Consider the following 56,709-nt stretch of genomic DNA (forward strand, 5'->3'; position numbering starts at 1 on the left):
TCAGCTTCAACATCTCGCTCTCGGTGATTGTGCTGATGACGGCGCTCTATACCGTCAAGCCGCTGGATTTCATCGCCTTCCCGGCGGTGCTGCTGGTGTCGACCATGCTGCGCCTGTCACTGAACGTGGCCTCGACCCGGGTCGTGCTGACCGAGGGCCATACCGGCCCGGACGCCGCCGGCAAGGTGATCGAAGCCTTCGGTCACTTCCTGATCGGCGGCAACTACACGGTCGGTATCGTGGTGTTCGTGATCCTGACCATCATCAACTTCATGGTGGTGACCAAGGGTGCCGGCCGTATCGCCGAAGTGGGTGCGCGCTTCACCCTGGATGCGATGCCGGGCAAGCAGATGGCGATCGACGCCGACCTCAATGCCGGCCTGATCGGTGAGCCGGAGGCCCGCGCCCGCCGCAAGGAAGTGGCACAGGAGTCGGAGTTCTACGGTGCCATGGACGGTGCCTCCAAGTACGTGCGCGGCGACGCCATCGCCGGCATCATCGTGACCGTGGTCAACATCGTCGGCGGTCTGGTGGTGGGGATGGTCCAGCACGACCTGGCCTTCGACGCCGCACTGAAGAACTACACGTTGCTGGCCATCGGTGATGGCCTGGTGGCGCAGATTCCCTCGCTGATCATTTCGACGGCCGCCGGTGTGGTGGTCTCGCGCGTGGCCAACGACCAGGACGTGGGCGGCCAGCTGATCAACCAGCTCTTCGCCAAGCCGGAAGTGCTCTACATCACCGCCGTCATCATCGGCGGCATGGGCCTGATCCCGGGCATGCCGCATATCGCCTTCCTGCTGCTGGCGGCTGCCATGGGCGGTGGCGCGTATGCCATCAGCAAGCGCGTCCAGACCGCCAAGGCCGAAAGTGCCGCCGCCACCCCGCAAGCCGCAGCAGCTGCGGCCGCGCCCGCCGAAGGCGAGGAGGCCAGCTGGAACGACGTCATGCCGGTCGATACCCTGGGCCTGGAAGTGGGCTACCGCCTCATCCCGCTGGTGGACAAGGGGCAGGGCGGCGAACTGCTCAAGCGCATCAAGGGCATCCGCAAGAAATTCGCCCAGGAGGTCGGCTTCCTGTCGCCGCCCATCCATATCCGCGACAATCTGGAATTGAAACCCTCGGCCTACCGCATCACCCTCAAAGGCGTGGAAGTGGGCAATGGCGAGGCGCATGCCGGCCAGTACCTGGCGATCAACCCGGGCATGGTGACCGGCCCCTTGCCGGGCATGATGACTTCCGACCCGGCCTTCGGTCTGCCGGCCGTCTGGATCGACAACAGCCTGCGCGAACAGGCCTCGACCATGGGCTATACCGTGGTCGACGCCGGCACCGTTGTCGCCACCCACCTGAACCACCTGATCACCACCCATGCTTCCGAGCTGCTGGGCCGCCAGGAAGTGCAGAGCCTGCTGGACCACCTGGCCAAGGAAGCGCCCAAGCTGGTGGAAGATCTGGTACCGAAGATGTTGCCCCTGGGTACCTTGCAGAAAGTGTTGCAGAACCTGCTCACCGAAGGCGTGCACATTCGCGATATGCGCACTATCATCGAAACCTTGTCCGAGCACGCCGCGCGCATCCAGGACCCGACCGATCTCACGGCCATCGTCCGCATCGCGCTGGGTCGGGCCATCGTGCAACAGATTTTCCCGGGCGAGAGCGAGTTGCCGGTCATGGCGCTGGACTCCAAGCTCGAACGTCTGCTCATGCAGGCGCTGCAGGCCAGCGGCGACACCGGCGGTATCGAGCCGGGTCTGGCCGATTCGCTGGTGCAGCAGACCGAAATCGCGGCGCAGCGCCAGGAGCAGCTCGGCTACGCGCCGGTACTGCTGGTGGGGGCGCCGCTGCGCACGCTGATGGCACGCTTCCTGCGTCGTGCCATGCCGCAGTTGCGCGTGTTGTCGCACGCTGAAGTGCCAGAATCGAAAACGATTAAAGTTACCAGCCTAGTTGGAGGGCAAGCATGAACGTCAAGAAATTTATCGCCAATTCTTCTCGCGAGGCCTGGCGTCAGGTCCGCGAGGCGCTTGGCCCGGATGCCGTCATTCTCTCCAACCGCAATATTCCCGACGGGGTGGAGATCCTGGCCATGGCCAACGAGGATATGACCACCCTGGTGGCGCCCACCGGTGCGCGCGAAGCTGGGGCTCGCCCGCAGGCGGCCTCGCTGCAGCAGCAATCCGGTCTGCCGCCGGCGCAGCAGCCCAAGCGTCCCGCACTGCTGTCTTCGCCGCTGGCGCAGCAGCCGGCCCGCGCCCTGCGTACCGAGCAGGCGCCCCTGCTGGACCAGCCGGCCCAGGGTCGGGCGCCCGCCCGCGCAGCAGAAGCTGCACCCGGCCCCGATGCGCGCGTCTGGCGCAGCCGTCGTGCCGGCAGTGCCGCGGCCCAGCCGCCAGCGGCCGGGGCTGCTGATGCTGCCGAACAGGATCAACGTCCGCGTTCGGCGCTGCCTGAATTCGACGGCAAGGACTACGACGAGATCCTGTCCGAGGTGATGAGCGAAATCCGCTCCATGCGTGGCGTGCTGGAAACCCAGCTGGCCGAGATTTCCTGGGGTGGCGCGCAAAAGCGCGAGCCGCTCAAGGGCATCGTCCTGAAGGAAATGCTGGCCGCCGGCTTCTCGGCAAGCCTGTCGCGCCTGATCACTGAAAACCTGCCCTCCAACTCCAAGTCGCAGGACATCATGTTCTGGGTCAAGTCGGTCTTGGCGCGCAACCTCAACACCCTGGCCAACGAGAACGAACTGCTGGAAAACGGTGGAGTCTTCGCCCTGGTCGGCCCCACCGGCGTGGGCAAGACCACCACCACTGCCAAGCTGGCTGCACGCTGCGTGATGCGCCATGGCTCCGGCAAGCTGGCCTTGATCACCACCGACGGCTACCGTATCGGCGGCTACGAACAATTGCGCATCTACGGCAAGATCCTGGGTGTGATGGTGCACTCGGTCAAGGACGAGACCGACCTGCGCATCGCCCTGGAAGAACTCAAGGGCAAGCACACCGTGCTCATCGATACCGCAGGGGTAGGCCAGCGCGACCAGATGGTGGCCGAGCAGGACGCCATGCTGGCCGGTGCCGGCGTGGACATCAAGCGTCTGCTGTGCCTGAACGCCACTGCCACCGGTGGTACCCTCAATGAAGTGGTGCATGCCTATTCCAGCTCCGGTCTGGCCGGCTGCATCATCACCAAGCTTGATGAAGCTGCCACCATCGGCAACGTGCTAGACGTGGTGATCCGCCACAAGCTCAACCTGCACTACGTCGCCAACGGCCAGCGCGTGCCGGAAGACCTGCACGTGGCCAACAAGCTGTACCTGGCAGACCGTGCTTTCAAGCAGAAACGCGAGACCGCCCCTTTTGAATTCCAGGAAGGCGAACTGCCCGGCGTGATCGGCCCCACCGCGATGTCCATGAACGATAAAGGTTTGCGCGAGGTGAGCTTTGGCTAGTTACGATATCGACCAGGCAGCCGGACTGCGCCGGATGCTGGAGCGTCCGGTCCCCCGACTGTTCACTTTCTTCTCGGTGCTGGGTGAAGAAGAGAAGAGCGCCATGCTCATCAATATTGCCGCATCCCTGTCGCAGGCCAAGCATAACGTGCTGGTTGTCGATGGCGACGTGGCCAGTACCGGCCTGCTGACCCGCATCGGCCTGCGCCACGACGTCGCCACCCTGCAGGAAGTGGCGCGTGCCGAACGTCCCTTGCGCGAGGCCACCCGCATGCTGCCCGAAGGTTTTGCCATGGCCCGCATCGCCCGCCGTACCGTGCCGGCGGCCAGCGATCCCCAGGCCGGACGTCTGGCCGAGATTTTCGACAGCCTTATCGAGCAGGCCGAAATCACCCTCGTCAACGGCGTGCTGGCCAGTGACCAGTCGCTGCCGGTGCCGACCATGGAAATGGGCGAGATCGTGATCCAGGTCTCGACCACGGCCACCTCGATCAAGGCCGCCTACGTGCTCCTGAAGAGCCTGAGCGACCGTATCGGACGCCGTCCCTTCAGCCTGATCGTCAATGACGCCACCGAGGCCGAGGCGCGCACCGTCTACGCCAACATGGCCCAGGCCGCCAGCCGCTATCTGGCAGCGCAGTTGAATTTCCTCGGCGCCATCCCGGCCGACGACCATATCCGCCGCGCTACCGGCCAGGGGCGGGCGGTGATGGATGTGTTTCCCTTTGCCGGTGCGGCGCTGGCTTTCCAGCGCCTGTCCAAGCAATTCACGGCGGCCGATACGGCCCGCAGCACTTACGGAATGGCAACCGATGGTGCAAGCCTGGGAGTGTGACGTGCATGTATAACGTCAAGGGAAAAAAGGGCAAGAATGATGTGCTGGAGCAGCATGCGCCGCTGGTCAAGAAACTGGCGCATCAGCTCAAGGCCAAATTGCCCCCTAGCGTAGAGGTGGACGACCTGATCCAGGCCGGCATGATGGGCTTGCTCGACGCCGTCAACCGCTACGAAGAGACCCATGGCGCGCAGTTCGAGACCTATGCCGTCCAACGCATTCGCGGCGCCATGCTCGACGAACTGCGCAGCAGCGACTGGCTGCCGCGCAGCATCCGTCAGAACGCCCGCAAGGTAGACGAAGCCATGCAGGCCTTGCTGCAGCAGCTCGGTCGCCAGCCGCAGGAAACCGAAGTGGCGCAGCACCTCAAGATCAGCCTCACCGAGTATCAGTCGCTGCTCAGCGAATGCGGTGGGCACCAGTTGATCTACTACGAGGATTTCCACGACGACGATGGTGGTCATGAACATTTCCTGGACCGCTACCAGACCGCCGAGTCCGATGACGACCCGCTGCAGAACCTGATCAACGGCGGCTTCCGCGAAGCCGTGGTGGATTCCATCAAGGCCCTGCCCGAGCGCGAGCAGATCCTGATGGCCCTTTACTACGAGCAGGAAATGAACCTCAAGGAGATCGGCGCCGTCATGGGCGTGTCCGAGTCCCGTGTGTGCCAGCTGCATAGCCAGGCGATCTCACGCATGCGTTCCTATCTGCGGGAGCATTCGTGGAGTGGGGTGGCCTGAGAAGTGATTTGCGTCCGGGAGGACGCGCTCCGGCATGCTCTAACGGCTCCTTCGGGAGCCGTTTTCAATTCCATCGAGCTCTTGTGTGCCGCCTTGGGTCTGACCCAGCTTGTGCTGAGCAGGTAAAGCTTGAGGCACCTGCACGGCACAAAAAAAGACCCCGAGGCATGGCACTCGGGGTCTTTGAATCTGCGGCGATTGCGCTCGTGGCGCTCGGCTTGGAGGGTGGTCAGACCACGCCAAGCCTGCGGCCGGAAGATTTGATGCTGTTCTGTCCATCCGGTCCGTAGAAGTTGCCGGTGCCGGTCTTGCCTTGCAGGATGGTCAGTGCGCTCTGGTTGATCGAGAGTTTCTTGCCGATCAGCAAGCCATTGACGCGGTTGAGCTCCTTGGCATCCTGGGCCAGTTCGAACAGGCCGGCCCAGACGTCCTTGTCGGCGTCGCTGCCGTGTTCGTTCATCCACTGCTGCATGCCGGCCTCATCTTCGCTGTAACCCAGGCTGCCCAGCAGGCTGTGGCGGTTACCGGCCAGCGTGGCCATGTCGGAAACGATGGTGGCTTTTTCGGAAATGATGTCGGTCAGGCCTTCGGCGGTGGCTTCAGCCAGCAAGGCCTGTTCCTGATTCAGTTTTTCGACCAGGCGGGACAGGGCAGCGTGTTCCAGAGGCAGGTTGCTGGCCGGATTCATGCGGGTCATCCTGTGCGAAGGCAGTGACGATCAGGCCGGACGGGCGCTGATCAGGGTCTTGACGGTGTCGATCAGGCCATTGGCCACTTTTTCCGGATCGATCTGGAAAGTGCCGTTGGCGATGGCAGCCTTGATTTCGGCCACTTTCTTGGCATCGAAACTGCTGCTGTTGCTGTTGACCTTGGTTTCCAGCGACTGATAGGTGCTGGACAGGCGCACGCTATCGGAAGTGGCTGCAGTGGCCGCGGCACCATTGCCGGCAGCAGCGCCGGCGGGGGCGTTGTTGCGAGGCTGGGCCTGGGTCTGCTCGCTGTTGAGGGCAGCGGATTTGAGGGCGTCGTTAACGTTCACGGCAGTATTCCTTGTAGGGTGGGGGCGCATCGCACCCGCCTGTCGTATGGATTATCGGCCAGTTCTGCGCAAACTTTAACATCCAGGGCGCCAAAATGACGAAATGGGAGAAATTTTCTTCACATTTCCGACGCGCAGCTGCAGATCCCGGCTAGACAGTCCTTTCTCTTCAGGATTGCCCTCTATCAATAGTTGATTTCCAGAATGCCACCCGCCTTGGCGATGCCGCTGACCACTTGCCCGGCGGCGGTCCGCGCCTGTGCCATCTGGCCTTCATTGGCGTTGGTCATGGCGCGCGCTTCCGTGGAAATCTGGAAGCCCGGGCCGATCGAGACGACCCGTACCGACTGTCCTTGTTGTACCACCCGCTGGTTGCGGATGGCGTCCATGCGCAGCGGGGTTCCTGCGCGCAAGGACATGTTGGCAACCCGGCCCACCACCTGGGTTTCTTCGGTGATCACCCCGCTTGGCAGGCTGGACATGTCACCGCGGATGCGGGTGATGTCGCTGGCGCTGATGGTCTGGCCCTGCGCCAGCGGCACGGCGGCCACCAGGTAGTCCGAAATGACCTGGACATTGGCGCGCAGATAGATCGTCCAGGGGGAGGGGGCCACGCACTTGACGCCCACCGTGGTGCGGCCCCACAGGCGTCCGCCGTTGGGCATGAAGGCTTGCGGTTCGAGGCAGGAGGCCAGCGTCAGGCGCGGGTCGGCGGGATCGATGGTGATCGTGACACTGCCCGGCAGGCCAGAGGTCTGGCTGGCCAGGAATTGCTCGGCAACCTGTTGCAGAACTTGCAAGTTCTGCTTTTGCGGACCGTCGGGGGTATTTTGCGCAGCAACTGGCGAGGCGGTCGTCAATGCGCCGGCCAGCAGGGCCAGGGCGGCGATGGCACGGCGCAGTAGGCTCATGGGGCGTAAAGGATATTTCATTTTTTGCAACTTGCCTGCAGCAGACATTGGCCAGACATTGGCGAATCTTGGCAGCAATGGTACGTCGCGCGCGCGAGGTCAAAAGCGCAAACAGGGGAGGCTTTTATCTCTTTATCGCCCCTTAAAGTCCCGGGTGGAAACGTATGATCAAGCCTACGTAATTCCATCATCGGCGTAGTGTGCGACCGTCCCAGGCAGGGCGGCAGCGGCGCCGGTATTTCCGGAGGACCCGATGGTCTCTAAGCTCGACGATTTCTTCCGCTTCAATGAGATGGCGCTGAACCTGCGGGCACAGCGCCAACAGGTGCTGGCCTCCAATATCGCCAACGCCGATACGCCCAACTACAAGGCGCGGGACGTCAATTTTGCCGATGCGCTGAAAAACGCCCTCGACAACAAGGGCGGCGCCGTGCCGCCGCTGCAACTGGCCCGCACCGCCGCCTCGCACGTGGCCGGGACCGCACCCGACAACGGCCCGGGCAGCATCGGTGGTTCGCCCCTGCAGTACCGCACGGTGACCCAGGGCAGCGTGGACGGCAACACCGTCGACCTGGACGTGGAGCGCAATGAATTCGTCGACAACGGCATCCGCTACGAAGCCGGTGTCACCGCTGTAAACGGCCAGATCAAGGCCATGATTAACGCCATCCAACCGGGTTGATAAACCATGTCCCTTTCCAACATCTTCAACGTTGCCGGTTCGGCCATGAGTGCGCAGGCCCAGCGCCTCAATGCCACGGCCAGCAATATCGCCAACGCCGATAGCGCCACCGGCCCGGACGGCCGGCCCTACAAGGCCAAGCAGGTGGTCTTCGAGTCCATCCCCGTGGGCGATGTCAAGGATAGCGGCGTGAAAGTGGCTGCTGTGGTCGAAGACCAGGCGCCGCCCAAGCTGGTCTACGACCCCAAGCATCCCATGGCCGATGGCAATGGTTATGTCGCCATGCCCAACGTCAACCCGGTCGAGGAAATGGTCAACATGATCTCGGCTTCCCGCTCTTACCAGACCAATGTGGAAACGATGAATACGGCCAAGGCCATGCTTGTCAAGACCCTTACCATCGGACAATAGGAAACAGGACCTTAAATCATGGCAATCGTCTCCAATGACCTGCTCAATGCAATGAATGGCACGAGCAGCAGCTCGTCGACCAACAACTCGGCTAGTCTGAACGACAACAGCCCGGATGCGATCCAGAATCGCTTCCTGACGTTGCTGATTGCGCAGATGAAGAACCAGGACCCCAGCAACCCGATGGACAATTCGCAGCTGACCACGCAGATGGCGCAGCTGTCGACCGTCTCCGGCATCAGCCAGTTGAACGATTCGCTGGGTACGCTGATGGGCAATCTCAGTTCTTCGCAAGCGTTGTCCACGGCCAGCATGATCGGTCACAGCGTGCTGGCGCCGGGTAACGGCATCCAGTTGACCTCGGATACCACCAAGGACGCCGACGGCAAGGACGTTACCAGCCAGAAGGCGGTGTTCGGTGTGAACCTGCCCAGCACGGCCTCTTCGGTCATCGTCACCGTCAAGGATTCCACCGGTGCTGTGGTGCGCACCATGGACCTGGGTACCCAGGCTGCCGGTGCCGTGCCCGTGATCTGGGATGGTACCAACGACGCCGGCGGCAAGGCTGCCGACGGCAACTACACCTTCACCGCCACCGCTTCCAACAATGGCACCCCGGTCGCGGTGACGGCGCTGGCCTTCGGTACGGTGGCCAGCGTGTCCACCGGCACGGACGGCGTCAAGCTCAATGTCACCAACGTTGGCACCATCAAGTCCAGCGACATCGTACAAATTCTTTAATCGTTATTACCGACATCATTCGGAACAAGGGGATTTCTCATGAGTTTTCAGCAAGGTCTGAGCGGACTGAACGGCGCAGCCAAGAGCCTGGACGTCATCGGTAATAACGTGGCCAACGCCAGCACGGTCGGTTTCAAGCAGTCGCAGACCCAGTTTGCCGACATGTACGCCAACTCGATGAACCGCTCCGGCAATTCGCCGGTGGGCATCGGCGTGACCGTGGCCAACGTGGCGCAGCAATTCACCCAGGGCAATATCAGTTCGTCCAACAACCCGCTGGATATCGCCATCAATGGCGACGGCTTTTTCCAGATGTCGGCCAGCGCATCCGATCTGTCGCCGATGTATGGTCGCAACGGCCAGTTCCAGCTGGACAAGAATGGCTACATCATCAACCCCAGCATGAACGGCGCCTTCCTGATGGGTTGGGCCGCCGGTGCGTCCGGTGGCGATCCGGTGCAGCTGCAGATCGATACCTCGTCGATCCCGGCCACCCCGACCACTTCGGTGTCCACCAAGGTCAACCTGGATTCGCGCCTGGCCGTGCCGACGGTCACGCCTTTCAATGCTGCCGATCCGAACAGCTACAACAACTCCACCGGCGTTACCCTGTATGACAGCCTGGGTAACCCGTACAGCATGCAGACTTACTACGTCAAGGCAGCACCGACCGGTACGCCGCCGACGACTACCTGGACCGTCTACGCCAAGATCGACAACACCACCCTGAACGACGGCGCCACCCCACCGGCCCCCGTTGCGCTGGGTACCATGACCTATGACTCGACCGGTACCCTGACCCAGATCAACGGTGCGGCGGTGACGCCCACCAGCGTCATGACCCTGACGGCCGCGCAATTGAATGATCCGAGCATCGTCAAGGGCGGCGGCAACTTCGCTGCACCGATCAATTTCTCCTATGCAGGTTCGACCCAGACCGGTTCGGCTTTCGTCAACCTGGCGCAAAACCAGAACGGCATGCCGCCGGGTACCCTGTCGAGCTTCTCGATCGACAAGGATGGCACCATCGTCGGTTCCTACAGCAACCAGCAGACCAAGAACCTGGGTACTGTAGTGCTGGTGAACTTCGCCAACCCGAATGGCCTGCAGCCGCTGGGCAACAACCTGTATGCGGCCACCGGTGCGGCCGGCAGCCCGCTGGTGGGCAAGCCCTCCACCGGCACGTTCGGTAGCCTGCAGGCGCGCGCGGTGGAAGACTCCAACGTCGACCTGACCGCTGAACTGGTCAACATGATCGTGGCGCAGCGCGTCTACCAGGCCAACTCGCAGACCATCAAGGTGCAGGACACCGTGCTGCAGACCCTGGTCAGCCTGCGCTGATAAAGGCTTGATCGCGCGCCTTGCGGCGCGCGTGCTGCAAGGTCGCCGGCGTCGCCGGCGGCCGGTTTCAACCGCTGGCGCCGGGGGATGGTGCCGCAAAAAAGGGGTTTTATGGATCGTCTGGTCTATACAGCGATGTCGGGGGCCAAGCATACGCTGGAGCAGCAAGCTACTGCCAGCAACAATCTGGCCAACGCCACGACCACGGGTTTTCGCGCCCAATTGAATACCTTCCGCTCGGCACCGGTGGTGGGCGATGGCTTGCCCACGCGGGCCTTCGTGGTCGACTCGACCGCGGGCAGCGATTTTTCGCAGGGGCCGATCCAGGACACCGGGCGTGCGCTGGACGTGGCCGTTCAGGGGCGTGGCTGGATCGCGGTGCAGACCGCCGATGGCGGCGAAGCCTATACCCGCAATGGCAGCTTCAAGATCAACGAGAACGGCATCCTGCAGACCCAGAATGGTCAGTCGGTGCAGGGCGATGGCGGTCCGATCACTATCCCGCCCGATACCACGGTGGCCATCGCCGCCGATGGCACGGTGTCGTCGATCCCGACCAATGGCATTCCCAATGCGGTCAACGTGCTGGGCCGCATCAAGCTGGTCAATCCGGACGAAAAGAACATGAAGCGCGGTGATGATGGCCTGTTCCGCACCATCACCGGTGCCGCCCAGCCGGACGCCAACGTGCGCCTGGCCAGCGGTGCCGTCGAAGGCAGCAACGTAAACGTGGTGGAGGCGATGGTCAACATGATCAACCTGTCGCGCCAGTTCGAGATGAACATGAAGGTGATCCAGACCGCCGAAAGCGATGCGACCAAGGCGACCCAGATTCTGTCCTTGTCCTGATAGCACAGCCCCTGCACTGATTACCGGAGAAATAAATGATTCGTTCCCTGTGGATTTCCAAGACCGGCCTGGATGCGCAACAGACGCAACTGGACGTGATTTCCAACAACCTGGCCAACGTCAGCACCAACGGCTTCAAGCGTTCGCGCGCCGTGTTCGAAGACCTGCTGTACCAGACCGTGCGTCAACCCGGCGCGCAGTCCTCGCAACAGACCCAACTGCCCTCGGGCCTGCAGATCGGTACCGGCGTGCGTCCGGTCGCCACCGAGCGCATCTTCAGCCAGGGCAACGTCAACCAGACCAACAATGACAAGGATCTGGCGATCCAGGGCAATGGCTTCTTCCAGATCCTGCTGCCCGACGGTACCACCGCCTACACCCGCGATGGCGCCTTCCAGACCGACAGCCAGGGCCAGCTGGTGACCTCCAGCGGCTACACCCTGCAGCCGCCGATCACCATTCCGCTCAACACCACCAAGCTCAGCGTGGGCCGTGACGGTACCGTCTCGATCATGCAGGCCGGTTCGACCGCGACCACGCAGATCGGCACCATCCAGGTCGCCACCTTCATCAACCCGGCTGGCCTGGAAAGCCGTGGCGAAAACCTGTATGTGGAAACCGCCGCTTCCGGCACTCCCAACCCGAATACCCCGGGTACCAACGGTGCCGGTGCCTTGTGGCAGGGCTATGTGGAAACCTCCAACGTGAACGTGGTGGAAGAGCTGGTCAACATGATCCAGACCCAGCGCGCCTACGAAATCAACAGCAAGGCCATCACCACATCCGACCAGATGCTGGCCAAGCTGTCGCAGCTGTAAGACCTGGCGGCGAGCCGGGGCGGCGTTATTGAACAAGGTAGTCGGCAGTAGAAAGAAGGACGAGGCAGATATGAAGAACTTGCTGAAATTGGTTTCCATCGCGGGCGTGTTGGCTGTGGCCGGTTGCACCACCGTGCCTGACAGCATCGTGACGGGTCCCAAGACGGCGCGTCCGCAGCCGGCTTCCTATGCGCCCCCGACCTCGGGTGCGATCTTCCAGTCGGCGGTCTACCGTCCGCTGCTGGAAGACCGCCGCGCGCGCCTGGTGGGTGACACCATCACCATCGTCATCAATGAGAAGACCAGTGCCGGCAAGTCCGCCGGCAGCTCGGCCAGCAAGACCGGCGCGGTGGCGTCGCCTGCGCCGACCATCTTCGGCACCTCGATCAAGGAACTGTCGGCCTCCGGCAGCTCCTCGGCCAAGTTCGAGGACAAGGGCGCTACCAATTCCAGCAATACCTTCACCGGCACCATCGGCGTGACGGTGGTGGAGGTGCTGCCCAACGGTAACCTGGTGGTCTCGGGCGAAAAGCAGGTGGCGCTGGACAAGGGCGTGGAGTACGTGCGCTTCTCCGGCACCATCAGCCCGGACAATATCCAGACCGGCAATACCGTCTCCTCGACCCTGGTGGCCGATGCCAAGGTCGAATACCGTACCAATACCCGCGTGGACATGGCTGACTTCATGTCCTCGCTGGGCCGATTCTTCTTCAGCGTTTCTCCTTTCTGATGTGGAGTAGTGCAATGACCCGGAAAGGATTTTTCGCGATGGATATCTTCAGATCAGGTAGCAGGCGGGCCATGGTGGCCGCCGCGGCCGTGGCCACCCTGTGCCTGGGCGTGGCGCTTCCGGCCCAGGCCGAGCGACTCAAGGACCTGGCCAGCATCCAGGGCGTGCGTCAGAACCAGTTGGTCGGTTACGGCCTGGTGGTCGGTCTGGACGGCAGCGGTGACCAGACCACCCAGACCCCCTTCACCGTGCAGAGCGTGATCAGCATGTTGCAGCAACTGGGCGTGAACGTGCCGTCCGGTACCAGCAGCAACATGCAGTTGAAGAACGTGGCCGCGGCCATGGTGACGGCCAACCTGCCGGCCTTCGCACAGCCCGGCCAGTTGATCGACGTGACCGTGTCGTCCATCGGCAATGCCAAGAGCATCCGCGGCGGCACCTTGCTGATGGCCCCGCTCAAGGGCGCCGACGGCCAGATCTATGCCATCGCCCAGGGCAACATCGTGGTCGGTGGTGCCGGTGCTTCGGCCGCCGGCAGCAGCACGACCATCAACCAGCTGTCGGCCGGCCGCATTTCCGGCGGTGCCACGGTCGAACGTGCAGTGCCCAGTTCGCTGGGTGGCGGCGACATGGTCGTGCTGGAACTGAACGACAACGATTTCTCTACCGCCGCCCGGGTGGTGGATGCGCTCAACAAGCGCTTTGGTACCGATACTGCCGTGGCACAGGACGGCCGCGTGATCCGCGTGCGCGCGCCGATCTCCAGCGGCGACCGGGTGGCCTTCCTGGGAGCGCTGGAAAACGTCGACGTGACGCCCGGCAAGCTGGCGGCCAAGGTCATCCTCAATGCGCGTACCGGTTCGGTGGTGATGAACCAGAGCGTCATGCTCGATACCTGCGCCGTCTCGCACGGCAATCTGTCGGTGGTGATCCAGGCTGACAATGCCGTGAGCCAGCCCAATGCGCTGGCCGGTGGTCAGACGGCCGGGGTGCAGAATGCGCAGGTCTCGATCAACAAGGAGCCGGGCAAGGTCATGCTGTTGAAGGGTGGTGCCTCGCTGTCCGATGTGGTCAAGGCACTCAATGCCATCGGCGCCACGCCCCAGGACTTGCTGGCGATCCTGCAGGCGATGAAGGCGGCAGGTTCCTTGCGCGCCGAACTCGAAGTGATCTAACGGTAACGGTAGCGGGACGGCATGGCCGATTCCATTACAAACGCTTTCATCCAAGGTAACCCATGCTCAACAAGATCAACCCATCCAATCCGACCGAGAATCTGGCCGTCGATGCGAATGGGCTGAATGGCCTGCGCGAAGCAGCCCGGCAGAACTCGCCGGAGGCCATCAAGGGTGCAGCCAAGCAGTTCGAGGCGCTGTTCCTGAACATGGTGATGAAGAGCATGCGCGACGCGACGCCGCAAAATGGCCCGTTCGATAACGAGCAGACCAAGATGTTTACCTCCATGCTGGACCAGCAGTTGAGCCAGAGCCTGGCACAGCGCGGTGTCGGGCTGGCCGATGTGCTGACCCGCCAGCTGTCGGCCTCGCTGCCCAAGAAGCTGCCGGATGCGCAGGACCTGGAGGGTACGACCATGCCGGGCGAGGAGGGCTTGCCCATGGGTATTCCGCTGGTCAAGGAAATGAGCGATGCCGACCGTGCCAAGTTCATCCAGAGTTTCGCCAGCCAACAGCAGGCCGAGAGTACCGACCAGGATGGTCGCAACGGCAAGCAGCGCCGCAACTCCAACAAGCCGGCCCATGTCGAGGCCTTCCAGAACCGCCTGCAGGCCGATGCCGAGATCGCCAGCAAGATGACCGGCATCCCGGCCAAGTTCATGCTGGCCCAAGCCGCGCTCGAAACCGGGTGGGGCAAGAAGGAAATCATCGCCCGCGATGGCCGTTCGGCGCACAACCTGTTCGGCATCAAGGCCACCGGTAACTGGACCGGCAAGGTGGTCGAGGCCACCACCATCGAATACATCAACGGCAAGCCGCAAAAGCGGGTGGAGAAATTCCGGGCCTATGATTCCTATGCGGACGCCTTCAAGGATTACGCCAACTTGCTGCGCAGCAATCCGCGCTACGAGAAGGTACTGGCCAGCGCCCAGGATGCCCATGGTTTCGCCTACGGCCTGCAGCGTGCCGGTTACGCCACCGATCCACATTACGCCGAGAAACTGTCGCGCATCATTCGCCAGTCGCTCTCGGCATAGGTTTCCCGCCGGTCATGACCTGGGCCGCGAGCGATTACCCGGCGGCAAGCTCATCGGTGCCGGTCGGAAACAAATTCGATCGCAGCCATCTAAAGTTTTGGTCAATCCTGCCGTTGACTTGGTTATTCCGCTAAAAGCTTTCAGGGACGACAACCTAGCATGGCAACTAACATCTTCAGTATCGGGCAATCCGCGTTGCAGGCGGCCATGGCGGCACAGGCCACCACCAGCCACAACATCTCCAACGCCACCACGCCCGGCTACAACCGCCAGGAAGTCGTGCAGAGTTCGGCCGGCGGCATCAACTACGGCTACGGCTTCGTCGGCCAGGGGACCCAGGTCACCGAGATCAAGCGTATCTACAACGACTTCCTGACCAAGCAGGCACTGGCCTCGCAGACCTCGGCCAGCTCGCTGGATGCGTACTACTCCGAGATCTCGCAGATCAACAACATGGTGGCCGACACCAAGGCCGGCTTGTCGCCATCCTTGCAGGATTTCTTTGCGGCGATCCAGAACCTGGCCTCCAATCCGAACACCCAGGCCTCGCGCCAGTCGGTGCTGTCGCAGGCCTCGACCCTGGTGGCACGGGTGACCAGCATCAACGATCAGCTCTCGGCCAGCAGCGCCAGCGTCAATAGCCAGATCACATCTACCGTCACCACGATCAACTCCTACGCGCAGCAACTGGCGCAGCTCAACAAGGCCATCGTCAATGCCATCGGTACCGGTGGCGGTCAGCAGCCCAACGACTTGCTGGACCAGCGTGACCAGTTGGTGGCCGAGCTCAACAAGTACGTCAAGATCACCACCGTGCCACAGGATACCGGTGCCGTGAGCGTGTTCATTGGTACGGGCCAGGCGCTGGTGACGGGCGAGAACGTGACCCAGCTGGCAGTGACCAATTCACCCACCGACGTATCGCGCCTGCAGATCGGCCAGGTCAACGGTGGCACCACCTCGACCATTCCGGACAGCTTCTTCTACGACGGCGGCAGCCTTGGTGGCCTGCTGAAGTACCGCAGTGAAACCCTGGATCCGACCCAAAACGCGCTGGGCCGTATCGCCATCGCCCTGGGTACCGCCTTCAACCAGCAGCAACAGCTGGGCCTGGACCAGAACGGCAATCCCGGCACCAACATGTTCAATGTCAGCTCGCCCAACCTGATCGGTTATCCGACCAACACCGGCACGACTGACCTGAAGACCACGATTACCGATCCGTCGGCCTTGACCACCAGCGACTACACGCTGACCTACGACGGCACCAATTACACCTTCACCCGCCTGTCGGACAATACCAAGACCGTCAAGGCGGCGGGCGATTTCCCGGTGACGCTGGATGGGGTGACCTACTCCAACGGTGCGGCCGCGCCCGGTCCTTACGCACCGGCCATCCCGAACGGCAATATCTACAAGATTCAGCCGACCGCCAATGGCGCAGCCGGGTTCTCGCTGGCACTGAACAACACCCAGCTGCTGGCCACAGCAGCGCCGATCTCGACGTCGATCAACGCCACCAACAACGTCAACGCCAGCACGGGGGCCGCCAATACCGGCAATGCCCTCATCTCCAGCACCTCGCTGGATGGGACCAAGTTCCAGCAGGGTTCGTCGGTGTCGTTCACTGCTTCGATGAGCGCGGCAGTGCCGCCCGTGTTGCAGTTGACGGGCGCCTGGAGCAATGCGACTCCGGTTCCGGACGTGACCTATTCCAATCCGGATGGCACCGGCGGCACCGTCGCCGGCGGCGCGGCATTCCCTTACCAGTCGGGCATGACCATCACCAGCGGTGGCGTGTCCTTCACGCTGACCGGCACGCCCAGCACGTCGGGGGCCGGTGACAAGTTCAACTTCGCGCCGGTCGCGGCCAACAAGGGTACGGCCACCATCAGCACCGGATCGGTCACGCCGGCCTACCTGACCACCACGACCCCGCTGACCAAGCCAACCACGCTGGAGTACGACGCCACCGCCACGCCGCCGAACTTTACGATTTCTCCGGCGGTTCCGGCCGGCGGCGGTACCATCACCCACAAGGATGGCACCACCACCACCATCGGTGCCGGTGTCACGGTTCTGCCTTACACGGCGGGGGATACCTACGAGATCAGCGGGGTATCGTTCCAGATTTCCGGGCAGCCTTCTGATGGCGACCAGTTCACCATCGCGGCCAATACCAATGCCGCCTCGGACAATCGCAACATGCTGGCCATGGGCAACCTGCAGACGGCCAAGACCATCAATGGCACCAACTTCCAGGGTTCGTACTCGCAGCTGGTGGCCACCATCGGCAACAAGACCAATGAGATCAATGTCACCAACACCGCCGAGAAGGCAAGGCTGACGGCGATCCAGACCCAGCAGCAATCCGAGTCCGGGGTCAACCAGGATGAGGAACTGGCGCAGATGATCCGCAACCAGCAGCAATACCAGGCGGCTGCCAAGATCATCCAGGCGGCCAGCGACATGATCAATGTGCTGCTCACCCTGGGCGGTTGAACAGTTAGATAGAGGAAGACGATATGCGTATTAGCACCCAGATGCTCTATCAGACGAGCAACAACGATCTGACCACTCTGCAGAGTCAGATCCTGAAGCTGAACCAGCAGGTGACAGCACAGCAGAAGGTCTTGCTGCCGTCGGACGACCCAGTCGCCGCTGCGCGCGCTCTCGACATGAAACAGACGTCGGACTTGAATGAGCAGTACAAGGTTAACCGCCAGAACGCCAACAGCGCGCTGTCGAGCGTGCAGGGTACCCTGGACAGCCTGACCAACATGCTGACCAAGCTGAAGTCCAACGTGATCGCAGCCGGCAACGCCTCCTACTCCAATGCCGAACGCAGCAACATGGCCTCCGAGATCAAGGGCAATCTGAACGAAGTGATGGGCTATGCCAACGCCCAGGACGGCCAGGGCAACTACATCTTCGCCGGCTTCAAGAGCACGACCCAGCCGTTCACCCTGGACGGCAGCGGCGGCGTGACCTACAACGGTGACCAGGGCGCCATCACACTGCAGGTCGATTCGACCCGCCAGATGGACATCAGCGCGTCCGGCCAGGCGATCTTCCAGGGTGGTGGTCAGGATATCTTCAAGACCATGACCAACCTGATCAATACGCTGTCGGTGCCGGTGACGGAGGCGGCCAACAAGGCCGACGAAATCGCAGCCAATAACTTTGAGTATCCTGCGGGTCAGTTTCCGATCCAGGACTACAAGACGCAGCAGGCGACCCTGGATGCGATGAAGCCTGATGATCCGGGCTACCAGGCCCAGTTCACTGCCACGGCCGCCGCCAAGCTCAAGGCCGACGCCGCCGATGCTGCCCGTACGCCGATCCCGGGCAGCCAGGCCGCGCTGAACCGCAACCTGGCCGCGTTCAATACCCAGATCGATTCCATTTCCAGCAGCGTGTCCACTGCCAAGGCCTCCATCGGTGCACGCCAGAATGAACTGGACAACCTCGATGCCGCTGGTGAAGTCAACAAGGAAAACTACACCCAGACCATCAACAACCTGCTGGGCCGCAACCTGTCCGACACCAACGAGCTCATCAGTGACCTGACGCTCAAGCAGACCTACCTGTCGGCGGCGCAGAAGGTGTTCGTCACCACCAGCGGCCTGACCCTGCTGAACTATCTGAAGTAATTTCTGATGCAGACCGTCTGCTTTCGGCAGCGGTCGCCAGGCAAAAGAAAGGCGAACCCGCGGGTTCGCCTTTTTTGCTTTGGCACTGCGCTTGCTATTGCGCTTGCTACTGCGCTGGCGGCATGGCGGGTGGGGTTGCCCTGGCGTCGCCGCCCAGAGCCTGGTATAGCGTCATCTGGTTCTTGAGCTGGTTCAGCCGCGTCTGGGCCAGTGAAGTCTCGGCGGTACGCCGTTTGTCCTGCTGATCCAGCCAGGCCTGCAAGGTGACCGAACCGGCGCGGTAACGCAGCTCGAACAGTCGCTCGGCGGCCTGCGCCACTTCCAGGTTGCGCACCAGCAGGGCTTGCTGGTTGGCATATTGCTGGCGTGCCGCGAGGGCATTTTCGACCTCGCTGAAGGCCGAATACAGGGTCTGGCGGAAGTTGGTGACGGCGGTGTCATAGTCTGCCTGCGAGACGCCGACCTTGAGCTTCATCTGCGTCTGCTGCAGGAAGGGCAGGGTCAACTGGGCGCCGAGCGTGGCCAAGGGATTCTGTACCAGACGCAGCAGGGCGTCACTGCTGGTGCCAAGCGTGCCGGTGAGGTTCAGTTGCGGATAGAAGCCCAGTCGTGTGAGGTCGACATTGGCCAGCGAGCCGCGCAGGCGCAGTTCGGCAGCGCGCAGGTCCGGGCGGCGCCCCAGCAGGTCGGCCGGCAGGCCGGCTTCAAGCGCCGGCAGTGGCTGCTCAGGCAGGCTGGGCGGAAGCGTAAAGACCTGTCCCGGCGGGCTGTCGAAAAGAATCGCCAGGGCGTTGTCGTTTTCCACCCGCTGCCGTATCAGGTCGGTATAGCTGGACTGCTGGCTCAGCAGGTTCTGCTGCGCCGTCAGCACTTCCAGCGAAGAGACGGCGCCGGCACCGTATTGCGTGTTGACCAGTTCCAGCGTCTTGCGGGCGTAAGCTATGCTCTGCTCGGCGGTGCGGATGCGCTGGTTCAGGAAGGCGCCGGTCCAGTAAAGGCTCGCGGTGGTGCCGACCATGGTCAGCGCGGTGGCGGCGCGATCCTGTTCGGTCGCCAGGGCCTCCCAGCGGGCTGCGTCATAGTTGGCGCCCAGGCGGCCCCAGAGATCCACTTCATAAGACAGGGTGATCGAATTCTGGCTTTGGCGCGTGGTCGAGCGGTTGCCGCTCAGGGGCTTGCTGGCGCTGGTGCCGAGCTGGCCACCAAGCGCCGGGACGAAGGCATCGTCCGCCAGTCCGGCCACCATTTGGGCGCGTCGTACCTTGATGGTGGCGGCAGCCAGATTATTGTTCTTGCGCAGGACTTCATCGATCAGGCGGGTCAGTTCGGCGTCGCCGAAACCTTGCCACCAGCGCTGGGCATCGACCGTGCCGGCCGCAGGCGCCTGTTGCCAGGCCGGCGGCGCCTGGGTCACCGGCGGCGCGTAGGGTGTGCGCGTCAGGGAACTGCAGCCGCCCAGCAGGGCCAGTGCCAGCAGCAGCGGAAGTGGGGAGAGAAGAGGCTTGGACATGGCTATGGAATCATTCGCGTGCAAGGGCATCCACCGGGTTCAGGCGCGCTGCATTGCGCGCCGGCAGGAAGCCGAAGACCACGCCGATCAGGGTGGAGCAGGCAAAGGCGCTGACGATGGAGGCGGTGGAATAGATCATCCGGAAGCTACTGACGAAGTGCGCGAAGATGGCGCCGAAGGATAGTGCCAGCAACACGCCCAGCAGCCCGCCGGCCAGGCAAACCAGCACCGCCTCGATCAGGAACTGCTGCATGATGTCGCTCTGGCGCGCGCCTACCGCCATGCGCACGCCGATCTCGCGGGTGCGCTCGGTGACCGACACCAGCATGATGTTCATCACCCCGATGCCGCCCACCACCAGCGAGATCAGCGCGATCATCGACACCAGCAGGGTGAGGGTGGCAGTGGCCTTTTCGATGGTCTGGCGGATGCTGTCGGTGTTGAAGATGTAGAAGTCCTTGGTACGGTGACGCAGCGTCATCAGCCGCGTGATGCCTTCCTCGGCGGCGGCGCTGGGGACGTTGTCGCTCACCCGCACGGTGATGCCGCTCAGATAGCGTTGCCCGATCACCCGGCTCATCGCCGTGGTGTAGGGCACCCAGACGTTGAGCGCACTGTTGTTGCCGAACCCGTTCTCGCGCTTTTGCGTTACGCCGATCACGCGGCAGGGCACGCTACCCAGGAAGATCACTTCGCCCAGGGCATTGCCACCGTTGGGGAAGAGCTTCTTGTAGGTATTGGCATCGATCACCACTTCCTGCGCATAGCGGCGGATGCTTTCGTCGTTGAAGCCCATGCCCTGCGCCATCTTCAGGCCGCGCACGCGGAAATACTGCTCGCCCACGCCGTTGATGGTGGCGGTCACCGAGATGTTGCCGTAGCGCGCCGAGGAGGCCGTGGCCACGCTGGGAGTGACGCTGTCGACGAAGTTCTGCTCGGCCAGGGCGGCCGCATCGGCCGGGGTGAGGGTGCGGATGGCGGCCGACTTCATGTCGCCGAAGTCGGTGCCGGGGAAGATGTCGATGGTGTTGGTGCCCATGGCACTGATGTCGGAGAGGATCTGCTCGCGCGAGCCACTTCCCAGTGCCACCACCGAGACCACCGAGGCAATGCCGATGATGATGCCCAGCATGGTCAGGAAGCTGCGCAGGCGGTGTGCGTTCATGGCCAGCAGTGACATGCGCAGCGCCTCGCCCAGACGGTCCAGCGTGGCGCGCCAGGGGCTGGCCTGCTGCTGGCGGTCGCTGCGTTGGCGGGAGGGGTTGCCGCTGCTCGTGGGGGTGGTGGCATCGGTCCCGGCCGGCAGATTGCGGCGGTCGGCGATGATCACGCCATCCTTGATCTCGATGATGCGCTGGGCATTGCTGGCCACCTGCATATCGTGGGTGACGATGATGATGGTGTGGCCTTCGGCATGCAGTTCCTTGAGGATGTTCATCACCTCGTGACCGCTGTGGCTGTCCAGGGCGCCGGTGGGTTCGTCGGCGAGGATGACGTCGCCGCCATTCATCAAGGCGCGCGCGATGGACACGCGCTGCTGCTGCCCCCCCGACAATTGCCCCGGCTTGTGGTGACTGCGTTCGGCCAGGCCCAGGCGGGCCAGCAGTTGTGCGGCCCGCTGGCGTCGTTGCGCCGGGTCCAGACCGGCATAGACCGAGGGCACTTCAACGTTGGAGGTAGCGTCCAGGTCCGAGAGCAGGTGGTAGCGCTGGAAGATGAAGCCGAAATGCTCGCGCCGCAATTGCGCCAGTTCGTCGGCATCGAGCTTGCCGGTCTCGCGCCCGGCCACCAGGTAGCTGCCGGCACTGGGCTTGTCCAGGCAGCCGAGGATGTTCATCAGGGTCGACTTGCCGGAGCCGGAGGCGCCGACGATGGCCACCAGCTCGCCGGCCTCGATGTCGAGGTTGACGTCATTGAGCACGGTGATGCTGTCGTCACCGGCCGGGAAATCGCGGCGCAGGCCGCGCAGCTGCAGCAGGGCTGTGGTCATGGCGGCCTTACATGCGCGGCGGCGGACCGCGGCGTTCGCTGCTGTTGCTGCTGTCGGTGGCGCCGGCCACGGCGGTGCCGGTCACGACACGCCCACCGGCCTTCAGGCCCTCGGTGATCTGTACCTGGGCATTGGTGTTGATGCCGATCTTGACGCGCCGATCATGTGCCAGGCCCTGTTCATCGAGCACGCGCACGAGGTAGCTGCCCTGGGCATCCTTCTCGCCCAGCGCGGTCGAGGGCACCAGCACGGCGTTCTTTGCTTCGGACAGGACGATGTTGACCTGGGTGGTCATGGAGATGCGCAACTTGCCGTCGGGATTGGGCACGTCCAGCAAGCCGTTGTAGTAGATCGCCGTGGACGTGGCGCTGGAGCTGCTGGTGCTCAGACTGCTGGCGGAGGTCTCGTCCTGCAGGATGGAGTCCGGTGCCGGCTCGATGGCACGCAGGGTGGTGCGGTAGCGATGATCGGGGTCGCCCAGGATGGTGAAGTAGACCGGCAGGCCCGGCTTGACGCGGACCACGTCGGCTTCGGAGATCTGCGCCTTGACGGTGACCGTATCCATGCGCGCCACCTTGATGATGGTCGGCGTGGACTGGTTGGCGTTCACGGTCTGTCCTTCCTGCGCCACGATGGCCACCACTTCGCCGTCGATGGGGGCGGTGATGCGGGTATAGCCCAGGTTGACGCGGGCATTGTCCACCTTGATGGCGCCATCCCTGATCTGCGCCTGCAGGCCGGTGATGTCGGCGCGGGTGGCATTAAGGGTGGCTTCGGCGGTCTCGAAGTTCTCGCGCGAACTGGCGTCACCGGCCAGCATCGTCTTCTGGCGCTCGTAGGCCAGTTGCGCCTGCTTCAGGGTGGCTTCCTTGGAGCGCAGCTGGGCCTGCAGGTTTTGCAGCGTGAATTCGCTGCTGGCCAGGGTATTGGCCTGGGTCATGGAATCGATCTCGGCGACCAGCTGGCCCTTCTTGACGCGCTCGCCCAGCACCACCTTGAGCGATTTGATCTGGCCCGAGACCTGGGCACCCACGCTGACCTGCTTGTAGGCCTTGACGGTGCCGCTGGCCAGTACCGCGTCCTGGATATCGGCCACGGTGGCAGTGGCGCTCAGGTAGGTGGGCGGTGGCGGCGGTGTGAGCATGCGATGGACGACGTAGCCGCCCACGAGCAGGACGGCGAGTGCCAGGACGATGATCTTGGGACGGCGAAGAGAGGCGATATTCATGCGAAAAATGGGCGCGCTGTAGTCAGTACCGGATAGCCGCCAGTGTGTCGCAAGGCGGACTGCCGGATCGTCAGAAGAAGTAAATGTGGAGCCATCGCGCGCTGGCGATCACCCCGCTCGAAGCAAACTTGCCTGCTCACGGTTTTGGCAATGCATTGACCGGCGGCACACTACCCAGCAGGCGCACCATCTCGATGCCATCCGAGAGAAAACGTTGCAGGGGGGTGAGCATGTAGGGCAGGGCAAAGGCGATCAGGATGAAACCGGACAGCATGGTAATCGAAAAACCGATCCCGAACAGGTTCAATTGAGGCGCGGCGCGGGTCAGGATGCCTAGCGCGAAGTTGGTGATCAGCAGGGCGATCAGCAGCGGCAGCGACAATTGCACTCCCATGCTGAACACCTTGGCACCCCACAGGACAAGCTGGTGGAAGCCCTCGGTGGTGATCGGCTGGCCGGTGATGGGCAGGGTGTGGAAGCTTTCGGCCATCACCTGCAGCAGCAGCAGGTGGCCGTTCAGGCTCAGGAAGACCATGGTGGCCAGCAGTGACAGGACCTGGCTGATGACGGCCGTGCGGCCCTGGCTTTGCGGATCGAAGAAGGCGGCAAAGGACAGACCCATGGTGGAACTGGTCAGTTCGCCGGCCGCTTCGACGGCGGCAAACACCACGCGCATGGCAAGGCCCATGGACAGGCCGATCAGCAACTGCTGCAGCAGGATCAGGAGGCCGGTCATCGACATCGGGTCGATCGCCGGTGGCACCGGCACGTCCGGCGCCAGCACCGCGCCGATGGCGATGCCCAGCAGGACTTTCACCAGCATCGGCACGCTGGCACTGCCGAAAGGCGGTGCGATGGACAGCAGCCCGAGGATGCGGGTGGTCGGCCAGATGAACATGGCAACCCAGGTGTAGAGCTGCTGGCTGGAGAAGGTAAGCATGAATCAGGAGTTGCCGGACACGCGGTCCTGCAAGCGCGCTACTGGACCATGGCGGGAATGCCGGTGAGCATGTTGTGCATGTAGTCCATGATGATGCTCAGCATCCAGGGACCGGCGATGATCATGGCCAGGAATACGCCTACCAGCTTGGGAATGAAGGCCAGGGTCTGTTCATTGATCTGGGTGGCAGCCTGGAAGATGCTCACCAGCAGGCCGATGGCCAGTGCCGTGAGCAGCATCGGCGCGGCGATCAGGAGGGTGACTTCGATGGCCTGGCGGCCCATGGTCATGACGGTTTCGGGAGTCATTGTCGGTCCTTGCCGGCGGCTAGTAGAAACTCTGGGCCAGAGACCCGATCAACAACTGCCATCCATCCACCAGCACGAACAGCATCAGCTTGAAGGGCAACGAGACGATGGCCGGCGACATCATCATCATGCCCATCGACATCAGGATACTGGCCACCACCATGTCGATGATAAGGAAGGGGATGAAGATGGCAAAACCGATCTGGAAGGCCGTCTTCAATTCGCTGGTGACGAAGGCCGGCACCAGCAGACGCAGCGGCACGTCTTCCGGTCCCTGCAGAGCCGGGCCGCGCGAGAGCTTGACGTACAGCGCCAGGTCGGACTGGCGGGTCTGCTTGAGCATGAACTCCTTGAGCGGGGCGGCACCCTTGTCCAGGGCCTCCATCATCTGGATCCGGTTTTCCGCGAAGGGCTGGTAGGCCTCGGTGTAGATGCGGTCGAACACCGGGCTCATGACGAAGAAGGTCAGGAACAGCGACAGGCCGATCAGCACCTGGGTGGGTGGCGTCGATTGCGTGCCCAGCGCCTGGCGCAGCAGCGACAGCACGATCACGATGCGCGTGAAGCAGGTCATCATCAGCAACGCCGCCGGAATGAACGACAGCGAAGTGAGCAACAGCATGGTCTGGATCGGCAGCGAATAATTCGTGCCACCGCCCGGCGCGGGCATGCTGTTCAATGCGGGGATGCCTTGCTGGGCCGAGGCGGCCAGCGGCAGGCAGATCAGTGCCAGCCACCAGTAGCGGCTGCGCAGCAGCGTGGCCGCGCGCGCGGCCAGGATACGGAGGAGACCTTGCGGCTTAGCTTGTGCTGCCATCATTACCCGGGCGACTGCCGTTGCCAGCGCCGCCATTACGTTTGTCCATGGTGTGCTTGAGCCAGGTGGCGAAGGCCGGTGCACTGGCCTGGCTGCTTTGCTGTGCCGTCAGTTCCTGGCGCGGCAGGGTGGCCAGGGCGTTCACGCGTCCCGGCGCCACGCCGACCACGATCCACTGTTCGCCGACTTCGATGACCATCACGCGTTCGCGGCTCCCCACGGAGACACCACCGACTACCTTGGCGGCGGCATTACCGCTCAGGTTTTGGCTCAGTCCGAAGCGTTTCAGGAGCCAGGCAATGCCTGCCATCACGGCCAGGACTGCCACCAGGCCGAAGAGCATCGTGAAGATGCTGCCGCCAGACGAGGGCAGGGCGCTGCCGGTGACGGCAGGGATGGTCGTCGCGGGAGCAGTTGTGACAGATGCGGTTGCGACGGGAGCGGTGCTGGCCGCAGTGGCAGCGGCGGGGGCGTTATCGGCCCAGGCCTGGGCGCAGGCGACCAATGTGCCACCGATGAGAAGCCGGGCGGACACGAGGCCCACCCGGTGCTGATGCAATCTGCCCGACGAGCGTGTGGCTGGTGAGGCGGGGGATGCAGCGGAAATGCGTTTCATCAAACTCAAGCCGTCCTGCCTAGCGGTTGAGCTTGCGGATGCGTTCGGCGGGCGTGATGATGTCGGTCAGGCGGATACCGAACTTGTCGTTCACCACCACCACTTCGCCCTGGGCGATCAGGCAGCCGTTGACCAGCACGTCCATCGGTTCACCGGCCATGCCGTCCAGTTCCACCACCGAGCCCTGCGCCAGTTGCAGCAGGTTCTTGATGGCGATCTTGGTACGACCCAGTTCCACGGTCAACTGCACCGGGATATCGAGGATGAAGTCGATATCGTTGGGGGTGTTGGTCTTGATGTCCTGGGCACTCAGGTCCTTGAAGACGGTGGCGGCGGCCGGTGCGGCCGTGATGCCCTTCTCGTCTTCCATCTGACCTTTTTTCTGTTCTTCTTCGGCCTGGGTCTGCTCGGCCATGGCCGCGCCCCACGGATCGTCTTCCGCCGCGCCTGCGCCTGCTACGTTCTCATCAGCCATTACTAATCTCCTTGAAAGCTTTCCGGTGTTTCTTGATGGGTGATGGACAGCAGTTTTTCCACGCGCAAGGCGTATTGACCATTGAACTGGCCATAGCTGCATTCCATCACCGGCACGCCATCGACCTGCGCCTCGACGGTCTCGTTGGTCTGCAGCGGGATCACGTCACCCACCTGCATGTTGAGCAGGTCGGTAAAGTTGACGCGGGCGGTGCCAAAATTGACGATCAGTTCGACTTCGGCGGTCTGGATCTGCTGCTTCATCAGGCGGATCCAGCGCTTGTCGACTTCCAGTGCCTCACCCTGCATGCTGCTGGTGAGGCGGTCACGCACCGGCTCGATCATCGAGTAGGGCGTGCAGATATGGATTTCGCCCGACACTGGCCCCAGTTCAACGGTGAAGGTGGTGGAAACCACCACTTCGTTGGGGGTCGCAATGTTGGCGAACTGGGTGTTCATTTCCGAGCGGATGAACTCGAACTCGATCGGATAGATCGGTTCCCACGACTTGGAGTAGGTCTCAAACGTAATTTCGAGCACGCGCATGATGATGCGTTGCTCGGTGGGCGTGAATTCGCGGCCTTCGATGCGGGTATGGAAGCGGCCATCGCCACCGAACATGTTGTCCACCAGCATGAACACGAACTGCGGGTCGAACACCACCAGACCGATGCCCCGGAAGGGCTTGATGTGGACCAGATTCAGGTTGGTCGGCACCACCAGGTTGCGGATGAATTCGCTGTACTTGGACACCTTCACCGGACCGACCGAAATCTCGGCGGTACGGTGGATGAAGTTGAACAAGCCGATGCGGAACAGCCGGGCGAAGCGCTCGTTGATGATTTCGAGCGTGGGCATACGCCCGCGCACGATGCGTTCCTGCGTGGCCAGGTTGTAGGTACGTACCGTACCAGGAGCTTCTTCGACGATTTTTTCTTCGTCTTCGTCTCCCGTCACACCCTTCAAGAGGGCATCGACTTCTTCCTGTGATAGAAAATGCTCGGCCATGGTCGAAAATCTCTGACTGCGATGCGGTGTTACTGCTGTTGGATCACGAACGAGGTGTAGAACACGTCGGTGATCTGCGGACCCTTGCCCTTGCCGGAGAACGGTTCGCCCAGTTGGTCGATGATCTCGTCGGTGAGCTTGCGCTTGCCTTCACTGGTGAGCAGTTCGGAAGCCTTCTTGCTGGACAGTACCATCAGCAGACGGCTACGCACCTGGGGCATGTAAAGCTTCAGGGCTTCGGCGGTCTGGCCGTCCGGCACCTGCAGGGTCATTGCCACTTGCAGATACTGGTCGCCGCTTTCCTGCTGCAGGTTGACCACGAAGGGTTCGATGACCACGAAGGTCGGTGCCTTGGCCTCGGTCTTTTCCTCGGCATGGTCCTCGCCTTTCTTGCCCTTGCCGCCCATCATGAAGAAGGCGCCGGCACCACCGATGACCAGTACCAGCACGGCACCGATGATGATGAACAGCATCTTCTTGCTGGATTTGGCCGGTGCTGCGTCTGCTTCAGCGCCCTTGGCAGGTGCTTTTCCTTTTGTTGCCATCTACTAGTCCTTTCAGTTCGTCTGCGCACAATGCGAGGATATCTGCTTATCGGCAAGGAAATCCCATTGTTGAGCCCTGCGCAAACGAAATTGCATTTTTTGTAAGCGTGATCGAAGCGGCGTGCCTCAGGCGAAGGTGTCTACCAGGCCCAGGCCGCTGGTGGTGGCGGTCGTGGTGGTGGTGGCGTTGACGGCCAGTTCGCCTTCCTGATCCTTGCCGAAGCTGCCCGAGGCGGATGCAGAGCGGCCCTGCTGCTGGCCGGTGTTGCCCTGCTGCTGATTGGGCATGCCGGTATTGACGGTCGCCTGACCCAGCTGGATGCCAGCCTGGTCCATCATTTCGCGCAGCTTGGGCATGGCCGCTTCCAGCGCCTGCTTCACTTCGGGCTGGGCAGTGATGAAGGTGGCGTCAGCCTGCTGGTTGTGTACGTTCAGCACCACCTGCATGGGGCCCAGGTCGGGCGGATTCAGGCTCAGGGAGGCGCTTTGCATACCGGCGCTGACCATCCACGTGATCTTGCTGCCGACGGCCTGGTCCCAGCCGGCGCTGCCGACATTGGGCTGCACCTTGTCGGTATAGCTGGCGAAGACGGCTTGCGGCTGGCTGGCGGCCAGGGTCTGCTGGATGGCAGGCACGACGATCGGGGCCGGTGTCGTTTGCGGCAGGTCCTGCTTGGCGGTCGTCACGGCTTCGGCGGTGACCTTGCCAGTCTGGGCGCGGGCAGCGGCCAAGGCACTGGCATCTTCCTTGGGCGCGGCCTTGGTGTCAGCGCTCAGGTCCAGGGCTGGCTTGTCGCTCTTGCCATTGTTGGCGCTTTCCTGGCCCAAGGGATTGGCTTCGGTTCCGCTGGCATTGCGGCTCAGGTCGCGGCCTTCCTGTTTCAGCTTGTTGGCAGCCATGGCGTCCTGCAGGCCGGCCAGGTCGATCTTGCCTTGCTTGCCGTCCGCCATCAGGGCTTGCTGGTCGGCCAGTGACAGCGTGGCGCCGCCACGCCTGGATTGGGCCAGCAGATCGGCCTCGGTGTTTTCGCTCTTGCCTTCGCCGACCGGCTTGACGGCGTTCTGGGCGATGTTGGCCACCAGCGCCAGCAGCTCGGCGGAGGCGGCAGTGGTGGTGTCGTCGCTGTCCTCGTCCTTTTCCTTGCTCTGGTCGGCAACGTCCTGCTTTGATTCGGTCTTGGTGGCCGCTGTCTGCTTGGCGGCGTCATTCTGTGCGGCCTGGTTGGTCGCGGCCGCTGGCTGCGGAGCTTGTGGCTTGGCTTGCGACTGCTGTTCCTGATTGCGCGAGTTCACCTGGCTGTTGAGCACCTGGTTGAAGGGGGCGTCGGCCGTGAAGCTGTCGGCAGGATTGCCGGAACGCGAACCGGTGGCGGCTTGCGAGCCGGTAATGACGTTCAACAGCGGCAGGGAAGTATTCATGGTGGTGGCCTGTCGGTTACTTGCTACTCGGTGCTCTGCGTGCTCTTTGCGTTGCGGTCGTCGTCGGGTATTGCTTGCCTGTCATCCGTTCGTTCAGCGCTTGTAGAAGCTGATGCGTGCGGCGTGCTCATCCATGGACTTCTGGTCGCGCTTGCTTTCCTTGCGCATTTCCTTGTCCCGGGCACGCGTGGCCAGGGTGTCGTAGGACATGCGCTTGCGCTCGCAGGCCTGCCAGGCGGCACGCGCCTCGGCCACGCGTTGCTGGCTGCTGCGCACCACGTCCTGCTGGCCGTCGATGGCGTTGTCGATCTTCTCCAGAAACAACTGGAAGTTGCGATAGGCCAGGGCGGTCAAGCCATTGGTCAGGGTTTCCTGGAAACGGGCCGCGTAGTCGTCCCGGTACTGCTGCAGGATGCCCAGCTTCTGCTGTGCTTCTTCACTCACGCGAATAGCCCGGCCGAGGCGTTTGGTCGCATCGTCGGTCTCTTTGGTCGCCAATTCAATCAGCGTATCAAGTGCGGAGGGAGTAGCCATGATCGCTCCGATTATATTTTTGGCCCTGCCCGCTCAATCACCCGAATAGAGCGGTAAGTTGCCTCAAGCTCTCTGATACATCGGCCTGCTCGTGGATGCCTTGCTGCAAAAAGGCTTCCATTCTTGGCAATAAGGCAATGGCTTCGTCCAGAATGGGGTCGCTGCCGGCGGCATAGGCGCCCACGCTGATGAGGTCGCGGTTACGCTGGAAGCGTGAGTACAACTGCTTCAAATGACGGGAGCGGCGCTGGTGATCGGCATCGGTGATGCTGTGCATGGCGCGGCTGATGGATTGCTCGATATCGATGGCCGGGTAGTGGCCGGCTTCGGCCAGTTGGCGGTTGAGCACGATGTGGCCGTCCAGGATGGCGCGGGCGGCGTCGGCGATGGGGTCCTGCTGGTCATCGCCTTCGGTCAGCACGGTGTAGAAGGCGGTGATGGAGCCGCCACCTTCGTCGCCATTGCCGGCGCGTTCCACCAGTGCCGGCAGCTTGGCGAACACGGAAGGTGGATAGCCCTTGGTGGCGGGCGGCTCGCCGATGGCCAGGGCGATCTCTCGCTGGGCCATGGCATAGCGGGTGAGCGAATCCATGATCAGCAGCACATCCTTGCCCTGGTCGCGGAAATACTCGGCAATCGAGGTGCAATAGGCCGCGCCCTGCAGGCGCATCAGGGGCGGGGTATCGGCGGGGGCTGCTACCACCACCGAACGTGCCAGGCCTTCCGGTCCCAGGATCTGCTCGATGAATTCCTTGACTTCGCGGCCGCGTTCTCCGATCAGGCCGACCACGATCACATCGGCGCTGGTGTAGCGCGCCATCATGCCCAGCAGCACGCTCTTGCCCACGCCTGAGCCGGCGAACAGGCCCATGCGCTGGCCACGACCGACGGTTAGCATGGTGTTGATGGCGCGAATGCCGGTGTCGAGGATGTCGCGGATGGGCGCGCGTCCCAGCGGATTGGCGGCACGTACGCCCAGGGGCGCGGAGCTTTCGGTATGCAGCGGGCCGAGGTTGTCCAGCGGGCGGCCGGCACCATCGAGCACGCGACCCAGCAGTTCGTCGCCGACCGGCAGGCGCCGGCTGTGTTCATCGATGCGGCGCGGGGTAAAGCTGATGGGGCCGGTGCGCGGCGGCGGGCGTACGGGTTCGACGGGGTAGACGCGGGTGCCCGGAACGATGCCTTCGACGTCACTCTGCGGCATCAGGAAGAGGCGATCGTCCTGGAATCCGACGACTTCTGCTTCGATCATGGTGCCATTGGGCAGGGGCACGTTGCAGGGGCTGCCCACGGGCAGCTTCAGTCCGACCGCTTCCATCACCAGCCCGGCGACGCGGGTGATGCGGCCGGCGGTCATGGTCGGCTCGGCCATGGACACCAGGCTGCGACAGTTGTGCAGATAGGCTTGCCACAGGCTGCTATGGGATGGCATCGGGGAGTTCATGCGGGGCTCCCGTTCAGGTCGGTATCACTTGTAAAACGTCATTCCAGCCAGTCGAGCTGCTTGGACAGCGATTCACCCAGCCGCTTCCAGCGGGTCTCGGTGGTGGCATCGATCTGGTTGGTGCGGGTTTCGACGCGGCAGCCGCCGCGGTCCATCTGGGCATCTTCGTCGATCTTCCAGCCTTGTTGGGCCAGCTCGGCACCCATGTGCTCGCGCACCAGGGCGGCGTCTTCCGGGTGCAGGGTCAGGCTGGCCGGCAGTTGCAGCACCGGCAGGGCGTGGATGGCAGCGCTGACGGTGGGCAGGACCAGCTCCGGGCGTGCGTGCAGGGCGGTCTTGAGCATGGACTTGGCCAGGTCCAGCGCCAGGTCCAGCATTTCGGGGGCCATGCGTTCGCTGCACTGGGAGACTTCGGTGCTGAAGTTGACCGCGATCTGGCGGAAATGCTGGATGACTTCGTTGATTTCCTGCTGACCTTGCTGCAGACCGGCCATGTAGCCTTCCGAGCGACCGGCCTGCAGGCCGTGCTGGCGACCTTCGGCGAAGCCTTCCTGGCGCGCTGCTTCGCGGATGGCGTCGAGCTGTTCGGCCGTCAGTTGCGGCACCGGCGGCGGTTCTTCGAGGAATTCTTCCTCTACCGGCAGCGGTTCGGGCTCCGGTTCGGGTTCGTCGTGGAAGGACGCCAGCTCCCAGCGCTGGTAGGGCGTCATCTCTTCCTTGGGAATGATCTTTGCACGCATGGCTTCTTTGACTCCTCAGGCCGGCATGCCGACAGCAAACTGCACGATGGGCATCAAGCGCATCAGATGAACGCGTCCTCGCCCTTGGCGCCCAGGACGATCTGGCCTTCGTCGGCCAGGCGGCGCACGATCTGCAGGATGGCCTTTTGCTGGGCATCCACTTCGGACAGGCGTACCGGTCCCTTGGATTCCAGGTCTTCCTTCATCATCTCGGCCGCACGCTGCGACATGTTGGCGAAGATCTTGTCGCGCAGGCCTTGCGAGGCACCCTTCAGGGCCACGATCAGCGACTCGGACTGGACTTCGCGCAGCAGCAGCTGGATGCCGCGGCCGTCGATGTCGATGATGTTCTCGAAGACGAACATCTCGTCCATGATCTTCTGCGCCATGTCCTCGTCGTAGGAGCGCAGGTTGTTCATCACCGAGGTCTCGTTCTCGCCGGACATGAAGTTGAGGATCTCGGCCGCGGTACGGATACCGCCCATCTGTTGCTTCTTCAGGCTTTCGTTGCCGGTCAGCAGCTTGGTCAGCACATCATTGAGTTCGCGCAACGCAGCCGGCTGCACGCCGTCCAGAGTTGCAATACGAAGGATGACATCGTTGCGCAAACGTTCCGTGAAATTGTTGATGATGCCGCAGGCATGGTCGCGCTCCAGGTGAACCAGGATGGTGGCGATGATCTGCGGGTGCTCGTTGCGGATGAGTTCGGCGACCGACTGGGCGTCCATCCACTTGAGGCTTTCGATACCGGATGCGTCGCGGCCACCCAGGATGCGGTTGAGCAGGGAGGTGGCCTTGTCGTCGCCCAGGGCCTTGGTCAGGACGCTACGGATGTACTCGTCCGAATCCAGGCCCAGCGAAGAGGCCTGGCCGGTCTCGGCCACGAAGGCTTCCAGCACTTCATTGATTTCCTCGAAGCTGACGTTGCGCAGGGCCGACATGGCCGCGCCCAGCTTCTGGACCTCTTTCGGGCCCAGGTACTTCATGACTTCGGCGGCTTCATCCTCGCCCAGGGCGAGCATGAGGATGGCACCTTTCTGAACGCCGTCGTTACTCATTGTTCACCCATGACTTGATGATGCTTGCCACCAGTTTCGGATCGTTCTTGGCCCACTGCTTGGCGGTTTCGAGGTTGGCCTTGTAGGCTGCGCGTTCGTCGACCTCGGGTTCGCCCGAGAGATTGACGATGGCATCCGGATCGTCCGGGTCGAAGCCGGCGGCCACGGCGGCAGCGGCTGCGGCGGCTTCGGCCTCGGCCTTTTCCTTGGCCAGGCGTTCGCGCTCTTCGCGGCCGGAGAGCTTCCAGACGATGGGACGCAGCACGCGGAAGTAGAGGAACAGCAGGACTGCAGCCACCAACACGTACTTGCCGATTTCCTTGGCCAGCTCGATCATGCCTGGCTGCTTCCAGAGCGGCACTTCCGGTTCCATGTCGGTGCTGAACTGGGTGTTGACCACGTTGAGCGAGTCGCCCCGGTCCTTGTTGTAGCCCATGGCTTCACGGACCAGGTCGGTGATCTGGTTGCGTTCGGCTTCGGTCAGCGGACGCATCACGATCTTGCCGGTGTTGTCCATGGTGCGCTTGTAGTTCACCACCACGGCCACCGTCAGGCGACGCACGCCACCCATGGGTTGCTGGGTGTAGCGCACGGTCTTGTCGACCTCGTAGTTGATGGTCTCGTCCTTGCGGGAATTGCCGCTGGCCGTGGGGGTGGGCGCTGCGCCATTGGGTGTGGCGGCGGTACCGTTCTGGTTGGCAGCACCATTGGCAACCGCCGGATTGACGATAGGCGCGGTGGCCGGGGCCGGCGGCTGGTTGGTGAGCGCGCCGGGGACGCCGGAGGTGCCGGAGGTCGCGCTATTGGCTTCGCTGCTCTGTTTGCTGCGAACGGCGGCGGTATCCTTGGTCTGGTTGGGCTTGTAGGCTTCGGAAGCCTGTTCGGTGCGGGAGAAGTCGACATCGGCGGTCGCTTCGGCACGCACGTTGCCATTGCCGACGATGGGCGCGATGATCGACTCGACGCGCTTGACGATGTCCTGCTGCAGGTCCTGGACATACTTCAGCTGCGTCGGGTCCAGGGTATTGGTCTGCGTTTGCTTGGTGGTGTCGGAGAGCAGGTTGCCGTTCTGGTCGACGATGGTGACCGACTTGGGAGACAGTTCAGGGACGCTGCTGGCCACCAGGTGGACGATGGCGCTGACCTGTTGCTGGTCGAGGTAGCGGCCGGGATAGAGGCTCAGCACTACGGAGGCAGTGGGTTTCTGCTGGTCGCGCACGAAGACCGAAGCCTTGGGCAAGGCCAGGTGCACGCGGGCAGTCTGTACTGAAGAGAGGGATTGTACCGAGCGCGCCAGCTCACCTTCGAGGGCGCGCTGGAAGTTGACCTGTTCCAGGAACTGGGAGATGCCCAGCTTCTGGTTTTCCATCAGTTCGAAGCCGACATTGCCGCCCTTGGGCAGGCCTTGCGCGGCCAGCTTCAGGCGGGCGTCATGCACCATGTTCTCGGGCACCAGAATGGCCGTGCCGCCCTCGGAATACTTGTAGGGCACGTTCATCTGCTGCAGCGAGGCCACGATGGCGCCGCCGTCGCGGTCATTGAAGTTGGAGAACAGGACGCGATACTCGACCTTCTGGCTCCACAGCCAGATACCGGCCATCAGTGCCAGGGTGGCAGCTGCGGCGATGATGAGCAGGATGCGTTTGCCTTGCGGCGAGCGGGCATAGCCAACCATGCCACCCTGGGCGGGTTGCCCCTGGGGCATGCCCTCAGCGTTGCTGATGTCGCCCGTGGTATTGGTTTCGCCGGTCATCGTGCCGTCGGCTGCTACCGCCATGATTTCCCCTCTGGCGTCCCCGCGATTGCCAGCTTGATAAAGACTTTATTCACTGCCTACCTTTGTGAGGTTTTTTGCTCAGTGTGGATTGTCCGTTGGAAGCGGGAATTTGATCGCCCGAACAGAATGGCAAATTCCCCGCTTATTGGTGCGATTTGTCAATGCGGCAGTGTTAAGGTGCTGCTGTAGATGGCAGGGGTGCGTGCTGCGCTCCCGTAAGGCCTGCAAGATGAACTCAAGGGGTGGGAAATGGCAATCGAAAGCGTGATTGATACCAGCAAGATCGAGGCGATGGTGGCCCAGTTGAAGGCCGCCGCGGCGCGGGCGCAGGGTGTGACCGACCCGGTCCAGAGCAGCCTGAAGGCGGAAAAGCCGGCGCAGCGCGTCGATTTCGCCGATGTGCTCAAGGGCGCGATCGATCAGGTCAACAGCTCCCAGCAGACGGCGGCCAAGATGTCGCAAGCCTTCGCCATGGGGGATGATAGCGTGAACCTTTCGGACGTGATGATTGCTTCACAGAAGGCAAGCATTTCTTTCCAGACAAGTATTCAGGTGCGCAACAAGCTGGTCTCGGCCTACCGCGACATCATGACCATGCAGTTGTGATCGATTCGCGCTGACGGTGCCACGGCGCAGCGACTACCGCACCGTGGCAATACGGTCTGCATGCAAAAACACCCCGAAACCGGTCGATCCGGTCTCGGGGTGTTCTGTTTTGTGCGGGGATGGCAGGAGGGGTGGGTTAGCCCCGCCCGTTCTTACATCATGCCGGATGCCTTGGCGTTCTGTTCCCGTTCCAGCTTGGTGATGAAGCGCTGGATCGCCGCCAGTACGGTGCGGGGAATGTCCACGAACTGGCAGCCGAAGCGGTTGACCACCTTGCCGTTGGTCATTTTGAATTCCTTGCAGTCGCGCACCTGCAGCTTTACCGAGACCAGGGTGTTGTCACCCAGTTCCAGCTGGCAATCTTCGTAGATCACGCCCGGTGTGACGGGGAGGATCTTCTTTTCGTCGGTGATACCCACGCCACCTGCGCTGATGTTGTTGAGCAGGGTGACCACCGTGGCGAAGGAGCCATCGGCCTGGGTGATGCGGAAGGTGCAGCGCAGCGGCTTGGCGATCGGCGTCGGGATACGGAAATACTCGCGACGTTGCAGGCGAACCAGGCTTTCCGGGATGTCGACCTTGAGGGCAGGGCGATTCTGGTATTCGATCTGGGTGGCGCCGTCGACGGCGAAGGTGATGCGGATGCTGTTGTACAGGGCTTCGAAATTGATGCGCTTGCTGGAAACGATGCTCTCATTGAGCATGGCGCTGGGCGCGGCATCGATGATCAGGGAATCATCATCGGCATCGACTTCGAGGATGGAGGTGATCACGGACTCGGAGCCACCCTTGATCAGCAGGCTCAGGAGCTGGTTCTTTTCCATCATGCTGGTCAGCAGGGCGATGATTTCCCGCCGTGAATGAACCCGGTAGGGACTGTCGTCGTCGATCTCGTCGTGATTAGCCATCTATCTGTGCGTCTTTTGCGTCTGAAATCAGCGAGTGGGCTCGCTTTCCCCGGGGAAATTATTGGAATAATTTAACCCAGTATCATACATCACAGACTCACTTAATTGCATATTTTCAATACGATATAGCCACGCAAGCAGTTCGGCCACGGTGCGGTAGAGGACGGGGGGGATTTGCTGGTCGAGTTCGACCTGCATCAGCAGGGAAACCAGTTCCTTCGATTCGTGCACGTAGACGCCACTTTCCTTGGCCCGCGCGATGATGGCTTCGGCCACCAGGCCACGGCCCTTGGCCACGACCTGGGGCGCCCCCTGGCTGGCATTGTAGGCCAGCGCGACGGCGTTTTGCAGCGGGATATTAGGTTTCTCCATCGGCTTGCTTGACGGTGAGGGAGTCGAGGGAGGTGCCTGCCGCTGCCATGGCATTGGCAAACAGGCCGCTATGACCACGCAGGGCGGCTGCGGCGGCTTCGTTGTCGGCCTTGACCTGTACGTGGATCTGCTGTCCGATCAAGCGGATTGAGGCGGAAACGCTGCCCAGCTGGGCGAAGTTGAAGCGCACGACGCTGTGCCAGGTCGGGGGCGAGGCGTCGTCGCGTCCGCCAGGGGCGGACTGGTCATGTTCCTGGCCGATTTCCCATTCCATCTGCTGCCCCGGCCAGACTTGCCCGTGCCAGACGACCCGTTGCTGTTCCAGGGCGTTGAGTTGCAGGTTGATCAACTGTCCAAGCTGGTTCTGTGCCGGATCACTCTGGCTCAGCAGGTTGATGTCGCCGCCTTTCTGGGCAGCCACCTGGGCCTGCGGTTCCTTCATCAGTTCTTCGGCGGGGCGCTGGCCGGCGGCCCATGCCGAGACGTGGGATTCGTAGAAAACGCCGCTGTAGGCGATGGCGTCCTTGAGGGCGCCTGCCATCTGTTCAGTGGGGACATTGGGCTTGGTCAGTAGCGGGGCAGCTGCACTGACGTGATCGGCCATGTCGCCTTGCTGGGAGGCCTGCAGCAGGCTGCCGATGAGGCGGCCGGCATTGCTGAGCGTGGTGGTGGTGCTGGAGGGGGTGCCTGAATCGCCCTGGCCTGGGCCCTTGGCGCGGGCATCTGCGGGGACTTCCTCGTTCTGCCCGATCTGGCCCGCGCCACTCTCGTCACGGGTGACGAACTGCAGGGACTTCAGGTCCTTCTGCATGGCGCGGCCGGCATTGCTCAGCGCTACCGAGGCACTGTCTTCGTCGGTGCGGATGCTGCCTTCGTTGACCGAGAACGTGGGGCGAGGGTCCTTGGAGACCAGGGTGAGGATCAGCGAGTCGCCGACCTTGGCGTTGTTGGGCAACACCATGCGCGCAGCCGTATTGGCAATGCGCACCAGGAAAGTGCCGTCGCTGAAGTTGGAGAGAATGCGGCCGGACATCTGCTGGCCGATGGCAATCTGCGCCAGGCGGCTGAAGGCCTCCTGGCGGGTATCGGCAACCGAGACGACGGCGGTGGCCGCGTCAACTGCATGGACAGGCTGGACGGCGCTGGCGATATCGGCCCGCGGCAGCATGTTCAACTACCCATGCCGTAGGTATTGAGCAGCTTCTGTTCGGTCTGGTTGCTTTGGATGAGCGCCGACAGTTTGCGCAATCCCGGTTCGGTCAGGTTGCGGATGTGGCGATCGTCTTCGAGGATCTTCTTGATGATATCAACCTTGCGGTTGCGCAAGGCTTCAGGCAGGGCAACATGGTCCTCGCAATTGCGCAGGTTGGCGATGTGCTTGCCGCATTGCGCTTCCAGCCCGGCCAGCAGGTCCCAGTCTGCTGCCCGCGCGGCAGCCAGCATTTCGTCAGTCAATTGCGAAATCGACTCGTAAATGGCGATGACTTCGTCACCGTTCATATCAGTCAGGCCTTTGCGAAGCTGGGTTGGGAATGATCCTGGACAACTGCCATTTGCGGTGCGGACTGCACGGCGTTGGGGCCAATCTGTTCCCACGCCGAACGGATGTCATTGAGCAAACCGTGGATCTCATCGAGGATGGCAGGATTGTTGGTGGCATTGGCTTCGAACAGGCGTCGGCTCATGTACTCGTACAGCGAATCCAGGTTCAACGCCAGTTCGCCGCCGACTTCCTTGTTGAGGCTGGCGCGCAGACCGTTGTCGACGATCAGGATGGCCTTGGTGATGGATTCACCCTTGTCCTTGATATTGCCTTCGCCCATGTGCTTCTTGCCCAGCGCAATGGCAACCAGTGCGCCATCGAAGAGCATGGTGATGAGCTTGTGCGGGCTGGCGGCGACCACGCCGGTTTCCACCCCGATATTGGCGTAGGCGTTGGCCCCGCGTTTCATGCTTCCGAACATGACGTTCTCCTATGTTCGCGGATTCAGACTCAACTGCTCTTGGCCAGACTGGCCAGTTGCTGGGTCAGGTAGCTTTGCGTGGATTGCATGCTGGCCAGCGTGATGTTGAGCTGGTTGAACTGGTTGGTGTAGGCATCTTTCATGTTGGACAAACGGGTCTGCACTGCGGTCTGGCGATCCTGGTTGATCTTCAGGCTGGCCTGCAGGCCGTTGGTCTTGGTGGCGATGATGCCGGTGTCACTCAACAGGTTCGTCATCAGCGTCGTCAACTTGGTGACGATACCATTTTTGGAGGACGTGGTGTTGGTCGTATCCGGGTCGGTGCCGGCAAACAGGTTGGCGATGCCGGCAAAATTGTTGGTGGCCGCGGTCGACAATTTGGTGGCGTCCAGTGCCAGCGTGCCGTCCTTCTGGAACCCGATGCCGATGTCGGAAAGCGTGTTGATGCCATTGCCACCGTCCACCGTGGAGAACAGGGTGTTGCGCAACTGGGTCATGATGGTCTGAACGGACGACTCACTGGCCAGGGGGGCCGAGGTATTGGCCTGGCCCAGGGTGGTCGAGGGTGTTTGCGCAGTCATACTGGCGATCGCCTTGGCCAGGGTGTTATAGGCAGAGACGAAAGTGTTGGCCGCGCTGGTCAGACCGCTGGTGTCATTGCTGATGTTGAGCGTGAAATTGTCTGCCGAGGTGGTGACCTTGGAGAGGTTGAGGGTCACGCCGGAAATCACGTTTTCCACCTTGTTGCTGGGACTGGTGACCGTCACGCCGTCGATGGACAGCTTGGCGTCCTGCGCCTTGAGCAACTGGCCCATGCCGCTGGCGCTGAGACCCGAATAATCACCACTGCCCGCGAGGGAAATGGCAGCCGTTGCGTTCGCGGCGTTCGGCGTCAGTACCAGGCGGCTATTGGTGCCGTCGTTGGTGATGGAGGCGGTCACGCCGGCACCCGCACCATTGATGGCGGTCATGACCTGGGTCAGGTCGATGTCGCCACTGCCATTGGCCGTCGGGTTGATGGCGATGGTGCTGTCCCCCACTTTCAGGTTCAGCGTACCAGTGGTATAGAGCTGGCTATTGCTGACATTGGGGGTAGTGACCGTACCGCTCGGATCCGAATTGAATACGGCAAAGTCCGCCGTGCCGGTGACCTTGATGGTATTGGCTGCGCCGCTGTCCTTGGCGGTGAGCACCAGGTGGTCGTTAGTACCGTCGCTGACGATGGTGGCGTTCACGCCGGCATCGCTGCTGTTGATGGCATCGCGAACGCCGGCCAGACTATTGGTGGTCGGCTTGATGATGGTCGTCGAGCCGGTGCCGGTCTTGATGGCCAGCAGACCATTTTCAAACGTGCTGCCCGGGGTGATGCTGGCCGAGCTGAGCTTGGCAGTCTGCGCCAGTTGCGTCACGCCAACCGAATAGGTGCCCGAGGCAGCCTTGGTAGCATCGCGCGGCGCCTGGATCTGGGTGGTGGTGCTGGGCGTCGAGCTCGATGGATCGTAGGCGAAGCGGGACAGGCTGTTGTTGGCAGTGACCTTGATGGTATTGGCAGTGCCGCCGGTATTCGATTCCAGCACCAGGTGATCGCCGCTGCCATCGGTGACGATGGAGGCAGTAACGCCAGCCTTGGAGGCATTGATGGCGTCGCGAACGCCTGCCAGGGTGGAGTTGGCCTTGAGCGTGATAAAGGTGGGCGAGTTGGTGCCGATCTTGATCGCCAGCGAGTCGCCAGCACTGAAGGTGGTGCCGCTGGTGACGCCCTCGGATTTGATCTTCTGCGCCAGGATCTTGGTCGAATCGTCGCTGTTGACGTCGGCGGTGAACGGATCGGTGGTCAGGTTGCTACCGGTGCCGGCATTGCTGACGCTGCTTTTCTGGGAGCTGAAGCTGGCGGCACTGAGCCCCTTGATGGCCGACTGATAGGTCGACAGCGCGCTCTTGAGGCTGCCGTACGCCGAGATCAGGGTGTTGTAGCTGCTGGCCTGGGTGGTCAGCGGAGTCAGTTGAGACTGGCTTTCCGCCGAGATCAGCTGGCTGACCAGGGTCGCAACGTCAAGTGGGCCTGCCGAGGTGGAGATAGTGCCGGTGGAAGTGGCCATGGTTCAACTCCTGAATCTTTGCGTAAGCACAGCGCTTTAAGGGGGAGCTGCGCGCGCGGTCAACAGGAGAGTGGCTCTCAAGTACGGCGTCGGTGCAGGAAGGACGCTGTGCGGGTGTTATGCGAATCCATTATGAACTGGGGTAGCCGAACCCGTCATGCGCCATGAAGGATCATGGGCGCACGCGGTCTTTCGAGCCACTGCAGTTCGTACCAGACTCAAGTTCAAATCAGACCTTGTGGTTGATCAACAGGCCTTGCATCTTGTCGATGGACTTGGCGATGGAAATCGCTTCTTCGCTGGGAATCTGGCGGATCACGGTGTCGGTCGCGGTATCCACGACTTTGACGATGGTGCGGCCGGTCTCTTCGTCCTTGGAGAAGTTCAGTGCCGAGGCGCTGGTCTTGGCGAAGTCGTTGAGTTTGCCGACGGCATCGTTGACATCGCTTTCCGTCGCGCGACGTGCTTCCGAAGTCGCTGCCGGGGCAACGGTCGATACCACGGGATCGGGCTTGACAGCGCTTTGCGGCAAGGCATAAGCCGTACCGGAATCGCCAGCAGCTGTGATATTAAGTGGGGCAATCGACATGTTACTACTCCCTTCCTTAAAGGAACGTGCGGAGAATAAGGCCTATCCTCCGCACGTCATCCTACCTAGCTATCAGGCTTATTTCAACAGCGACAGGACTTGCTGCGGTGCCGAGTTGGCCTGCGACAGCATCGCGTTACCAGCTTGTTGCAGGATCTGCGCACGGGTCAGGTTGGCAGTTTCTGCAGCGTAGTCGGTATCCATGATACGGCTACGGGACGAAGTGATGTTCTCGCTCGACACTTGCAGGTTGCTGATGACGGCGCTGAAGCGGTTCTGAACGGCACCGAACTCTGCACGCTTGGACGAGATCAGGCTGATGGCCTTGTCCAGGTTGGTGATTGCCTTCTGTGCATCGCTTTGTGCGGACGGAGCAGCAACAGCCTTGTCCAGGGCCAGCTTGGCGCTGTCCACGGCCTTCTGCAGGGTCACTGCCGAAGAAGCCAGGGCGCTGGCGCTCAGGGTCGAGCCGGTAGCGAACAGGTTGTCCAGCTTGGCCTTGGCCGAGGTGTAGGTGTTTTGAGCGGTGCTCACACCGGCGGTGTCGCCCAGGCCGATCAGACCCTTGGCGCTGGTGCCGATGACGTCGGCCATGGTCTTGTTGTTCGACAGGTCATCCAGGGTGATGGTGATCTGGTCGTTCAGCTTGTTGTCCTGAACGTTGGCGCCGACCTGGAACGACAGGGTCAGGGAAGCCGAAACGTTGGCCGAGCTGGAGCCCACGCCAGCCGATGCACCTTGACCGGCACCGGTGAACAGGTTCTGGCCGTTGAAGCTGGTGCCGTTGAGCACGCGGAAGACTTCATTGGACAGTTGCTTGTATTCGTCGTTCAGGGTCTTGCGGTCTTGTGCGCTGTTGGTGCCGTTCGAAGCTTGGACAGCCAGTTCACGCATACGCTGCAGGTTGTCGGTCACGGTGGACAGAGCGCCTTCAGCGGTCTGGGCCATCGAGATGCCGTCGTTGGCGTTACGTTGTGCAACTGCCAGACCCTTGATCTGGGAGTTCATGCGGTCGGCGATGGCCAGGCCGGCGGCGTCGTCCTTTGCGCTGTTGACGCGCAGACCGGAGGACAGGCGTTGGATCGAGGTGTTGAGCGACGACTGCGACGAATTCAGATTGCGTTGCGTGTTCAGCGACGCAATGTTGGTATTGATGACTGATGCCATGTTAATTCTCCTAAGATTTGAGACCGATGATCCGAGTTTCAGTGCTTAACTTTGGTCTTCTACCCATGAGCCCCAGGCGTTTCAACCTCTGTTGATTGCTTTATCGGGCAGTCTTGGAAAAAGTTTAGGGCTTTCGCGAAAAAAATCTCTTTCAAGGCTTTCCGAACTAAAACTGCGTGCTTTGAAACTGCAAGCAAATCCTTTTTCGACGCCGATCGAGAAAACTTTAGGGAAATCTTTGTTGAAACCAAGAAATTTTCGTTCCATTGAAAAAGCCGCTCGGTGCAAGCGGCTTTTTCGGAAGGGGTGAGGGAGGGCCAGAGTCCTATTGCTGCGCCTTTTCTTGTTGCAATCTGATTAACTCTTCGGCGATGCGCTTCATCACGGAGTCCCAGTCGCTGACGGCAGGCTGGCGGAACAGGCGCATGCTCGGATACCAGGGCGAATCGTCGCGGTTCTGCAGCCAGCGCCAGTCGGGGATGTGCGGGAGCAGTACCCAGGTGGGGTGGCCCATGGCGCCAGCCAGGTGCACCACCGAGGTATCCACGCTGATGACCAGGTCCAGGTTGTGGATCGCTGCGGCGGTATCGGCAAAGTCTGCGCATTGGTCACCCAGATTGTGGGCTGACCGGTCGGCGGGCAGATTCTTCAGGTCTTCCAGAGGCTTGCCCTTTTGCAGGGAGTAGAACTCGATCTTCGGGAGTCCGAACAATTGCTTGAAGGTGTCAAGGGGGATCGAACGGTGCCGATCATTGCCGTGCTCCGGATTGCCGCCCCACACCACGCCGACACGTAGATGCTGTTCCGATGTTGTTATTGCGGCAATTTTCTGGCGCCATTCTTCTGCCAGCAAGGGATCGGCTGCCAGGTAGCTGGGGAAGGAGGGGATGTCTTCCACGGTATCGGTGCCTAGCGCATAGGGCAGGCTCATCATCACGTAGGCGCAGTCGCAGGGTGGCAGCGGGTCGCTTTCCCGGATCAGGGTGACTTCTGGCGTGAACGACTGGAACAGCCGATACAGCGGATTCTTCACGTGCACCGCCACCCGGGCGCCGCGGTCCATGACCAGGCGTGCATAGCGCAGAAACTGGATGCTGTCGCCAAAGCCCTGTTCATGCATCAGGAGTATGAATTTGCCTTCCAGCGAACTCTTGCCATCCCATTTGGGAATGATCTCGAACAGTTTGTGGATGAGCTTGTAGACGTAGGCGCGCTCGCGAGTTTCCAGGCGACTCTCGTGACATTCCCAGCCTTCCTTGAGGTCGCCGTGCAACAGCAGGCTCAGGGCCAGGTTGTGCTTGGCGGTGGAATAGTTGGGACGCAATTCGAGCGCCTTGCGGAAGATCTCCACCGCCTCATGGGTGTCGCCATGGTCGTGCTTGATGGCGCCGATGTTGTTGTAGATGAGGGCTTGCTTGGGATTCAGTTCCAACGCCTTGTTGAACATGCGCATGGCATCGTCGAAGCGATCTTCGGCGGAAAAGTAGCTGGCACCCAGCTTGAGATAGCTGTTGGAGTCCTTGGGGGCGATGTCGATGACGCGCAGCAGGTGTTCGTGGGCTTCGGTGACCTTGTTCAGTTTCAGGTAGGTATCGGCAATCTTGTTGTGCGCGTAGGTATCTTCCGGGTCCAGAAGGATTGCTGTCTTGTGGGACTCCAGGGCTTCCTTGTACATCTCCATGGCATGGAAGGCTTCGCCCAGGGCGGTGTGCGAAGGGGCGAAGTTGATCTGCAGTTCCAGTGACTTGAGGATGGTTGCGACCGCCTCGTCATAGCGCTTCGCTTCCACCAGTGCCCGCCCCAGATGGGAGAGCGGGCCAGGGGCCTCTGGCTCGCGCTTGACCGCATCCTCGAAGTAGGCGATCGAGGCGTCCGGGTCGTTCTTTTCATGCAGGGCATTGGCCAGGCCGACGCGGGCCGTCCGGCTTTCCTTGTCGACTTCGATGGCGCGCTCATAGATCCTGATGGCTTCATCGATGCGATCCTGTGCCAGGAGTGCGGCTGCCAGGTTGCTCAGGTACTCGGCATTCTCCGGATCAGCCGCGATGGCCTTGCGAAGATAGTGTTCGGCATCGGCGTGCAGGCCCTCCTGCATGGCGATGAGTCCCCGTGCATGGTTGGCGAAAACCAGGGTGGGAGCGCGCCCCAGCACGGCAGTACACAGGGCCTTTGCTTCATCGACCTTGCGATTATCCAGAAGATCCAGGCATTTGCGGACATCCAGCAGGTCTTGCAGATGGGACTTGGTGGCGGCCTGGGCCTGGTTACCGTGCTTGTTGCTGCTCTTGCGCGTCGACATCGAAAGGGATCCTCTTGGTTGGGCGCATGCTTTGCGCCGGACATAGCTGTCCAGCAGAAATAATATGCGCAAGGACCGGATGCCGAAGAGGCGAATAGAAAGCAAAAAACCTTCGTTTTAGACGAAGGTTCCTTGGGAGGGGGATCGGCGCGGTGATGGGCGCCGATGCATCGGGAGCGGCGGGCTTGCTCCCTGCGGGCTCAATGCCAGCTGCGCAACAACCCGACGGCAAGCCCTTCAAGGGCAAACTGGTCGGCGTCCGGCTTGACGATGATGGGTTCGAATTCCGGATTCTCCGGGAAGAGCGTGATGACCGAGCCGGTCTTCTGGTAGCGCTTGACGGTGACCTCGTCGGCCAGTCGCGCCACCACGATCTGCCCGTTGCGCGCCTGGTCGGTCTTGCGGACCGCCAGCAGATCGCCATCGAGAATGCCGGCGTCACGCATGGACATGCCGCGCACCTTCAACAGGTAATCCGGTTTGCTGGGAAACATCGCCGGATCGACCTGGTAGGTCTTCTCGACATGCTCCTGCGCCAGGATGGGCGAGCCGGCAGCCACGCGACCGATCAGGGGCAGGCTCAACTGCATCAGGGCGGGGTGGGGCAGGGCCATCTGGCGGGCGATGCCGCCAGATGCGGGTGCGCCGGATTCACGCAGGCGGATGCCGCGCGAGGTGCCAGGGGATATTTCGATGGCGCCCTTGCGGGCCAGTGCCTGCAGATGCTCTTCAGCGGCGTTGGCGGAGCGGAAGCCCAGCTCGGCAGCGATCTCGGCGCGCGTGGGAGGGAAGCCGGTGTTCTCGATGGCGTTCTTGATCAGGTTCAGGATCTGTTCCTGGCGCGCGGTCAGTTTGAGCATGGGGTAGGCCTTTCTCTGGGGGAAGGCTGTTTGGATGAACAGTCTGTATTTTTATACAGGTGCAATCCTTGTGTCAACGGCAACATGCACTTTCTGGTACTGCAAGAACAGTTTTTCCTTTCTATATATAAATAGATGAAAGATCTTGTGCCGCATATCTGCCCGGTGCGATGGCTCCGCCTGTGTCCGCCTGACCTCGCCAGCGATAGTCGACATTGCTGTTATGCCAGAAACCTTGTATGATCTTGGGTTTTCCTCTTCCCACACCCGTCTTGACGCCGGGGTGGGCGTCTTCAATAAGTCCATAAGGAGTCTACATGCGTCATTATGAAATCGTATTTATCGTCCACCCGGACCAAAGCGAGCAAGTGCCGGCGATGATCGAGCGTTACAAGGGCATCGTCACCACCCGCGGCGGCAAGGTTCACCGTGTTGAAGATTGGGGCCGTCGTCAACTGGCCTACCAGATCCAGAAGCTGGCCAAGGCTCACTACGTCTGCCTGAACATCGAAGTCGACAGCGAAACGCTGGCCGAGATCGAAACCGGCTTCAAGTTCAACGACGCCGTCCTGCGCCACCTGACCGTCAAGATGAAGAAGGCCGAAACCGGTCCTTCCCCCATCCTGAAGGCAGTGCAGAAGGAAGACGCGGCCAAGAGCCGTACCGAAGCACCGGCAGCCTGATTGCGCTGCGATTCATAGCGGAGAGTGAACCAGCTTCAAGTCATCGCCAGTCTGGCCGAACGTGATGTATTGCGTTATACGCCGGCCGGTATTCCGATCGTGACTGCCAGGTTGCAGCATCAGTCGGAGCAGATGGAAGCTGGCATGCGTCGCCAGGTCGAATTCGAGATCGCGGCGATGGCAGCAGGAGAAATCTCCGGTGCGCTCAACAAGGCTGCGCTGGGAGAAGTTTTCCGCTTCACCGGCTTTCTGGCCCGCAGGAATCGCAACAGCAAGAGCGTCGTGTTTCATATCGTTGATTTTGGCGCTGTCCCGTCGGAAGACTGACGAGAGACTGCGCTAAAAAGACCTTACCCAATTTTTAGATACAGGAGCCAAATCATGGCATTCGGTAAAAAGTTCGATAAAAGCAAGCTGAAAAACAAGCGTCAACAGCAAAACCCGCTGTTCAAGCGCAAGAAATTCTGCCGTTTCACCGCCGCTGGCGTTGAACAGGTCGATTACAAGGACGTGGACACCCTGAAGGACTTCGTCCAGGAAAACGGCAAGATCATGCCGGCACGCCTGACCGGTACCAAGGCCCACTACCAGCGTCAAGTTGACACCGCCATCAAGCGCGCGCGTTACCTGGCCCTGCTGCCGTACACCGATCTGCACAACGCGTAATCTGCGCCGAGAAATAGGAGAAAAACATGCAAGTCATTCTGTTGGAAAAAATCGTTAATCTCGGCGGTCTGGGTGATGTCGTGCGCGTCAAGGACGGTTTCGCACGTAACTTCCTGATCCCGCAACGCAAGGCCCGTCGTGCTACCGACGCTGCCATCGCCGAATTCGAAGCCAAGCGCGCCGATCTGGAAAAGGCCGCTGCCGAGAAGCTGGCTGCTGCTCAAGCACAAGGCGAAAAGCTGACTGGTGCCACCGTGGAAGTGTCGCAGAAGGCCGGCGTTGACGGTCGTCTGTTCGGTTCCGTGACCAACTTCGACATCGCTGAAGCCCTGGGCAAGAAGGGTTTCGCCGTGGAAAAGTCGCAAGTGCGTATGCCTAACGGCCCGCTGAAGATCGTTGGCGAACACCCTGTGTCGGTTGCTCTGCACACCGACGTGGTGGTCGACGTCACAATCGCAGTGAAGGGCGAGCAAGCGTAATTCGCCTGTTTGCTGCAATTCGTTTTGCAATAGAAAAGCCGGGTTCGCCTGGCTTTTTTATTGTCATTTTGCTTCGATTCTTCCTGCCGGGAAAGCATGTTGGCCTACCATCTGCCGGGGATTGAACTTCGCATCCGTTCCTTGATGGGACTATGCGCTGCAAAAACGTCCACCTGAACCAACGGCTTCACATCAGCAGGTTATAATGCGCGCCATGAAAGAATCGTCCCGCGGCAATCCTGAATTTTTCCGCGGCCAGAAGGAGTCTTCCGATCCCCAGATCGATGCACTCCGCGTGCCGCCACACTCCATCGAGGCCGAGCAATCGGTGCTGGGCGGCCTGCTGCTGGATAACGCAGCCTGGGACCGCATCGCAGATTTCGTCAGCGCGGAAGACTTCTACCGCTACGACCACCGCATCATCTTCGAGCATATCGTCAAGCTCATCAACAGCACCAAGCCGGCGGACGTGATCACGGTCTATGAGGCCATGTCCACCAGTGGCAAGGCCGAGGAAGTCGGTGGCCTGGTCTATCTGAACGCGCTGGCGCAGAACACGCCGTCGGCGGCCAATATCCGCCGTTACGCCGAGATCGTGCGTGACCGCGGCATCCTGCGCAAGCTGATCACGGTGGCCGACGAAATTTCCGGCAATGCCTTCAACCCGCAGGGCAAGGACGTCAAGTCCATGCTCGACGAAGCCGAATCGAAGATCTTCGCCATCGCCGAAGAGGGCTCGCGCGGCTCGCAGGGCTTCATGGAAATCCAGCCGCTGCTGACCCAGGTGGTGGAGCGTATCGACGAACTCTACAACCGCGACAACACCAGCGACATCACCGGCGTGCCCACCGGCTTCATGGACCTGGACAAGATGACCTCCGGCCTGCAGCCGGGCGACCTGATCATCGTCGCCGGTCGTCCTTCCATGGGTAAGACGGCGTTCTCGATCAACATCGGCGAACACGTGGCGATCGAATCCGGCCTGCCGGTGGCGGTATTTTCCATGGAAATGGGCGGCGCCCAGCTGGCCATGCGTATGTTGGGCTCGGTCGGTCGTCTGGACCAGCACCGCCTGCGTACCGGTCGCCTGCTGGACGAGGACTGGCCGCGCCTGACGCACGCCATCCAGAAGATGAACGATGCCCAGTTCTACATCGACGAAACGCCGGCGCTGTCGCCCATCGAATTGCGCGCACGCTCGCGTCGCCTGGCGCGCCAGTGCGGCAAGCTGGGCCTGATCATCATCGACTACCTGCAGCTGATGTCGGGTAACGGTGGCAGTTCCTCGGAAAACCGCGCCTCCGAAATCTCGGAAATCTCGCGTAGTCTGAAGGGCCTGGCCAAGGAACTCAACTGCCCGGTGATTGCGCTGTCGCAGCTGAACCGCTCGCTGGAACAGCGTCCCAACAAGCGCCCGGTGATGTCTGACTTGCGCGAATCCGGTGCTATTGAGCAGGATGCCGACGTCATTTTGTTCATTTACCGGGATGAAGTTTACAATCCGGACTCGCCCGACAAGGGCACTGCGGAAATCATTATCGGCAAGCAGCGTAATGGCCCCATTGGCAGCATTCGCCTGTCTTTCCTGGGGATGTATACCAAGTACGACAACTATATCGGGAATCTGGCGCAGCCCTACGGCGGCGACTGAACGGTTGGGGTGGCGGGCAGTGATGGCCGTCACCGCACGAGGATCACGGGCGGCGCATGGCCGCTCGTGTCATGTAAGGCGGATGGCTCCCGAGGCCGTCCGTGCAGGACTGGCAGGGCGGGATTCCGGCTTCCAAGGGGGCAAGCCGCAGGCCGGTTCGAAACGGCGCCCGATTCGGGCGCTAACCATTGATGAGAGAGAAAAATGTTTGGACGATTGATGCCGACGGAAGGCAAATTCTTTGACCTTTTCAATCAGCATGCAGAGCTGGCGGTCAAGTGTGCGAAGGAAATGGTGGCGCTGATGACCAATTTCGACGACCTCGAAATCCGTGTGCACGCCATTGAAGCCGTCGAGAAGGAGGCCGACAAGGTCACGCACAATGCCATCGAGTTGCTGCACAAGACCTTCATCACCCCGCTGGACCGCGATGATATCCACCAACTGATCACCCGCATGGATGACATCCTGGACCTGCTGGAAGATGCCGCCCAGACCATCTCCCTGTACGACATCAAGGCCATCACGCCGGAAGCCAAGCGCCTGGCCGAGCTGTGCCTGTCCTGTGCGGAGAAGGTGCAATCGGCTGTGGGCCTGCTGTCGAACATGGACAATTCGCGCCAGATCCTGGCCATCTGCCAGGAAATCGACCGCCTGGAATCCGATGCCGACCACGTCATGCGCGCGGCCATGTCCAAGCTGTTCCGCGACGAGCCGGATGTGCGCACGCTCATCAAGCTCAAGGCCATCTACGAAATCCTGGAAACCGTCACCGATCGCTGCGAAGACGTGGCCAACATCATCGAAGGCATCATCGTCGAAAACGCCTGATCCCCGGCGTAGCGGCGATTCCTCCGGGGAACGCCGCTGGCTTCACACAACGGTTTCCCCATGCAAACAATCCAAATCAGCTTACATATCCTCGCGCTGTTGATCGTCCTGGCGCTGCTGTTCGACTTCATGAACGGCTTCCACGACGCCGCCAACGCGATCGCCACCGTGGTCTCCACGGGTGTGCTGCGCCCGCAGACGGCCGTGGCCATGGCGGCCTTCTTCAACCTGGCTGCGGTGTTCGTTTTCCACCAGTTGCACGTGGCGGCTTCGGTCGGCAAGGGCACCATCGAGCCGGCCATCGTCGACCAGTACGTCATCTTCGGCGCCCTGATCGGCGCCATCTTCTGGAACCTGGTGACCTGGTACTACGGCATTCCGTCCTCCTCCTCGCATGCCCTGATCGGTGGCCTGGTCGGCGCGGCTGTGGCCAAGGCCGGCACCGGGGCCCTGATCTCGGCGGGCCTGCTCAAGACGATCCTCTTCATCGTCTTGTCACCCTTGCTGGGCCTGGTATTCGGCTCGTTGATGATGCTCATGGTGTCGTGGATATTCTTCCGCTCTACGCCGCGCAAGATCGATGGCTGGTTCCGGCGGCTGCAGTTGTTGTCGGCCTCCATGTATAGCCTGGGCCATGGCGGCAACGATGCGCAGAAGACCATCGGTATCATCTGGATGCTGTTGATCGCCTCGGGCTATTCCTCGCCGGAAGCGCCGCCGATGTGGGTCATCATTTCCTGCTACTGCGCCATCAGCCTGGGTACCTTGTTCGGTGGCTGGCGCATCGTCAAGACCATGGGCCAGAAGATCACCAAGTTGAAGCCGGTCGGTGGCTTCTGTGCCGAAACCGGCGGCGCCATCACACTGTTCATCGCAACCGCCTTGGGTATCCCGGTCTCCACCACCCACACCATCACCGGCGCCATCGTCGGCGTGGGCGCGGCACAGAAGATGTCGGCCGTGCGTTGGGGCGTGGCCAGCAACATCGTCTGGGCCTGGATCTTCACCATCCCGGCTTCGGCCTTCGTGGCGGCGATCGCCTGGTGGATCGGCGTGCACGTGCTGTAAGGCATCCTGGTTCGCGCCCGCGGCGGTTGTTAACGCGGGCGTCCAAAAGCAAAAAGCCACGTTACCGTGGCTTTTTGCTTTTCTGCGGAAGAAAACTGCTTACAGCACGTCGCTGGCGTGATCGGCCAGGCGGGAACGCTCGCCCCGTGCCAGAGTGACGTGGCCGCTGTGCGCCCAGCCCTTGAAGCGGTCGACCACATAGGTCAGGCCGCTGGAGCCTTCGGTCAGGTAGGGCGTGTCGATCTGGGCGATGTTACCCAGGCAGACGATCTTGGTGCCCGGACCCGCACGCGTGACCAGCGTCTTCATCTGCTTGGGCGTGAGGTTCTGCGCTTCATCGATGATCAAGAACTTGTTCACGAACGTACGGCCGCGCATGAAGTTCAACGACTTGATCTTGATACGCGAGCGGATCAGGTCCTGGGTCGCTGCCCGGCCCCATTCGCCGGCGTCGCCGTCAGACTTGTTGAGCACTTCGAGGTTGTCGTCGAAGGCGCCCATCCAGGGGCCCATCTTTTCTTCCTCGGTCCCTGGCAGGAAACCGATGTCTTCGCCGACCGGCACCGTCACGCGGGTGACGATGATTTCGTTGTAGAGCTTGGTTTCAAGCACCTGCGCCAGGCCAGAGGCCAGTGCCAGCAAGGTCTTGCCGGTACCGGCCTGGCCCAGCAGGGTGACGAAGTCGCACTCCGGGTTCATCAGCAGGTTCAGCGCGAAGTTCTGCTCGCGGTTGCGGGCGGTGATGCCCCAGACGCTGTTCTTGGCGTGGCCGAAGTCGCGCAGGGTCTGCAGTACCGCCGTCTTGCCGTTGATCTGCGACACCTGGCCATAGAAGGCCGGTTCGCCGTTCTTGGGCTCGATGAAGACGAACTGGTTGACCAGCAGCGAGGGGACGTAGGGACCGGTGACGCGGTAGTAGGTATAGCTGCTGCCGTGGCGGCTCTCCTGCCACGACTCCATGCCCTTGCCGTGCTTGTTCCAGAAGTCGTCCGGCAGTTGCTGGATGCCCGAGTACAGCAGGTCGGTATCTTCCAGCACGTGGTCGTTGAAGTAGTCTTCGGCGGGCAGGCCAATGGCACGCGCCTTCAGGCGCATGTTGATGTCCTTGGACACCAGCACCACCGGACGCTCCGGATACTGCTGGTCCAGCGCCCGGACCACGCCCAGGATCTGGTTGTCAGCCTTGCCCTCGGGCAGGCCTTCCGGCAGGTCGGCATTCTGCAACTTGGTCTGGAAGTAGAGGCGCCCCTTGGCATCCTTGTTGCCCAGCTTGGAGAGCGGAATGCCCAGATCGATGGCATCCTCGGCGATGTCAGACACCAGCGCATCCAGCGAGCGCGAGATCTGGCGCGCATTGCGGGCGACTTCGGACATGCCCTTCTTGTGGTTGTCCAGCTCCTCCAGCGTCACCATGGGCAGGTAGATGTCGTGCTCCTCGAAGCGGAACAGCGAGGTCGGATCGTGCATCAGCACGTTGGTATCCAACACGAACAGCTTGGACTTGCCCAGCTTGTCAGCCACGCGGCTGGTGGGCGACTTGGGACGGACTTCGGCGCTCTTGGGCGCAGCTTTGGGTTTTTCGGCGACAGCAGCGGTCTTGCCGGTGATGCGCGCACGGGGTGCTGCGACCTTGGCATCGGCGACAGGAGGAGCGGCTACGGCGACTTCTTGTGGTGCGACAGCGGGAGCGGACGTTTCAACGAGAGTGATGTTCGGTTTGACAGGCTTGTTGCGATCGGCCTTGGGATAGTCCTCGGGAGACAGCATCGAAGCTGGTTTGCTCGGCATTTTGGGCAGGGGCATCAGGACCTCGGAAGTGGATGAAGAAAACTCCGCTTTGTCAGAGCGAACAGGTGAAGCAGAACAGCGAACAGCAAAGGGAAGCAGGGTGAAGCTGCGGGGCCGAGAAGTCTAATGAAACCCTTGCCGGGCAAGCTGGCAAACGGGTGGGCGAGGGCTTGATTAGAGGTGGCGGCAAATCGAAAAGTAAAAAAGCCGTTTCGGCAGGCCTGAGGCCTAAACCTGAAACGGCTTCCAGCAAACGTTTTTCTGTTTGAATTCAATGGCTTGTATCGTTTGACCGCATTTTTGTCGAACGCGTCGGAAACGCTTGCCAGACGGATCCTTCGCTGCCGGAACCAGCTGCCTTATGGGCAACACGACAGTCGCGGCAGCGAATATCGTTCAGTTCAGGCAAGGGTGTTGATGAAGGCCAGTACCTCATCCACGTGGGCAGGAACCTTCACTCCACGCCATTCTTTCACCACTTTACCTGCGCCGTCAATCACAAACGTGCTGCGCTCCACGCCGCGAACCTGCTTGCCATACATGTTTTTCATCTTCATGACATCGAACATGGTGCACAGGGTTTCATCGGGATCGGAGATCAGCTCGAAAGGCATGCCCAGCTTGCCTTTGAAGTTTTCATGCGACTTCAGGCTGTCGCGGCTGATACCGAAGATTTCGGTGTTGGCGGCTAGGAATTGCGGGTGCAGGTCACGGAACTGCATGCCCTCGGTGGTACAGCCCGGGGTATTGTCCTTGGGATAGAAATACAGCACCAGGTTCTTGCCCCGGTAATCGGCCAGGTTGAAGGTCTTGCCACTGGTCATGGCGGCCGAGAACTCCGGCACGGTCTTGTTCAGGATGGATGGTCGGTCTGTCAAAATGGCGCCCCGTAGGTGAAGTCTTGTTGGTGGAAGTGATGCCGGCCGGAAGCTTGATCTGTTGCCCGGATTACATGGCCTGAACGATCATCTCGCCCGAACGCCCGGGCAATTCGCCCCAGCTGATCGGCAGGATGGGCAGGACGTCGTTGCGGATACTGTCGTAGTAGTCACCCATGGAGACCAGTTCGTATCCCTGGGCGCGCCAGCCTGCCAGCAATCGTTCGAAAATGGGGGCGAGTTTCTGCCCTTCAAGTTCGGCGTGCAAGGTGAAGACATGGTCACGCGGTTCCCTGGTCAACTGCAGCAGGAAATCGGCGGCGTTGCCGGCATCGATCATCTTGCCGCCGATCTCACGGCCCAGGATTTCGTCCAGCGTGGGCAGGGTGGTCGGCAATTGCACGCAGGACAGCGGCTTGCCGAATGCCGAGAGCCGATGCGGGCCGGCGTCCTGGTCGGCCAGACGGCCATCCTCGCGCAGTTGCGAGCGACCGTCGGAGGAGTAGGCCATGCCGAACTGGTCCAGTTGCACGAAGGCATGGTCGTTCATCTGCCAGCCGGCGGCGCCGTGGGTACGCGGGGCCTCGCCGAAAATCTCGCGGTAACGGGCATGGGACTGGTGCATGGTCTCGACTGTCCACTGGGCATCTGCGGTACGTACATCGTCCTGCCAGACGCGGTGGTCCCAGGTGTGGATGCCGCATTCGAAGCCGGCATCACGCGCCTGGCGCATGAATCCGGCGCAGGTCTTGCCGATGTCCGGTGCCGGCAGCAGGGTGCCGTACATCAGGGTCTTGATGCCATAGTGCTCTACCACCGAGGTGCGCGACACCTTGCTGAAGAAGCCCGGACGGAAAATCTGCTTGAGCGCCCAGCCGGTGTGGTCGGGGCCGAGGGAGAACAGGAAGGTGGCGCCGGCGCCATGGCGGCGCAATTGCGCGATCAGGTTGGGGACGCCGACGCGGGTGCCGCGATAGGTGTCGGCGTCGATCTTGAGTGTGAGTTTGGGCAATTCGCTGAACCGGGAATGGGTAATGGCCGTGTTGCGCCATGGTGTGGGGCGGGCTCTGGAAGAAGACGCCAACGCCCGCCGACAAGTTGCGAGACTAGCATTGTGCGGCCGATAGAACAATATGCAGCGATGCAGCAAAATGCGGCAAACAGGCTGCAGATCGGCCCATGATGATGGTCTCTGTGACGGTTTCACGCCGGAAAAAACAAAACCGCGCCAGAAGCGCGGTTTTGCGGGCCGTGGCGGGATGGAAATCAGTCCATCAGGGCACGGGCTTCGGCGACCTGGCTGCGGTAGGCGTCGAAGATGTTGCGCAGGGTGTCGGCCATGGTGGTCTTGGGCGCCCAGTTCAGTTCTTCGCAGGTATTGGTGATCTTGGGGACGCGGTTCTGCACGTCCTGGTAACCCTTGCCGTAGTAGGCAGCGGAGGTGGTCTCCACCAGTTGCACCTGCTTGGCGGTGTCGGCGTATTCCGGATACTCCGCAGCCAGCTTCAACATCATGTCGGCCAGATCCTTGATGGAGTAGTTGTTGACCGGGTTGCCGATGTTGTAGATCTTGCCCGTGGCCACGCCGCCTTCGTTGGCGATGATCTTCATCAGCGCATCGATGCCGTCATCGATATAGGTGAAGGCGCGCTTCTGCAGGCCGCCGTCGACCAGGGAGATGTTCTCGCCGCGCACGATGTGGCCAAAGAACTGGGTCACCACGCGGGACGAGCCTTCCTTGGGGGTATGGATCGAGTCCAGGCCGGCGCCGATCCAGTTGAACGGGCGGAACAGGGTGAAGTTCAGGCCGGCTTCCATGCCGTAGCCCCAGATCACGCGGTCCATCAACTGCTTGGCGCAGGAATAGATCCAGCGCGGCTTGTTGATCGGGCCACAGATCAGCTCGGATTCTTCCGGATCGAATTCCTCGTCGTGGCACATGCCATAGACTTCCGAGGTCGAGGGGAAGACCAGGTGCTTCTTGTACTTGGCGGCCGAACGCACGATCGGCAGGTTGGCTTCGAAGTCCAGCTCGAACACGCGCAGCGGGGCGTTGACGTAGGTCGACGGGGTGGCGATGGCCACCAGCGGCAGGATCACGTCACACTTCTTGACGTGGTATTCCACCCATTCCTGGTTGATGGTGATGTCGCCCTCGAAGAAGTGCATGCGCGACTTGTAGGCCTCGTTTTCCAGAATGTCGGTGATACGGTCGGTCATCATGTCCATGCCATAGACGTGCCAGTCCGTGGTTTCCAGGATGCGCTTGGACAGGTGGTGGCCGATGAAGCCGTTGACGCCGAGAATGAGGACTTTTTTCATAATGTTGAGAGCTAGTGAATGGCCGGACTTCAGGAGGCCATGTATTTCAGGTAATTGTTGAGTGAAGCATCCTGATCATTGATCTGGATGCCCAGGATCTGGAGGAAGTTGCCATCGCCACAACGGGCGTACAACTTGCCGCCTTCGAAGAACTTGTCCTGCATGCCATGGGCCCGTTGCAGGGCAGGGTGGGCCGATGGCGGAACCAGCCGGGTTCTCGTGACCGTAATTTTATCACCCGCGATTTCCTCGAAGGCGCCGGGGTAGGGCGGCGCCACCGCTCGCACCAGATTATGGACTTCGCGGGCGGTGCGGCGCCAGTCGATGCGGCCATCCTCGGGCTTGCGGCCGCTGAAGTAGCTGCCCTTGGACAGATCGTTGGGCAGCTGCGGTGTGCGACCCGCCAGCATGGCCGGCAGGGCAGTCCACAGGGTCATCTCGGCGGCCACCACGACCTTGCCGAAGACTTCGTGCGCCGTGTCGTCGGGCAGGATGGGCACGGCCGTCTGGGCCACGATGCTGCCGGCGTCGGGCTTGACGGTCATCTCATGCAGGGTGGCGCCGGTCTCGGTCTCGCCGTGCAGCACCGCCCAGTTGATCGGCACGCGGCCGCGGTACTTGGGCAGCAGCGAGCCATGCATGTTGTAGGCGCCACGTC

General features: G+C 61.7%; 57 protein-coding genes (2 of these 57 only partly in view). 23 read left to right on the top strand and 34 right to left on the bottom strand.

Features of this window, described 5'->3' with window-relative positions; translation table 11 throughout:
- The 4 genes in view from flhA to BTM36_RS15810 are tightly spaced (at most 34 nt apart) and all read left to right on the top strand, a layout consistent with a single transcriptional unit that may run on beyond the window.
- Positions 1-1,967, top strand: the 3' portion of a protein-coding gene (gene flhA / locus BTM36_RS15795) for a flagellar biosynthesis protein FlhA (protein ID WP_077237033.1). Its footprint begins 142 nt before the window's first position; only the last 1,967 of its 2,109 coding nucleotides appear in the window; the start codon falls outside the window, past its left edge; it ends in the stop codon at positions 1,965-1,967.
- Positions 1,964-3,448, top strand: coding sequence for a flagellar biosynthesis protein FlhF (flhF, locus tag BTM36_RS15800; protein ID WP_077237034.1), 1,485 nt, complete (start codon positions 1,964-1,966; stop codon positions 3,446-3,448). The genes flhA and flhF overlap by 4 nt, the downstream gene beginning before the upstream one ends.
- 34 nt (positions 3,449-3,482) lie before the next feature.
- Positions 3,483-4,283: an antiactivator of flagellar biosynthesis FleN protein gene (locus tag BTM36_RS15805; protein ID WP_077237254.1), complete on the top strand. Its 801-nt coding sequence runs from the start codon at positions 3,483-3,485 to the stop codon at positions 4,281-4,283.
- 5 nt (positions 4,284-4,288) lie between these two features.
- Positions 4,289-5,026: an RNA polymerase sigma factor FliA gene (locus tag BTM36_RS15810; protein WP_006462687.1), complete on the top strand. Its 738-nt coding sequence runs from the start codon at positions 4,289-4,291 to the stop codon at positions 5,024-5,026.
- A 229-nt stretch (positions 5,027-5,255) separates the two neighbouring features.
- On the opposite strand, the gene BTM36_RS15815 is transcribed toward BTM36_RS15810, so the two are convergent.
- From BTM36_RS15815 to flgA, 3 genes are all read right to left on the bottom strand, one after another.
- On the bottom strand, positions 5,256-5,714 hold the full coding sequence (locus tag BTM36_RS15815; RefSeq protein WP_077237035.1) for a flagella synthesis protein FlgN: 459 nt from the start codon (positions 5,712-5,714) through the stop codon (positions 5,256-5,258).
- A gap of 30 nt (positions 5,715-5,744) precedes the next feature.
- Entirely contained in the window at positions 5,745-6,065 is a 321-nt protein-coding gene (gene flgM / locus BTM36_RS15820; RefSeq protein WP_006462685.1) for a flagellar biosynthesis anti-sigma factor FlgM, read from the bottom strand.
- Between the two features lie 185 nt (positions 6,066-6,250).
- Positions 6,251-6,976, bottom strand: a complete 726-nt coding sequence (gene flgA / locus BTM36_RS15825; protein WP_254427021.1) for a flagellar basal body P-ring formation chaperone FlgA — start codon at positions 6,974-6,976, stop codon at positions 6,251-6,253.
- Positions 6,977-7,229: 253 nt separating this feature from the next.
- Here flgA and flgB point away from each other — a divergent pair, with 253 nt between their 5' ends.
- From flgB to flgL, 11 genes are all read left to right on the top strand, one after another.
- Complete coding sequence (gene flgB, locus BTM36_RS15830) at positions 7,230-7,658, top strand: flagellar basal body rod protein FlgB (protein ID WP_077237037.1); 429 nt, start codon at positions 7,230-7,232, stop codon at positions 7,656-7,658.
- A gap of 6 nt (positions 7,659-7,664) precedes the next feature.
- Positions 7,665-8,069 carry a flagellar basal body rod protein FlgC gene (flgC, locus tag BTM36_RS15835; RefSeq protein ID WP_006462682.1) on the top strand — a complete coding sequence of 135 codons (405 nt, stop codon included), beginning with the start codon at positions 7,665-7,667 and terminating at the stop codon, positions 8,067-8,069.
- 18 nt (positions 8,070-8,087) lie between these two features.
- The gene (locus BTM36_RS15840) at positions 8,088-8,810 is read left to right on the top strand and encodes a flagellar hook assembly protein FlgD (protein ID WP_077237038.1); all 723 of its coding nucleotides are present in this window, start codon (positions 8,088-8,090) and stop codon (positions 8,808-8,810) included.
- A 39-nt stretch (positions 8,811-8,849) separates the two neighbouring features.
- Entirely contained in the window at positions 8,850-10,151 is a 1,302-nt protein-coding gene (gene flgE / locus BTM36_RS15845; protein ID WP_077237039.1) for a flagellar hook protein FlgE, read from the top strand.
- Positions 10,152-10,262: 111 nt separating this feature from the next.
- Positions 10,263-11,000, top strand: a complete 738-nt coding sequence (flgF, locus tag BTM36_RS15850; protein WP_006462679.1) for a flagellar basal-body rod protein FlgF — start codon at positions 10,263-10,265, stop codon at positions 10,998-11,000.
- A 35-nt stretch (positions 11,001-11,035) separates the two neighbouring features.
- Positions 11,036-11,818 carry a flagellar basal-body rod protein FlgG gene (gene flgG / locus BTM36_RS15855; protein WP_006462678.1) on the top strand — a complete coding sequence of 261 codons (783 nt, stop codon included), beginning with the start codon at positions 11,036-11,038 and terminating at the stop codon, positions 11,816-11,818.
- Between the two features lie 70 nt (positions 11,819-11,888).
- On the top strand, positions 11,889-12,548 hold the full coding sequence (locus tag BTM36_RS15860) for a flagellar basal body L-ring protein FlgH (protein WP_006462677.1): 660 nt from the start codon (positions 11,889-11,891) through the stop codon (positions 12,546-12,548).
- A 71-nt stretch (positions 12,549-12,619) separates the two neighbouring features.
- The gene (locus BTM36_RS15865) at positions 12,620-13,723 is read left to right on the top strand and encodes a flagellar basal body P-ring protein FlgI (RefSeq protein ID WP_174616869.1); all 1,104 of its coding nucleotides are present in this window, start codon (positions 12,620-12,622) and stop codon (positions 13,721-13,723) included.
- 62 nt (positions 13,724-13,785) lie between these two features.
- Positions 13,786-14,760, top strand: a complete 975-nt coding sequence (gene flgJ / locus BTM36_RS15870; RefSeq protein WP_006462675.1) for a flagellar assembly peptidoglycan hydrolase FlgJ — start codon at positions 13,786-13,788, stop codon at positions 14,758-14,760.
- A gap of 159 nt (positions 14,761-14,919) precedes the next feature.
- On the top strand, positions 14,920-17,262 hold the full coding sequence (gene flgK / locus BTM36_RS15875) for a flagellar hook-associated protein FlgK (protein WP_077237041.1): 2,343 nt from the start codon (positions 14,920-14,922) through the stop codon (positions 17,260-17,262).
- A 23-nt stretch (positions 17,263-17,285) separates the two neighbouring features.
- Entirely contained in the window at positions 17,286-18,413 is a 1,128-nt protein-coding gene (gene flgL, locus BTM36_RS15880) for a flagellar hook-associated protein FlgL (RefSeq protein WP_077237042.1), read from the top strand.
- A gap of 106 nt (positions 18,414-18,519) precedes the next feature.
- Here the strand turns inward: flgL and BTM36_RS15885 are convergent, their stop codons facing one another.
- From BTM36_RS15885 to fliF, 16 genes are all read right to left on the bottom strand, one after another.
- On the bottom strand, positions 18,520-19,923 hold the full coding sequence (locus BTM36_RS15885; RefSeq protein ID WP_077237043.1) for an efflux transporter outer membrane subunit: 1,404 nt from the start codon (positions 19,921-19,923) through the stop codon (positions 18,520-18,522).
- A gap of 10 nt (positions 19,924-19,933) precedes the next feature.
- Positions 19,934-21,913: a MacB family efflux pump subunit gene (locus BTM36_RS15890; RefSeq protein WP_077237044.1), complete on the bottom strand. Its 1,980-nt coding sequence runs from the start codon at positions 21,911-21,913 to the stop codon at positions 19,934-19,936.
- A 7-nt stretch (positions 21,914-21,920) separates the two neighbouring features.
- A complete protein-coding gene (locus BTM36_RS15895; protein WP_077237045.1) occupies positions 21,921-23,141 on the bottom strand; it encodes an efflux RND transporter periplasmic adaptor subunit in 1,221 nt (406 codons plus the stop codon).
- A gap of 136 nt (positions 23,142-23,277) precedes the next feature.
- Positions 23,278-24,081, bottom strand: coding sequence for a flagellar biosynthetic protein FliR (fliR, locus tag BTM36_RS15900; RefSeq protein ID WP_077237046.1), 804 nt, complete (start codon positions 24,079-24,081; stop codon positions 23,278-23,280).
- Positions 24,082-24,119: 38 nt separating this feature from the next.
- Positions 24,120-24,389 carry a flagellar biosynthesis protein FliQ gene (gene fliQ, locus BTM36_RS15905; RefSeq protein ID WP_006462668.1) on the bottom strand — a complete coding sequence of 90 codons (270 nt, stop codon included), beginning with the start codon at positions 24,387-24,389 and terminating at the stop codon, positions 24,120-24,122.
- Between the two features lie 19 nt (positions 24,390-24,408).
- Complete coding sequence (gene fliP, locus BTM36_RS15910; RefSeq protein ID WP_051110888.1) at positions 24,409-25,143, bottom strand: flagellar type III secretion system pore protein FliP; 735 nt, start codon at positions 25,141-25,143, stop codon at positions 24,409-24,411.
- Positions 25,144-25,189: 46 nt separating this feature from the next.
- Positions 25,190-25,741, bottom strand: coding sequence for a flagellar biosynthetic protein FliO (gene fliO / locus BTM36_RS15915; protein WP_254427022.1), 552 nt, complete (start codon positions 25,739-25,741; stop codon positions 25,190-25,192).
- Positions 25,742-25,841: 100 nt separating this feature from the next.
- On the bottom strand, positions 25,842-26,297 hold the full coding sequence (gene fliN, locus BTM36_RS15920; protein WP_006462664.1) for a flagellar motor switch protein FliN: 456 nt from the start codon (positions 26,295-26,297) through the stop codon (positions 25,842-25,844).
- Positions 26,298-26,299: 2 nt separating this feature from the next.
- Positions 26,300-27,304, bottom strand: coding sequence for a flagellar motor switch protein FliM (gene fliM, locus BTM36_RS15925; RefSeq protein ID WP_077237048.1), 1,005 nt, complete (start codon positions 27,302-27,304; stop codon positions 26,300-26,302).
- Between the two features lie 29 nt (positions 27,305-27,333).
- Complete coding sequence (gene fliL / locus BTM36_RS15930; RefSeq protein ID WP_077237049.1) at positions 27,334-27,849, bottom strand: flagellar basal body-associated protein FliL; 516 nt, start codon at positions 27,847-27,849, stop codon at positions 27,334-27,336.
- A gap of 126 nt (positions 27,850-27,975) precedes the next feature.
- The gene (locus BTM36_RS15935) at positions 27,976-29,268 is read right to left on the bottom strand and encodes a flagellar hook-length control protein FliK (RefSeq protein WP_077237050.1); all 1,293 of its coding nucleotides are present in this window, start codon (positions 29,266-29,268) and stop codon (positions 27,976-27,978) included.
- Positions 29,269-29,361: 93 nt separating this feature from the next.
- Positions 29,362-29,802 carry a flagellar export protein FliJ gene (gene fliJ / locus BTM36_RS15940; RefSeq protein ID WP_077237051.1) on the bottom strand — a complete coding sequence of 147 codons (441 nt, stop codon included), beginning with the start codon at positions 29,800-29,802 and terminating at the stop codon, positions 29,362-29,364.
- A 37-nt stretch (positions 29,803-29,839) separates the two neighbouring features.
- Entirely contained in the window at positions 29,840-31,246 is a 1,407-nt protein-coding gene (gene fliI, locus BTM36_RS15945; protein WP_039874829.1) for a flagellar protein export ATPase FliI, read from the bottom strand.
- Positions 31,247-31,284: 38 nt separating this feature from the next.
- The gene (fliH, locus tag BTM36_RS15950) at positions 31,285-31,986 is read right to left on the bottom strand and encodes a flagellar assembly protein FliH (protein WP_077237052.1); all 702 of its coding nucleotides are present in this window, start codon (positions 31,984-31,986) and stop codon (positions 31,285-31,287) included.
- Between the two features lie 62 nt (positions 31,987-32,048).
- Positions 32,049-33,044, bottom strand: a complete 996-nt coding sequence (gene fliG, locus BTM36_RS15955; protein WP_006462657.1) for a flagellar motor switch protein FliG — start codon at positions 33,042-33,044, stop codon at positions 32,049-32,051.
- Positions 33,037-34,821, bottom strand: a complete 1,785-nt coding sequence (fliF, locus tag BTM36_RS15960) for a flagellar basal-body MS-ring/collar protein FliF (RefSeq protein WP_006462656.1) — start codon at positions 34,819-34,821, stop codon at positions 33,037-33,039. Before fliF ends, fliG begins: the two co-directional genes overlap by 8 nt.
- Before the next feature lie 249 nt (positions 34,822-35,070).
- On the opposite strand from fliF, the gene fliE reads away from it, so the two are divergent.
- Positions 35,071-35,427 carry a flagellar hook-basal body complex protein FliE gene (gene fliE / locus BTM36_RS15965; RefSeq protein ID WP_006462655.1) on the top strand — a complete coding sequence of 119 codons (357 nt, stop codon included), beginning with the start codon at positions 35,071-35,073 and terminating at the stop codon, positions 35,425-35,427.
- A gap of 152 nt (positions 35,428-35,579) precedes the next feature.
- Here the strand turns inward: fliE and BTM36_RS15970 are convergent, their stop codons facing one another.
- The 10 genes from BTM36_RS15970 to lexA all read right to left on the bottom strand — a co-directional run bounded on the left by BTM36_RS15970 (position 35,580) and on the right by lexA (position 45,685).
- Positions 35,580-36,335, bottom strand: a complete 756-nt coding sequence (locus tag BTM36_RS15970) for a flagellar brake protein (protein ID WP_077237053.1) — start codon at positions 36,333-36,335, stop codon at positions 35,580-35,582.
- Positions 36,336-36,362: 27 nt separating this feature from the next.
- Positions 36,363-36,707 (bottom strand): EscU/YscU/HrcU family type III secretion system export apparatus switch protein, encoded by a 345-nt coding sequence (locus BTM36_RS15975; RefSeq protein ID WP_077237054.1) that lies wholly within the window; start codon positions 36,705-36,707, stop codon positions 36,363-36,365.
- Positions 36,694-37,875 carry a flagellar hook-length control protein FliK gene (locus tag BTM36_RS15980; RefSeq protein WP_077237055.1) on the bottom strand — a complete coding sequence of 394 codons (1,182 nt, stop codon included), beginning with the start codon at positions 37,873-37,875 and terminating at the stop codon, positions 36,694-36,696. The genes BTM36_RS15975 and BTM36_RS15980 overlap by 14 nt, the downstream gene beginning before the upstream one ends.
- A 2-nt stretch (positions 37,876-37,877) precedes the next feature.
- Positions 37,878-38,207 carry a flagellar protein FliT gene (locus BTM36_RS15985; RefSeq protein ID WP_077237056.1) on the bottom strand — a complete coding sequence of 110 codons (330 nt, stop codon included), beginning with the start codon at positions 38,205-38,207 and terminating at the stop codon, positions 37,878-37,880.
- A gap of 5 nt (positions 38,208-38,212) precedes the next feature.
- Positions 38,213-38,671 carry a flagellar export chaperone FliS gene (gene fliS, locus BTM36_RS15990; RefSeq protein ID WP_077237057.1) on the bottom strand — a complete coding sequence of 153 codons (459 nt, stop codon included), beginning with the start codon at positions 38,669-38,671 and terminating at the stop codon, positions 38,213-38,215.
- Positions 38,672-38,700: 29 nt separating this feature from the next.
- On the bottom strand, positions 38,701-40,770 hold the full coding sequence (gene fliD, locus BTM36_RS15995) for a flagellar filament capping protein FliD (protein WP_077237058.1): 2,070 nt from the start codon (positions 40,768-40,770) through the stop codon (positions 38,701-38,703).
- Positions 40,771-40,999: 229 nt separating this feature from the next.
- On the bottom strand, positions 41,000-41,359 hold the full coding sequence (locus BTM36_RS16000; RefSeq protein WP_039874823.1) for a flagellar protein FlaG: 360 nt from the start codon (positions 41,357-41,359) through the stop codon (positions 41,000-41,002).
- 78 nt (positions 41,360-41,437) lie between these two features.
- Positions 41,438-42,526 carry a flagellin gene (locus BTM36_RS16005; RefSeq protein ID WP_077237059.1) on the bottom strand — a complete coding sequence of 363 codons (1,089 nt, stop codon included), beginning with the start codon at positions 42,524-42,526 and terminating at the stop codon, positions 41,438-41,440.
- 325 nt (positions 42,527-42,851) lie between these two features.
- Positions 42,852-44,825, bottom strand: a complete 1,974-nt coding sequence (locus tag BTM36_RS16010; RefSeq protein ID WP_077237060.1) for a tetratricopeptide repeat protein — start codon at positions 44,823-44,825, stop codon at positions 42,852-42,854.
- Between the two features lie 200 nt (positions 44,826-45,025).
- Positions 45,026-45,685 (bottom strand): transcriptional repressor LexA, encoded by a 660-nt coding sequence (gene lexA, locus BTM36_RS16015; RefSeq protein ID WP_077237061.1) that lies wholly within the window; start codon positions 45,683-45,685, stop codon positions 45,026-45,028.
- 317 nt (positions 45,686-46,002) lie between these two features.
- Here lexA and rpsF point away from each other — a divergent pair, with 317 nt between their 5' ends.
- The 7 genes from rpsF to BTM36_RS16050 all read left to right on the top strand — a co-directional run bounded on the left by rpsF (position 46,003) and on the right by BTM36_RS16050 (position 51,063).
- On the top strand, positions 46,003-46,368 hold the full coding sequence (gene rpsF, locus BTM36_RS16020; RefSeq protein WP_006462645.1) for a 30S ribosomal protein S6: 366 nt from the start codon (positions 46,003-46,005) through the stop codon (positions 46,366-46,368).
- A 24-nt stretch (positions 46,369-46,392) separates the two neighbouring features.
- Complete coding sequence (gene priB, locus BTM36_RS16025) at positions 46,393-46,695, top strand: primosomal replication protein N (RefSeq protein ID WP_006462644.1); 303 nt, start codon at positions 46,393-46,395, stop codon at positions 46,693-46,695.
- A gap of 54 nt (positions 46,696-46,749) precedes the next feature.
- Entirely contained in the window at positions 46,750-47,034 is a 285-nt protein-coding gene (rpsR, locus tag BTM36_RS16030) for a 30S ribosomal protein S18 (RefSeq protein WP_006462643.1), read from the top strand.
- 26 nt (positions 47,035-47,060) lie between these two features.
- The gene (gene rplI / locus BTM36_RS16035) at positions 47,061-47,513 is read left to right on the top strand and encodes a 50S ribosomal protein L9 (RefSeq protein WP_006462642.1); all 453 of its coding nucleotides are present in this window, start codon (positions 47,061-47,063) and stop codon (positions 47,511-47,513) included.
- 214 nt (positions 47,514-47,727) lie between these two features.
- Positions 47,728-49,164, top strand: coding sequence for a replicative DNA helicase (locus BTM36_RS16040; protein WP_199181574.1), 1,437 nt, complete (start codon positions 47,728-47,730; stop codon positions 49,162-49,164).
- Positions 49,165-49,368: 204 nt separating this feature from the next.
- Positions 49,369-49,995, top strand: a complete 627-nt coding sequence (locus tag BTM36_RS16045; RefSeq protein ID WP_006462640.1) for a DUF47 domain-containing protein — start codon at positions 49,369-49,371, stop codon at positions 49,993-49,995.
- 60 nt (positions 49,996-50,055) lie between these two features.
- Entirely contained in the window at positions 50,056-51,063 is a 1,008-nt protein-coding gene (locus BTM36_RS16050) for an inorganic phosphate transporter (RefSeq protein WP_006462639.1), read from the top strand.
- A gap of 99 nt (positions 51,064-51,162) precedes the next feature.
- On the opposite strand, the gene BTM36_RS16055 is transcribed toward BTM36_RS16050, so the two are convergent.
- From BTM36_RS16055 to BTM36_RS16075, 5 genes are all read right to left on the bottom strand, one after another.
- Complete coding sequence (locus BTM36_RS16055) at positions 51,163-52,866, bottom strand: PhoH family protein (protein WP_174616862.1); 1,704 nt, start codon at positions 52,864-52,866, stop codon at positions 51,163-51,165.
- 386 nt (positions 52,867-53,252) lie between these two features.
- On the bottom strand, positions 53,253-53,729 hold the full coding sequence (locus tag BTM36_RS16060) for a peroxiredoxin (RefSeq protein ID WP_006462636.1): 477 nt from the start codon (positions 53,727-53,729) through the stop codon (positions 53,253-53,255).
- Between the two features lie 70 nt (positions 53,730-53,799).
- Entirely contained in the window at positions 53,800-54,741 is a 942-nt protein-coding gene (locus BTM36_RS16065; protein WP_077237063.1) for a xylanase, read from the bottom strand.
- A 254-nt stretch (positions 54,742-54,995) separates the two neighbouring features.
- Positions 54,996-56,051: a bifunctional UDP-4-keto-pentose/UDP-xylose synthase gene (locus BTM36_RS16070; protein ID WP_006462634.1), complete on the bottom strand. Its 1,056-nt coding sequence runs from the start codon at positions 56,049-56,051 to the stop codon at positions 54,996-54,998.
- A 29-nt stretch (positions 56,052-56,080) separates the two neighbouring features.
- On the bottom strand, positions 56,081-56,709 hold the 3' portion of the coding sequence (locus BTM36_RS16075; protein WP_077237064.1) for a formyltransferase. It continues 289 nt past the right edge of the window; the window shows 629 of its 918 coding nt (coding positions 290-918); its start codon lies beyond the right edge, outside the window — the gene reads right to left on this strand; it ends in the stop codon at positions 56,081-56,083.

It is taken from the genome of Herbaspirillum sp. VT-16-41 (assembly GCF_001994935.1).
Taxonomy (GTDB): Bacteria; Pseudomonadota; Gammaproteobacteria; order Burkholderiales; family Burkholderiaceae_D; genus Herbaspirillum; species Herbaspirillum frisingense.

Bases quoted from the DNA above. Each gene is read 5' to 3' on its own strand.
- fliI (WP_039874829.1), bottom strand. From the start codon at position 31,246: ATGAACTCCCCGATGCCATCCCATAGCAGCCTGTGGCAAGCCTATCTG.
- flgC (WP_006462682.1), top strand. From the start codon at position 7,665: ATGTCCCTTTCCAACATCTTCAACGTTGCCGGTTCGGCCATGAGTGCG.
- fliS (WP_077237057.1), bottom strand. From the start codon at position 38,671: ATGTTCGGAAGCATGAAACGCGGGGCCAACGCCTACGCCAATATCGGG.
- BTM36_RS16070 (WP_006462634.1), bottom strand. From the start codon at position 56,051: ATGAAAAAAGTCCTCATTCTCGGCGTCAACGGCTTCATCGGCCACCAC.
- BTM36_RS15970 (WP_077237053.1), bottom strand. From the start codon at position 36,335: ATGGCTAATCACGACGAGATCGACGACGACAGTCCCTACCGGGTTCAT.
- flgK (WP_077237041.1), top strand. From the start codon at position 14,920: ATGGCAACTAACATCTTCAGTATCGGGCAATCCGCGTTGCAGGCGGCC.
- flgE (WP_077237039.1), top strand. From the start codon at position 8,850: ATGAGTTTTCAGCAAGGTCTGAGCGGACTGAACGGCGCAGCCAAGAGC.
- BTM36_RS16000 (WP_039874823.1), bottom strand. From the start codon at position 41,359: ATGTCGATTGCCCCACTTAATATCACAGCTGCTGGCGATTCCGGTACG.
- BTM36_RS15805 (WP_077237254.1), top strand. From the start codon at position 3,483: ATGCTGGAGCGTCCGGTCCCCCGACTGTTCACTTTCTTCTCGGTGCTG.
- BTM36_RS15985 (WP_077237056.1), bottom strand. From the start codon at position 38,207: ATGAACGGTGACGAAGTCATCGCCATTTACGAGTCGATTTCGCAATTG.
- lexA (WP_077237061.1), bottom strand. From the start codon at position 45,685: ATGCTCAAACTGACCGCGCGCCAGGAACAGATCCTGAACCTGATCAAG.
- flgG (WP_006462678.1), top strand. From the start codon at position 11,036: ATGATTCGTTCCCTGTGGATTTCCAAGACCGGCCTGGATGCGCAACAG.
- BTM36_RS16045 (WP_006462640.1), top strand. From the start codon at position 49,369: ATGTTTGGACGATTGATGCCGACGGAAGGCAAATTCTTTGACCTTTTC.
- BTM36_RS15935 (WP_077237050.1), bottom strand. From the start codon at position 29,268: ATGAATACTTCCCTGCCGCTGTTGAACGTCATTACCGGCTCGCAAGCC.
- flgA (WP_254427021.1), bottom strand. From the start codon at position 6,976: ATGAGCCTACTGCGCCGTGCCATCGCCGCCCTGGCCCTGCTGGCCGGC.
- BTM36_RS15865 (WP_174616869.1), top strand. From the start codon at position 12,620: ATGGTGGCCGCCGCGGCCGTGGCCACCCTGTGCCTGGGCGTGGCGCTT.
- fliG (WP_006462657.1), bottom strand. From the start codon at position 33,044: ATGAGTAACGACGGCGTTCAGAAAGGTGCCATCCTCATGCTCGCCCTG.
- fliN (WP_006462664.1), bottom strand. From the start codon at position 26,297: ATGGCTGATGAGAACGTAGCAGGCGCAGGCGCGGCGGAAGACGATCCG.
- BTM36_RS15840 (WP_077237038.1), top strand. From the start codon at position 8,088: ATGGCAATCGTCTCCAATGACCTGCTCAATGCAATGAATGGCACGAGC.
- flgJ (WP_006462675.1), top strand. From the start codon at position 13,786: ATGCTCAACAAGATCAACCCATCCAATCCGACCGAGAATCTGGCCGTC.
- fliD (WP_077237058.1), bottom strand. From the start codon at position 40,770: ATGGCCACTTCCACCGGCACTATCTCCACCTCGGCAGGCCCACTTGAC.
- BTM36_RS16010 (WP_077237060.1), bottom strand. From the start codon at position 44,825: ATGTCGACGCGCAAGAGCAGCAACAAGCACGGTAACCAGGCCCAGGCC.
- fliE (WP_006462655.1), top strand. From the start codon at position 35,071: ATGGCAATCGAAAGCGTGATTGATACCAGCAAGATCGAGGCGATGGTG.
- fliH (WP_077237052.1), bottom strand. From the start codon at position 31,986: ATGCGTGCAAAGATCATTCCCAAGGAAGAGATGACGCCCTACCAGCGC.
- BTM36_RS15860 (WP_006462677.1), top strand. From the start codon at position 11,889: ATGAAGAACTTGCTGAAATTGGTTTCCATCGCGGGCGTGTTGGCTGTG.
- rpsF (WP_006462645.1), top strand. From the start codon at position 46,003: ATGCGTCATTATGAAATCGTATTTATCGTCCACCCGGACCAAAGCGAG.
- BTM36_RS15815 (WP_077237035.1), bottom strand. From the start codon at position 5,714: ATGAATCCGGCCAGCAACCTGCCTCTGGAACACGCTGCCCTGTCCCGC.
- BTM36_RS16050 (WP_006462639.1), top strand. From the start codon at position 50,056: ATGCAAACAATCCAAATCAGCTTACATATCCTCGCGCTGTTGATCGTC.
- fliL (WP_077237049.1), bottom strand. From the start codon at position 27,849: ATGGCAACAAAAGGAAAAGCACCTGCCAAGGGCGCTGAAGCAGACGCA.
- rplI (WP_006462642.1), top strand. From the start codon at position 47,061: ATGCAAGTCATTCTGTTGGAAAAAATCGTTAATCTCGGCGGTCTGGGT.
- flgL (WP_077237042.1), top strand. From the start codon at position 17,286: ATGCGTATTAGCACCCAGATGCTCTATCAGACGAGCAACAACGATCTG.
- BTM36_RS15810 (WP_006462687.1), top strand. From the start codon at position 4,289: ATGTATAACGTCAAGGGAAAAAAGGGCAAGAATGATGTGCTGGAGCAG.
- BTM36_RS15885 (WP_077237043.1), bottom strand. From the start codon at position 19,923: ATGTCCAAGCCTCTTCTCTCCCCACTTCCGCTGCTGCTGGCACTGGCC.
- BTM36_RS15980 (WP_077237055.1), bottom strand. From the start codon at position 37,875: ATGCTGCCGCGGGCCGATATCGCCAGCGCCGTCCAGCCTGTCCATGCA.
- fliR (WP_077237046.1), bottom strand. From the start codon at position 24,081: ATGCTTACCTTCTCCAGCCAGCAGCTCTACACCTGGGTTGCCATGTTC.
- flgB (WP_077237037.1), top strand. From the start codon at position 7,230: ATGGTCTCTAAGCTCGACGATTTCTTCCGCTTCAATGAGATGGCGCTG.
- BTM36_RS16040 (WP_199181574.1), top strand. From the start codon at position 47,728: ATGAAAGAATCGTCCCGCGGCAATCCTGAATTTTTCCGCGGCCAGAAG.
- BTM36_RS16055 (WP_174616862.1), bottom strand. From the start codon at position 52,866: ATGCCCCTGCCCAAAATGCCGAGCAAACCAGCTTCGATGCTGTCTCCC.
- flhF (WP_077237034.1), top strand. From the start codon at position 1,964: ATGAACGTCAAGAAATTTATCGCCAATTCTTCTCGCGAGGCCTGGCGT.
- fliQ (WP_006462668.1), bottom strand. From the start codon at position 24,389: ATGACTCCCGAAACCGTCATGACCATGGGCCGCCAGGCCATCGAAGTC.
- fliF (WP_006462656.1), bottom strand. From the start codon at position 34,821: ATGGCGGTAGCAGCCGACGGCACGATGACCGGCGAAACCAATACCACG.
- fliJ (WP_077237051.1), bottom strand. From the start codon at position 29,802: ATGGCTACTCCCTCCGCACTTGATACGCTGATTGAATTGGCGACCAAA.
- flgF (WP_006462679.1), top strand. From the start codon at position 10,263: ATGGATCGTCTGGTCTATACAGCGATGTCGGGGGCCAAGCATACGCTG.
- BTM36_RS15895 (WP_077237045.1), bottom strand. From the start codon at position 23,141: ATGAATATCGCCTCTCTTCGCCGTCCCAAGATCATCGTCCTGGCACTC.
- BTM36_RS15890 (WP_077237044.1), bottom strand. From the start codon at position 21,913: ATGACCACAGCCCTGCTGCAGCTGCGCGGCCTGCGCCGCGATTTCCCG.
- fliM (WP_077237048.1), bottom strand. From the start codon at position 27,304: ATGGCCGAGCATTTTCTATCACAGGAAGAAGTCGATGCCCTCTTGAAG.
- BTM36_RS15975 (WP_077237054.1), bottom strand. From the start codon at position 36,707: ATGGAGAAACCTAATATCCCGCTGCAAAACGCCGTCGCGCTGGCCTAC.
- rpsR (WP_006462643.1), top strand. From the start codon at position 46,750: ATGGCATTCGGTAAAAAGTTCGATAAAAGCAAGCTGAAAAACAAGCGT.
- BTM36_RS16005 (WP_077237059.1), bottom strand. From the start codon at position 42,526: ATGGCATCAGTCATCAATACCAACATTGCGTCGCTGAACACGCAACGC.